This is a genomic window from Nocardioides sp. GCM10030259 (assembly GCF_042666375.1).
Lineage (GTDB): Bacteria > Actinomycetota > Actinomycetes > Propionibacteriales > Nocardioidaceae > Nocardioides.
Genome location: NZ_JBHTDF010000003.1, coordinates 111,827 through 167,283, shown reverse-complemented (window position 1 = coordinate 167,283; position 55,457 = coordinate 111,827). Strand labels below are relative to the sequence as shown.

The 55,457-nt window shown below is 70.5% G+C and carries 60 protein-coding genes and 1 pseudogene (2 of these 61 running past the window's edge); 22 read left to right on the top strand and 39 right to left on the bottom strand.

Features of this window, described 5'->3' with window-relative positions; all coding sequences use genetic code 11:
• Nucleotides 1-1,062, bottom strand: partial view of a family 16 glycosylhydrolase gene (locus ACFQQI_RS03480; RefSeq protein ID WP_378557974.1) — the 5' portion only. Its footprint begins 111 nt before the window's first position; the window shows 1,062 of its 1,173 coding nt (coding positions 1-1,062); the start codon lies at nt 1,060-1,062; its stop codon lies beyond the left edge, outside the window.
• 153 nt (nt 1,063-1,215) lie between these two features.
• Here ACFQQI_RS03480 and ACFQQI_RS03475 point away from each other — a divergent pair, with 153 nt between their 5' ends.
• The 3 genes from ACFQQI_RS03475 to ACFQQI_RS03465 are packed head-to-tail and all read left to right on the top strand — an operon-like array spanning nt 1,216 to nt 4,270.
• Nucleotides 1,216-2,256 (top strand): sulfotransferase family protein, encoded by a 1,041-nt coding sequence (locus ACFQQI_RS03475; RefSeq protein ID WP_378557971.1) that lies wholly within the window; start codon nt 1,216-1,218, stop codon nt 2,254-2,256.
• Between the two features lie 6 nt (nt 2,257-2,262).
• A complete protein-coding gene (locus tag ACFQQI_RS03470) occupies nt 2,263-3,234 on the top strand; it encodes a hypothetical protein (RefSeq protein WP_378557969.1) in 972 nt (323 codons plus the stop codon).
• Nucleotides 3,235-3,259: 25 nt separating this feature from the next.
• Entirely contained in the window at nt 3,260-4,270 is a 1,011-nt protein-coding gene (locus ACFQQI_RS03465) for a TIGR03617 family F420-dependent LLM class oxidoreductase (RefSeq protein WP_378557966.1), read from the top strand.
• A 122-nt stretch (nt 4,271-4,392) separates the two neighbouring features.
• Here the strand turns inward: ACFQQI_RS03465 and ACFQQI_RS03460 are convergent, their stop codons facing one another.
• The 4 genes and pseudogenes from ACFQQI_RS03460 to ACFQQI_RS03445 all read right to left on the bottom strand — a co-directional run bounded on the left by ACFQQI_RS03460 (nt 4,393) and on the right by ACFQQI_RS03445 (nt 7,216).
• On the bottom strand, nt 4,393-5,142 hold the full coding sequence (locus ACFQQI_RS03460) for a hypothetical protein (RefSeq protein ID WP_378558350.1): 750 nt from the start codon (nt 5,140-5,142) through the stop codon (nt 4,393-4,395).
• A gap of 141 nt (nt 5,143-5,283) precedes the next feature.
• Nucleotides 5,284-5,415 (bottom strand): annotated as a pseudogene (locus ACFQQI_RS03455) (type IV toxin-antitoxin system AbiEi family antitoxin domain-containing protein); the annotation flags it as partial.
• A 223-nt stretch (nt 5,416-5,638) separates the two neighbouring features.
• Nucleotides 5,639-6,268, bottom strand: coding sequence for a hypothetical protein (locus ACFQQI_RS03450; protein ID WP_378557963.1), 630 nt, complete (start codon nt 6,266-6,268; stop codon nt 5,639-5,641).
• Between the two features lie 60 nt (nt 6,269-6,328).
• Nucleotides 6,329-7,216: an LLM class flavin-dependent oxidoreductase gene (locus tag ACFQQI_RS03445; RefSeq protein WP_378557960.1), complete on the bottom strand. Its 888-nt coding sequence runs from the start codon at nt 7,214-7,216 to the stop codon at nt 6,329-6,331.
• Between the two features lie 18 nt (nt 7,217-7,234).
• On the opposite strand from ACFQQI_RS03445, the gene ACFQQI_RS03440 reads away from it, so the two are divergent.
• Nucleotides 7,235-8,812: an acyl-CoA synthetase gene (locus ACFQQI_RS03440; protein WP_378557957.1), complete on the top strand. Its 1,578-nt coding sequence runs from the start codon at nt 7,235-7,237 to the stop codon at nt 8,810-8,812.
• Here the strand turns inward: ACFQQI_RS03440 and ACFQQI_RS03435 are convergent.
• From ACFQQI_RS03435 to ACFQQI_RS03420, 4 genes are read right to left on the bottom strand one after another with little or no spacing between them, the layout of a single operon-like run.
• A complete protein-coding gene (locus ACFQQI_RS03435) occupies nt 8,809-9,390 on the bottom strand; it encodes a dihydrofolate reductase family protein (RefSeq protein WP_378557954.1) in 582 nt (193 codons plus the stop codon). The genes ACFQQI_RS03440 and ACFQQI_RS03435 overlap by 4 nt on opposite strands.
• A complete protein-coding gene (locus tag ACFQQI_RS03430) occupies nt 9,387-9,860 on the bottom strand; it encodes a hypothetical protein (protein WP_378557951.1) in 474 nt (157 codons plus the stop codon). Before ACFQQI_RS03430 ends, ACFQQI_RS03435 begins: the two co-directional genes overlap by 4 nt.
• Complete coding sequence (gene folP / locus ACFQQI_RS03425) at nt 9,857-10,720, bottom strand: dihydropteroate synthase (protein ID WP_378557948.1); 864 nt, start codon at nt 10,718-10,720, stop codon at nt 9,857-9,859. The genes ACFQQI_RS03430 and folP overlap by 4 nt, the downstream gene beginning before the upstream one ends.
• Nucleotides 10,717-11,598 (bottom strand): glucosyl-3-phosphoglycerate synthase, encoded by an 882-nt coding sequence (locus ACFQQI_RS03420; protein ID WP_378557945.1) that lies wholly within the window; start codon nt 11,596-11,598, stop codon nt 10,717-10,719. Before ACFQQI_RS03420 ends, folP begins: the two co-directional genes overlap by 4 nt.
• Nucleotides 11,599-11,708: 110 nt before the next feature.
• Between ACFQQI_RS03420 and ACFQQI_RS03415 the strand changes: the two genes are divergently transcribed.
• The 3 genes from ACFQQI_RS03415 to ACFQQI_RS03405 all read left to right on the top strand — a co-directional run bounded on the left by ACFQQI_RS03415 (nt 11,709) and on the right by ACFQQI_RS03405 (nt 14,802).
• Nucleotides 11,709-12,317, top strand: a complete 609-nt coding sequence (locus ACFQQI_RS03415) for a TetR/AcrR family transcriptional regulator (protein ID WP_378557942.1) — start codon at nt 11,709-11,711, stop codon at nt 12,315-12,317.
• A gap of 79 nt (nt 12,318-12,396) precedes the next feature.
• Entirely contained in the window at nt 12,397-13,008 is a 612-nt protein-coding gene (locus tag ACFQQI_RS03410; protein WP_378557939.1) for a TetR/AcrR family transcriptional regulator, read from the top strand.
• A 21-nt stretch (nt 13,009-13,029) separates the two neighbouring features.
• Entirely contained in the window at nt 13,030-14,802 is a 1,773-nt protein-coding gene (locus ACFQQI_RS03405) for a glycosyltransferase (RefSeq protein WP_378557936.1), read from the top strand.
• Here ACFQQI_RS03405 and ACFQQI_RS03400 read toward each other — a convergent pair.
• Together ACFQQI_RS03400 and galE are read right to left on the bottom strand one after the other, a co-directional pair.
• A complete protein-coding gene (locus tag ACFQQI_RS03400) occupies nt 14,790-15,542 on the bottom strand; it encodes an N-acetylmuramoyl-L-alanine amidase (protein WP_378557933.1) in 753 nt (250 codons plus the stop codon). The genes ACFQQI_RS03405 and ACFQQI_RS03400 overlap by 13 nt on opposite strands.
• Complete coding sequence (galE, locus tag ACFQQI_RS03395; protein ID WP_378557930.1) at nt 15,539-16,543, bottom strand: UDP-glucose 4-epimerase GalE; 1,005 nt, start codon at nt 16,541-16,543, stop codon at nt 15,539-15,541. Before galE ends, ACFQQI_RS03400 begins: the two co-directional genes overlap by 4 nt.
• Before the next feature lie 233 nt (nt 16,544-16,776).
• On the opposite strand from galE, the gene ACFQQI_RS03390 reads away from it, so the two are divergent.
• Complete coding sequence (locus ACFQQI_RS03390) at nt 16,777-16,980, top strand: hypothetical protein (protein WP_378557927.1); 204 nt, start codon at nt 16,777-16,779, stop codon at nt 16,978-16,980.
• A gap of 49 nt (nt 16,981-17,029) precedes the next feature.
• On the opposite strand, the gene ACFQQI_RS03385 is transcribed toward ACFQQI_RS03390, so the two are convergent.
• Genes ACFQQI_RS03385 through ACFQQI_RS03375 form a run of 3 tightly spaced genes read right to left on the bottom strand, consistent with a single transcriptional unit; the run spans nt 17,030 to nt 18,434 of the window.
• Nucleotides 17,030-17,590: a TIGR03086 family metal-binding protein gene (locus tag ACFQQI_RS03385; protein ID WP_378557924.1), complete on the bottom strand. Its 561-nt coding sequence runs from the start codon at nt 17,588-17,590 to the stop codon at nt 17,030-17,032.
• Nucleotides 17,587-18,087 carry an SRPBCC family protein gene (locus ACFQQI_RS03380; protein WP_378557921.1) on the bottom strand — a complete coding sequence of 167 codons (501 nt, stop codon included), beginning with the start codon at nt 18,085-18,087 and terminating at the stop codon, nt 17,587-17,589. The genes ACFQQI_RS03385 and ACFQQI_RS03380 overlap by 4 nt, the downstream gene beginning before the upstream one ends.
• Nucleotides 18,084-18,434, bottom strand: coding sequence for an ArsR/SmtB family transcription factor (locus ACFQQI_RS03375; protein ID WP_378557918.1), 351 nt, complete (start codon nt 18,432-18,434; stop codon nt 18,084-18,086). The genes ACFQQI_RS03380 and ACFQQI_RS03375 overlap by 4 nt, the downstream gene beginning before the upstream one ends.
• Before the next feature lie 166 nt (nt 18,435-18,600).
• Between ACFQQI_RS03375 and ACFQQI_RS03370 the strand changes: the two genes are divergently transcribed.
• Nucleotides 18,601-18,747, top strand: a complete 147-nt coding sequence (locus tag ACFQQI_RS03370) for a hypothetical protein (protein ID WP_378557915.1) — start codon at nt 18,601-18,603, stop codon at nt 18,745-18,747.
• Here ACFQQI_RS03370 and ACFQQI_RS03365 read toward each other — a convergent pair.
• Entirely contained in the window at nt 18,726-18,878 is a 153-nt protein-coding gene (locus ACFQQI_RS03365; RefSeq protein ID WP_378557912.1) for a hypothetical protein, read from the bottom strand. The two genes, ACFQQI_RS03370 and ACFQQI_RS03365, sit on opposite strands and share 22 nt — an antisense overlap.
• Before the next feature lie 184 nt (nt 18,879-19,062).
• Here ACFQQI_RS03365 and ACFQQI_RS03360 point away from each other — a divergent pair, with 184 nt between their 5' ends.
• Nucleotides 19,063-20,517 carry a sugar transferase gene (locus ACFQQI_RS03360; RefSeq protein WP_378557909.1) on the top strand — a complete coding sequence of 485 codons (1,455 nt, stop codon included), beginning with the start codon at nt 19,063-19,065 and terminating at the stop codon, nt 20,515-20,517.
• Between the two features lie 21 nt (nt 20,518-20,538).
• On the opposite strand, the gene rfbA is transcribed toward ACFQQI_RS03360, so the two are convergent.
• Nucleotides 20,539-21,405, bottom strand: a complete 867-nt coding sequence (rfbA, locus tag ACFQQI_RS03355) for a glucose-1-phosphate thymidylyltransferase RfbA (RefSeq protein ID WP_378557906.1) — start codon at nt 21,403-21,405, stop codon at nt 20,539-20,541.
• A gap of 25 nt (nt 21,406-21,430) precedes the next feature.
• Here rfbA and rfbB point away from each other — a divergent pair, with 25 nt between their 5' ends.
• Together rfbB and ACFQQI_RS03345 are read left to right on the top strand one after the other, a co-directional pair.
• Nucleotides 21,431-22,429, top strand: a complete 999-nt coding sequence (rfbB, locus tag ACFQQI_RS03350; protein ID WP_378557903.1) for a dTDP-glucose 4,6-dehydratase — start codon at nt 21,431-21,433, stop codon at nt 22,427-22,429.
• A gap of 2 nt (nt 22,430-22,431) precedes the next feature.
• Nucleotides 22,432-23,820, top strand: a complete 1,389-nt coding sequence (locus ACFQQI_RS03345) for a sugar nucleotide-binding protein (RefSeq protein WP_378557900.1) — start codon at nt 22,432-22,434, stop codon at nt 23,818-23,820.
• Here the strand turns inward: ACFQQI_RS03345 and ACFQQI_RS03340 are convergent.
• The 4 genes from ACFQQI_RS03340 to ACFQQI_RS03325 form a co-directional block, all read right to left on the bottom strand.
• Nucleotides 23,804-24,094, bottom strand: coding sequence for a DUF2516 family protein (locus ACFQQI_RS03340; RefSeq protein WP_378558338.1), 291 nt, complete (start codon nt 24,092-24,094; stop codon nt 23,804-23,806). The two genes, ACFQQI_RS03345 and ACFQQI_RS03340, sit on opposite strands and share 17 nt — an antisense overlap.
• Nucleotides 24,095-24,358: 264 nt before the next feature.
• Nucleotides 24,359-24,976, bottom strand: a complete 618-nt coding sequence (locus ACFQQI_RS03335) for a hypothetical protein (RefSeq protein ID WP_378557897.1) — start codon at nt 24,974-24,976, stop codon at nt 24,359-24,361.
• 6 nt (nt 24,977-24,982) lie between these two features.
• Complete coding sequence (locus ACFQQI_RS03330; RefSeq protein ID WP_378557895.1) at nt 24,983-25,363, bottom strand: helix-turn-helix domain-containing protein; 381 nt, start codon at nt 25,361-25,363, stop codon at nt 24,983-24,985.
• Nucleotides 25,364-25,437: 74 nt separating this feature from the next.
• Nucleotides 25,438-26,382 (bottom strand): asparaginase, encoded by a 945-nt coding sequence (locus ACFQQI_RS03325; RefSeq protein WP_378557892.1) that lies wholly within the window; start codon nt 26,380-26,382, stop codon nt 25,438-25,440.
• A 41-nt stretch (nt 26,383-26,423) separates the two neighbouring features.
• Between ACFQQI_RS03325 and cysC the strand changes: the two genes are divergently transcribed.
• Entirely contained in the window at nt 26,424-28,178 is a 1,755-nt protein-coding gene (cysC, locus tag ACFQQI_RS03320; RefSeq protein ID WP_378557889.1) for an adenylyl-sulfate kinase, read from the top strand.
• A complete protein-coding gene (locus ACFQQI_RS03315; protein ID WP_378557886.1) occupies nt 28,175-29,182 on the top strand; it encodes a sulfite exporter TauE/SafE family protein in 1,008 nt (335 codons plus the stop codon). The genes cysC and ACFQQI_RS03315 overlap by 4 nt, the downstream gene beginning before the upstream one ends.
• Here ACFQQI_RS03315 and ACFQQI_RS03310 read toward each other — a convergent pair.
• Complete coding sequence (locus tag ACFQQI_RS03310) at nt 29,167-30,333, bottom strand: nucleotide sugar dehydrogenase (protein WP_378557883.1); 1,167 nt, start codon at nt 30,331-30,333, stop codon at nt 29,167-29,169. The genes ACFQQI_RS03315 and ACFQQI_RS03310 overlap by 16 nt on opposite strands.
• 177 nt (nt 30,334-30,510) lie before the next feature.
• Between ACFQQI_RS03310 and cysD the strand changes: the two genes are divergently transcribed.
• Together cysD and cysN are read left to right on the top strand one after the other, a co-directional pair.
• A complete protein-coding gene (cysD, locus tag ACFQQI_RS03305; RefSeq protein ID WP_378557880.1) occupies nt 30,511-31,425 on the top strand; it encodes a sulfate adenylyltransferase subunit CysD in 915 nt (304 codons plus the stop codon).
• Nucleotides 31,425-32,741, top strand: a complete 1,317-nt coding sequence (gene cysN / locus ACFQQI_RS03300) for a sulfate adenylyltransferase subunit CysN (protein ID WP_378557877.1) — start codon at nt 31,425-31,427, stop codon at nt 32,739-32,741. The genes cysD and cysN overlap by 1 nt, the downstream gene beginning before the upstream one ends.
• A 58-nt stretch (nt 32,742-32,799) precedes the next feature.
• Here cysN and ACFQQI_RS03295 read toward each other — a convergent pair whose 3' ends face one another.
• Nucleotides 32,800-33,936, bottom strand: coding sequence for an epoxide hydrolase family protein (locus tag ACFQQI_RS03295; protein ID WP_378557874.1), 1,137 nt, complete (start codon nt 33,934-33,936; stop codon nt 32,800-32,802).
• An 86-nt stretch (nt 33,937-34,022) separates the two neighbouring features.
• On the opposite strand from ACFQQI_RS03295, the gene ACFQQI_RS03290 reads away from it, so the two are divergent.
• Nucleotides 34,023-34,970 (top strand): helix-turn-helix transcriptional regulator, encoded by a 948-nt coding sequence (locus tag ACFQQI_RS03290; RefSeq protein WP_378557871.1) that lies wholly within the window; start codon nt 34,023-34,025, stop codon nt 34,968-34,970.
• Between the two features lie 104 nt (nt 34,971-35,074).
• A complete protein-coding gene (gene manA / locus ACFQQI_RS03285; RefSeq protein WP_378557868.1) occupies nt 35,075-36,304 on the top strand; it encodes a mannose-6-phosphate isomerase, class I in 1,230 nt (409 codons plus the stop codon).
• A gap of 28 nt (nt 36,305-36,332) precedes the next feature.
• Here the strand turns inward: manA and ACFQQI_RS03280 are convergent, their stop codons facing one another.
• From ACFQQI_RS03280 to ACFQQI_RS03205, 16 genes are all read right to left on the bottom strand, one after another.
• Nucleotides 36,333-37,094, bottom strand: coding sequence for a septum formation family protein (locus ACFQQI_RS03280; protein ID WP_378557865.1), 762 nt, complete (start codon nt 37,092-37,094; stop codon nt 36,333-36,335).
• Nucleotides 37,095-37,157: 63 nt separating this feature from the next.
• Nucleotides 37,158-38,129: a GDP-L-fucose synthase family protein gene (locus tag ACFQQI_RS03275; RefSeq protein ID WP_378557862.1), complete on the bottom strand. Its 972-nt coding sequence runs from the start codon at nt 38,127-38,129 to the stop codon at nt 37,158-37,160.
• Nucleotides 38,126-39,166: a GDP-mannose 4,6-dehydratase gene (gene gmd, locus ACFQQI_RS03270; protein WP_378557859.1), complete on the bottom strand. Its 1,041-nt coding sequence runs from the start codon at nt 39,164-39,166 to the stop codon at nt 38,126-38,128. The genes ACFQQI_RS03275 and gmd overlap by 4 nt, the downstream gene beginning before the upstream one ends.
• Before the next feature lie 94 nt (nt 39,167-39,260).
• A complete protein-coding gene (locus tag ACFQQI_RS03265; RefSeq protein ID WP_378557856.1) occupies nt 39,261-40,505 on the bottom strand; it encodes a lipopolysaccharide biosynthesis protein in 1,245 nt (414 codons plus the stop codon).
• Between the two features lie 116 nt (nt 40,506-40,621).
• The gene (locus ACFQQI_RS03260; RefSeq protein WP_378557853.1) at nt 40,622-41,386 is read right to left on the bottom strand and encodes a glycosyltransferase; all 765 of its coding nucleotides are present in this window, start codon (nt 41,384-41,386) and stop codon (nt 40,622-40,624) included.
• A 95-nt stretch (nt 41,387-41,481) separates the two neighbouring features.
• A complete protein-coding gene (locus tag ACFQQI_RS03255) occupies nt 41,482-42,870 on the bottom strand; it encodes an O-antigen ligase family protein (RefSeq protein ID WP_378557850.1) in 1,389 nt (462 codons plus the stop codon).
• An 86-nt stretch (nt 42,871-42,956) separates the two neighbouring features.
• Nucleotides 42,957-44,015: a glycosyltransferase gene (locus ACFQQI_RS03250; RefSeq protein WP_378557847.1), complete on the bottom strand. Its 1,059-nt coding sequence runs from the start codon at nt 44,013-44,015 to the stop codon at nt 42,957-42,959.
• Nucleotides 44,012-45,097 (bottom strand): glycosyltransferase, encoded by a 1,086-nt coding sequence (locus ACFQQI_RS03245; protein WP_378557844.1) that lies wholly within the window; start codon nt 45,095-45,097, stop codon nt 44,012-44,014. Before ACFQQI_RS03245 ends, ACFQQI_RS03250 begins: the two co-directional genes overlap by 4 nt.
• Nucleotides 45,094-46,002, bottom strand: coding sequence for a glycosyltransferase (locus tag ACFQQI_RS03240; RefSeq protein WP_378557841.1), 909 nt, complete (start codon nt 46,000-46,002; stop codon nt 45,094-45,096). The genes ACFQQI_RS03245 and ACFQQI_RS03240 overlap by 4 nt, the downstream gene beginning before the upstream one ends.
• Nucleotides 46,003-46,016: 14 nt before the next feature.
• Nucleotides 46,017-47,396 carry a polysaccharide biosynthesis tyrosine autokinase gene (locus tag ACFQQI_RS03235; RefSeq protein WP_378557838.1) on the bottom strand — a complete coding sequence of 460 codons (1,380 nt, stop codon included), beginning with the start codon at nt 47,394-47,396 and terminating at the stop codon, nt 46,017-46,019.
• Nucleotides 47,397-47,667: 271 nt separating this feature from the next.
• Nucleotides 47,668-49,413 carry a DUF4012 domain-containing protein gene (locus tag ACFQQI_RS03230; RefSeq protein WP_378557835.1) on the bottom strand — a complete coding sequence of 582 codons (1,746 nt, stop codon included), beginning with the start codon at nt 49,411-49,413 and terminating at the stop codon, nt 47,668-47,670.
• A gap of 67 nt (nt 49,414-49,480) precedes the next feature.
• Nucleotides 49,481-49,915 carry a hypothetical protein gene (locus ACFQQI_RS03225; RefSeq protein ID WP_378557832.1) on the bottom strand — a complete coding sequence of 145 codons (435 nt, stop codon included), beginning with the start codon at nt 49,913-49,915 and terminating at the stop codon, nt 49,481-49,483.
• 329 nt (nt 49,916-50,244) lie between these two features.
• A complete protein-coding gene (locus tag ACFQQI_RS03220) occupies nt 50,245-50,541 on the bottom strand; it encodes a DUF1416 domain-containing protein (RefSeq protein WP_378557829.1) in 297 nt (98 codons plus the stop codon).
• A complete protein-coding gene (locus ACFQQI_RS03215) occupies nt 50,541-51,404 on the bottom strand; it encodes a sulfurtransferase (protein WP_378557826.1) in 864 nt (287 codons plus the stop codon). The genes ACFQQI_RS03220 and ACFQQI_RS03215 overlap by 1 nt, the downstream gene beginning before the upstream one ends.
• A gap of 50 nt (nt 51,405-51,454) precedes the next feature.
• Complete coding sequence (locus ACFQQI_RS03210; protein WP_378557823.1) at nt 51,455-51,916, bottom strand: DUF4395 domain-containing protein; 462 nt, start codon at nt 51,914-51,916, stop codon at nt 51,455-51,457.
• 227 nt (nt 51,917-52,143) lie between these two features.
• The gene (locus tag ACFQQI_RS03205) at nt 52,144-52,599 is read right to left on the bottom strand and encodes a thioredoxin family protein (protein WP_378557820.1); all 456 of its coding nucleotides are present in this window, start codon (nt 52,597-52,599) and stop codon (nt 52,144-52,146) included.
• Nucleotides 52,600-52,656: 57 nt separating this feature from the next.
• Here ACFQQI_RS03205 and ACFQQI_RS03200 point away from each other — a divergent pair, with 57 nt between their 5' ends.
• Nucleotides 52,657-53,076: a VanZ family protein gene (locus ACFQQI_RS03200; RefSeq protein ID WP_378557817.1), complete on the top strand. Its 420-nt coding sequence runs from the start codon at nt 52,657-52,659 to the stop codon at nt 53,074-53,076.
• Between the two features lie 48 nt (nt 53,077-53,124).
• Nucleotides 53,125-53,754, top strand: coding sequence for a hypothetical protein (locus ACFQQI_RS03195; RefSeq protein WP_378557814.1), 630 nt, complete (start codon nt 53,125-53,127; stop codon nt 53,752-53,754).
• A 3-nt stretch (nt 53,755-53,757) separates the two neighbouring features.
• Here ACFQQI_RS03195 and ACFQQI_RS03190 read toward each other — a convergent pair whose 3' ends face one another.
• Nucleotides 53,758-54,030 (bottom strand): MoaD/ThiS family protein, encoded by a 273-nt coding sequence (locus ACFQQI_RS03190; RefSeq protein WP_378557811.1) that lies wholly within the window; start codon nt 54,028-54,030, stop codon nt 53,758-53,760.
• 83 nt (nt 54,031-54,113) lie between these two features.
• On the opposite strand from ACFQQI_RS03190, the gene ACFQQI_RS03185 reads away from it, so the two are divergent.
• Both ACFQQI_RS03185 and mshD read left to right on the top strand, forming a co-directional pair.
• A complete protein-coding gene (locus tag ACFQQI_RS03185) occupies nt 54,114-54,845 on the top strand; it encodes a response regulator transcription factor (RefSeq protein WP_378557808.1) in 732 nt (243 codons plus the stop codon).
• 9 nt (nt 54,846-54,854) lie between these two features.
• On the top strand, nt 54,855-55,457 hold the 5' portion of the coding sequence (gene mshD / locus ACFQQI_RS03180) for a mycothiol synthase (RefSeq protein WP_378557805.1). Its footprint extends 219 nt past the window's final position; the window shows 603 of its 822 coding nt (coding positions 1-603); its start codon is at nt 54,855-54,857; the stop codon falls past the right edge of the window.

Here is a 55,457-nt window from a genome sequence, read left to right as displayed (position 1 = left end):
CTGCTCGCGACCGGAGACGCCCTGCTTGATGACGTTGGTCACCTGGCCGTCGATGTAGAACGTGTACGACTTCGGGGTCCACTTGACGGCGAAGACGTGGTACTTGCTCGACCAGCCGTTGCCGTACTGGGCGGGGTTCTTGACCCACGAGCCGACCTTGCGGCCCTTGGCGGTCGGGTAGTAGTGCACGTACTGCGAGAGACCGCCGGACGGGTGGCCGTTGCCGAACCACTCGACCACGTCGATCTCGGCACCGGTGTGCTTCGCGCTGCCGCGGTTGGCGGCGCGGGACTCAGGCTGGAGCCAGAACCCGAAGTGCTGGCCGCGCAGCGAGTTGAGCTTCACGCGCGCCGCGGCGTAGCCGTACTTGAGCGAGTACTGGGCCTGGGTGCCGACCATCGCGTTCGTGCGCCAGGCGTAGCGCTTGCCCTGGTACTTGCAGCGACCGTTCTTGGTCTTGTCCTTGCCGACCATGAGCCGGGCGACGCCCTTCTTGGCGTACGTGTTGTCCGGGCTGGTGCGGGAGCAACCGCGGTTGGACGCGGCGCCGTAGTTCTGGTCGCGGAACTGCCACAGGGCGGGGTCGAGGGTGTCGAACTCCTCGGTGAACTCCTCCTTGTAGGTCCACTTCAGGGTCGAGACGGACTTGCTCACCGTCGTCGCCAGCCCGGAACCGCTCGCGACCAGGCGGTAGGTCACCGCCTTGCGCTTCTTCAGGAACGGCGCTGCGATCTCCACCACGCCGGACTTGTCCTGGCGCGCGGCGCCGGCCTTGACCCACTTCGAGCCGGCCTTGCGCTGGAGGACGACGGTCCGGCCGGGCTTCTTCGGGCGGAACGTGCCCGCGACGACGACCTTGGCGGCGTCTGCCCGGGCGGCACGCTTGCCGGCGGCGGAGATCGGCGGCGTCATCTCGACCTTGACGCGCTGCTTTGCCTTCTTCTGGACGTGGCCGGCGCTCGCGGGAGCAGCGCTCCCGGCCGGCGACTCGACGACGGCGGCGGTGAGACCGGCACCGACCGTGAGCGCCACAGCGGCGGCGATCGTTCGGAGGGAAGTCATGAGTTCCAATCGTTCGGTCGAGCACGTTCGACTCGACGGGCGGTCAGGAGATCTCGGCAGGGGCAGCGCCATGATAGGTACATTCAGGGGTGCGGCCCCAAAACTGCGGCACGTGTCGGTGTGCCGTCGGTGGGACGACAAGAGGGAGAGTTCATGACGCAGAGCGCGAGCCCGACGACGTCGGGCCGGCGGGCCGTCATGATCGTCGGGTCCGGGCGCAGCGGCACGAGCGTGATGGCGTGCACACTGCAGCAGCTCGGCATGCGGGTCCCCCAGCCGGAGGTGCCACCGGACGAGACCAACCCGAAGGGCTTCGGCGAGTCGCAGTGGCTGGTCGACTTCCACGACCGGCTGCTCCAGCGGGCCAACGTGACGGTGTCCGACGCCCGGCCGCGAGCCTGGTTCGCGACCAGCAAGCAGAGCACGAACGAGCGCTTCCGCCGCCAGGCGAGCACGTGGCTCGAGCGCCAGTTCGAGGAGGCCGACGAGGTCGTCCTCAAGGACCCGCGCCTGGTGTGGTTCCTGGGCCTGTGGGAGAGCGCGGCCCTCCACGTCGGGGTCGCCCCGGTCTTCATCAGCATGTTGCGCCCGCCGGCCGAGGTGATCGGCAGCAAGCACCACCACTACTCCTCGCGGGTCAGCCTCGAGAGCCGTGCGGCGTCGTGGGTCAACCTGGTGCTGCACACCGAGCGGGCCACCCGCGACAAGGCACGCGCGTTCGTGCGCTACCACGACCTGCTCTCCGACTGGACGATCCCGGTCCACCGGCTCGGCGAGGAGTTCCGTCTCGACGCGGTGCTGTCGGCGTCGGCCAAGGATCTGCGCGGTGTCTACGACCTGATTGACCCGTCGCTCTACCGGGTACGCTCCGCCGACGTGGAGGTGCCGATTCGCGGCCCCCTCAAGGAGCTGATGGATGGCACGCAGGAGCTGGCGGAGCGACTCGCCGACGGCAAGGACGACTCCGAGGCGCACGACCTCTCGGACCAGTTGCGCACGGCCTACCTCGACCTCTACGAGCAGTCGGAGGCCATCGCCGACTCCACGACGCAGGCGGTCGGCCGCAAGCTCCGCAAGCGGCACGCCCGCGCCCTCGAGCAGGCCGCCCAGGTCGCTCCTCCGGAGGCCGAGCCCGCCGCCGTCGAGGAGCCGGCGCCGCGCCGGTCTCGCAGGCTTTTCCGCAGCGGGAGCTGACCCACGATGAGCGCGGTCACCAGCGGCCCCCCTGCCCGGACCGTTCCGGACGGACGGATCACCCGCAACCGCGAGGGCGAGCCCGACTACGACATCCAGTGGCCCTGGCACCGGCCGCAGCGCCCCGGCCTGACAGCGGTGCTCCGCGTGCGCAACGAGGCACACAACCTGCCGTGGGTGCTGCCGCCTCTCCTGGAGGCCGTGCCGTACGTCGTCATCGTGGACAACCAGTCCACCGACGGCACCCTCGAGACCGCGCGGCGGATCGTGGCCGAGCACGGGGCGTCCGACCGCGTGACGCTCACGTCGTACCCCTTCGTGGTCAGCCGCTGCGGCCCCGAGCACCTGGCGACGCCTGCCGACTCGGTGCACAGCCTCACGCACTTCTACAACTGGTCGTTCTCGCACGTGACCACGACGTACGCCATGAAGTGGGACGGCGACATGGTGCTCACGCCCGAGGGCATCGCCGCGGTGCGCGACCTGTCGTGGCAGCTCGAGGGCGAGGAGGTGATGGTGCTGTTCCCGCGCCTCCCCCTCTACATCGAGTCCGATGCCGTCGGCTACCTCGACGCGAGCTCGCGCAACATGGAGCCGTGGATCCACCCGGTCGGCCCGGCGTACACCTTCGTCAAGGGCTTCGACTGGGAGGTCTGGCAGCACCCCGACGACATGGAGCGGCTGGTGATGCCGCTGGGCACGTTCGTCGAGCTCAAGTGGCTCGACCACGACGAGTTCGCGCACTGGACCGACCCCAGCGCGTTCACCGACAACCGGTCGCCGCGCAAGGTGCGCGAGTACCACGTGCACTCGACGCTGCGCGACGGTGGCGCCCACGACCTCGACCACGTCTTCCGCATCGAGGCGCCGCCCGGCGTCCACATCGTCGAGCACGCCGCCAAGGTGTGGTTGCCGCGGCACGCCCGCGGGCTGCCGCAGCCCGGCCGGCGCAACAACGGCGAGGGCGACGAGTCCTAGCAGTCATCTCGGGCACAATGCCCGGGTGCTGCTCGACGTCCAGCTGGATGCGCGTCCCGACCTCGCCGTCGATCGGGCACGCTCGCTCGCTGCCGCGGGGGTGGACGGTCTCTTCACGTTCGAGGGCCCGCACGACGTGTTCCTGCCGCTGGCGGCCGCCGCCGGCGCGGTACCCTGCGACCTGATGACGAACGTCGCGATCGCGATCCCGCGCAGCCCGATGCACCTCGCGCACGCGGCGTACGATCTCCAGCTGATGTCGCAGGGGCGGTTCCGGCTCGGGCTCGGCTCCCAGATCAAGCCGCACATCGAGAAGCGGTACGGCGCCACCTGGGACCGGCCGGCCGCGCGGATGCGCGAGGCGGTGCTCGCGGTGAAGGCGATCCTGTCGTCCTGGCAGGACGGCACCCGGCTGGACTTCCGCGGCGAGTTCACCCAGCACACGCTGATGCCTCCGACGTTCGTGCCCGGCCCGAACCCGTACGGCGTGCCGCCCGTGCTCCTCGGCGCGCTCGGCCCGCTGATGACCCGGACCGCCGCCGAGGTCGCCGACGGCCTGCTGGTGATGCCGTTCCACAGCCACCGCCACTTCCGCACCCGCACGCTGCCGACCGTCGACGCGGGTCTGGAGCTGTCGGGGCGGTCGCGCGCGGACTTCCCGCTCTACCCGCAGGCGATCGTGGCCATGGGCCGGACCCCGGCCGAGCTCGCCGCCGCGACGGTCGGCGTGCGCGGGCTGCTGGCGTTCTACGGCTCGACCCCGGCGTACCGTCCCGTCCTCGAGGTCGAAGGCTGGGACTCGCTGCAGCCGGTGCTGAACCAGCTGTCGAAGGTCGGCGACGTGGCCTCGATGATCGACCTCGTGACCGACGAGATGGTCGACACCCTGGCCGTCCGCGGGACCCCCGAGGAGTGTGCCGCCGAGCTCGGCCGGCGGTTCGGCGACGTCGCCACGCGGGTGTGCTGCTACTTCCCCGGGTACGACGTTCCGCTGGAGCAGGTGTCGGAGCTCGCCGAGGCACTGCGGGCCGTCTGAGCGGAGTGACTGGAGTGGTCCGCGGGGCGCCACCGCCGCTGTAACGGTGGGTTGTGGCCTCTGGTGATGCGTTATGACGGGCCGGCAGAGGCGCCGACACCCCGTTACAGCCTGAGCGCCGATCACATCCGCTCCGAGCTCTGACGTTCCCGTCGAATGACGTACGGCGCGAGGTCGTCGATCGCAGTGCCGAACCGAGCCTGGGTGTCCGTGATCTCACGGTGAAGGCGCAGCTTGGTCCTCTCCCAGGCGTGCTCCTGAAGGTCGGCCCACACCAGGCGCGACATGCCGAGCTTGAAGCCGCCCAACCAGTGCTCGCGCTTCTTCTCCTTCCAGAGCACGTCCTCGGGACGACGCCGGGCGTACCCACCCTCGGATGCGGGCAGGTATTTGAGCCGGCCGTCGATCTCGACCAGGTGCCTCCCGACGCGGAAGTCGACCCAAGCGACACGACCTTGGTCCTGGATGCCGAACTGCGGATGAACCACACCGAGCGCGAGCTCTTCGAGCATCAGCTTGGCGAGGCTCTCGGCCGGGTTCTCGCACCGGGCATCGGCGAGCTCGACTGCCAAGCGGGCCCCGGTGACGTACGGCCAGTTCGTCATCGGCTCGATGGCCGCGCGCAAGTCCATGCGCGAGACGCCGCGCCGAAGGGCAGAGCTCGCGGCGACGATTCCGTGCCGGACCCCGTGTTCGCGACCGATGTCGGCGACCGTGCGCGGGATGTCGAGCACCGGGTGGTCATCGATGAAGACGATCTGCTTCGGTGAGATCGGCGCCTGGTGATGCTTGATCCCGTGGTTCGTGGAACCGCCCAGGTGACCGACGCGAGTCACGTGCACCAGACGCGGCGAGGCCTCGAGGATCGGCAAGTCGTGGAGGTACGCCGCCGAGTCGTGGCTGATGCTGTGGAAGCTCTTCGTCGCCAACGTCGCTGCCCAGACCTCGAGGCACGGTCGGCCGACGTACGGATCGAGCGACCCCCAGTGCGCGCCCGTTGTGTACACGCCGCGCCGCACGGTGACCCATTCGCCCGATCGCAGCATGCGGCGCAGCGTCCCGGGATCGAGGCCGGACAGCAGCGCCTGCCGGCGCGTGATCAGGCAGTGCTGGTGGGCGAAGTACCAGGCGAATGTCGGCCTCATGGCTCGACTGTCCGAGTCCACACCGACCCCGCGTGCGCCCGCGCCCAGCTGCTGTGGAGAGGCTCGCCAGAACGCCTGCTGTGGACGATCTGTGGGCTGGCGGCGCGGTGGCCCCTTAGCTGTAACGGGGTGTTGTGGCAGCTAACAGCCCGTCATGCCGGGCCACCAGATGCCACAACACCCCGTTACAGCTCCGCGCCGGCGCCAACCCGGGACTCGCGAGCTACCACACCCGCACCCGCCGCGCGGGCGCGGTGGCCTGCATGGCGATGCCGGCCATGCCGACGACGAACAGCAGGATCGTGGCCTTGCCGACCCACTCCGGCAGGATCCCGGAGACGCCGACGGCGAGGGCGTGCAGGACGAGGGCGAGGGCGATCCAGCGCGGGACGGGGCGGGCGCGCAGCAGGGCGACGCCGAGCAACAGCTCGCCGACGACGAAGCCGAGGATCCAGCCGTAGAGGAACACCCGCAGGCCCGCATCCTGGACCACCTCGTCGAGCCCCCGGCCGACGATCGTGTCGGTCTCGACCAGGGCCCGGAAGAAGACCATCAGCATGGCGTAGCCGGCGATGCCGATGAAGCCGAACTCCAGGACGGCGGCGCTGATCAGGCCGAGGACGCGCCCGCGCCGCTCGAAGAGCACCACGATCGCCGGCAGGCCCAGCGTGAGGCAGACGGAGGCGAGGAAGTAGATCGCGGCGGACGCCATCCAGGCGCCGCCGTTGTCCTGCACGACGCGCAGTGCCTCGGCCGCGCCGTCGCTCGACGGCAGCAGGAACGTACCGAGCGCCAACGCGAGCGCACCGGTGAGCAACAGCGCCGCCGAGACCGGCAGCCATTCCATCCGCACGCGCACAAGGTAGACGTACGGCGCCGCCGCCGTCCGGAAATCGATCAGGTAGCCGAACCGTTACCGAAGGTCGGTGAGCCGGTCGACCTGCTCGACCGCGGATGAGGTCGGGATGAGCTGCACCTCGTCGCAGCCGAGGTCCTCGATGCGCCGGAGCAGGTCGCGCAGGTCGGCCACCGATCCGGCGAACCCCGCGGTGGCGGCGAGCGCGTCGACGTACTGCTCCGGGATCCAGTTCATGTAGTGCCGCAGGTGCCGGCGGATCTGCTCGCGCGCCGCGTCGACGGGTCCGAGCGCGAACCAGAACGACGTCGTCACCCGCGGCTCCGGCCGGCCCCGGTCGGCCCAGGCCGTGCGGGTCAGCGCGAACACCCGCGCCATCTCCTCGAGGTCGACGGCGAGCGACATCCCCGCCAGCCCGTCCGCCCACGCCGCAGCCGACCGGATCGTCCGCGGCCCGAGGGTCCCGACGAGCAGCGGAGGCCCGCCCGGCTGCACCGGCAGGGGTCCGACCGGCAGCACGGAGTCGACGACCCGCTCGCCCGCCCACACCTTCTTCATGACCGCGACCCGCGCGGCCATCTCCCCCATCGTCTTCGTGACGGGCGACGCACCTGCCGCGAGATAGTCCTCCTCGCGCCCGCCGACACCGAGCCCGACCGTGAGCCGGCCGCCGCACAGCCGGTCACCGGTCGCAAGCGCCTTGGCGAGCGAGACCGGGTCGTGCAGCTGGGGTACGACGACCGTCGTGGTCAGCCGCACCCGCGACGTCCACGCGGCGACCGCGCCCAGCAGCGTCAGCGAGTACGGGTTGTCGAAGGCCATCCGCTCGCCCCAGCACAGCGACGACCACGGTCCGTCGTCGACCGCGCGCGCCCACGACTCCAGGGTGTCCGCCGACTCCCAGAGGTCGGGCTCCATCACCGGCAACGTCATCCCAACGTCCACCGGCCTAGTGTGACGGTCATGACCTCGCCTCTGGTGGCCCAGGCCCGGCAGCAGTCCCTCGGAGACCTGCCCCGACGTACGGCGCAGCGGGTGCCCGACAAGCTCGCGATCGTCGACGGTGAGACCCGGCTGACGTACGCCGAGCTCGACGCGCTCGTCGACCGCACCGCCGCGGCACTGCACGACCACGGGCTCGCCGCGCGCGACCGGCTGGCGCTGCTGTCGCGCAACAGCTGGCAGTACGCCGTGCTCGACTTCGCGTGCGCCCGCGCGGGCGTCGTGCTGGTGCCGATCAACTTCATGCTGGGCGCGGAGGAGATCGCGTTCATCCTCGACCAGAGCGGGGCGGAGGCGTTCGTCGTCCAGGACGGGCTGATCGACGTCGCGCAGGACGCGCTGGCCCGCTCGCAGGGCGAAGCCAAGACCCGCGCGATGATCCGTGCGGCGGCCGCCGAGGTGCCCGAGGGCTGGCACGACCTCCAGGACTGGCTCGACCACGACGGCACGCCGTACCCCGTGATCGTCGAGGACGACGACCCGGTGCGGATGATGTTCACGTCCGGCACGGAGTCGCGGCCCAAGGGCGCGCTGCTCAGCAGTCGCAGCCTGCTGTGGCAGTACGTCTCGTGCGCGATCGAGGGCAGCATGGCCGCCGACGACGTCGAGCTGCACACGATGCCGCTCTACCACTGCGCGCAGCTCGACTGCTTCCTCGGCGTCGACGTCTACCTCGGCGCGACCAGCATCATCCTGCCGGCGCCGGACCCGGGCGCGATCCTGAAGGCGATCGAGGAGCACCGGGTCACGAAGTTCTTCGCGCCGCCGACGATCTGGATCGGGCTGCTGCGCCACCCGGACTTCGACGCCGCCGACCTGTCGAGCCTGCGCAAGGGCTACTACGGCGCCTCGCCGATGCCGGTCGCCGTCCTCGAGGAGCTGCGCCGGCGGCTCCCCGACGTCGACCTCTGGAACTTCTACGGCCAGACCGAGATGGCCCCGCTGGCCACGATCCTGGGGCCCGAGGACCAGCTCGCGTACCCGGGCTCGGCCGGCCGTGCCGCCATCAACGTCGAGACCCGCATCGTCGACGACCAGGACGAGCCGGTGCCGGCCGGCATCGTCGGCGAGATCGTGCACCGCTCACCGCACGCGACCCTCGGCTACTACCAGGACCCCGAGAAGACCACCGAGGCGTTCCGCGGCGGGTGGTTCCACTCCGGCGACCTCGGCTACCTCGACGAGGGCGGCCGCCTCTACGTCGTGGACCGCAAGAAGGACATGATCAAGACCGGCGGCGAGAACGTCGCCAGCCGCGAGGTCGAGGAGGCGATCTACCAGCTCGACGATGTCGCCGAGGTCGCGGTCTTCGCCGTCGACCACCCGCGCTGGGTCGAGGCGGTCGCTGCGGTCGTCGTACCCAAGGACGGCGCCACGCTCACGCCCGACTCCGTTGTCGAGCACACGCGCTCGGTGCTGGCGGGCTTCAAGACGCCCAAGTACGTCGTGGTCGCGGACGCCCTGCCCAAGAATCCGTCCGGCAAGATCCTCAAGCGCCAGCTGCGCGAGCAGCACGCCGACCTGGCGGCAGGCGACTAGACGAGCCAGCGCGCCAGCAGCGTCCCGTCGACCTCGACGAGCGTGTGCAGGCGGAGCGGTACGTCGACGGGCGGGCCCGCCACGATGCGGGGCCCGTCACCGGCGACCAGCCGCGGCACGATCGTCGTGCACAGCTCGTCGACCACGCCGGCGGACAGGAGGCCGCGGAGCAGCGACGGTCCGCCCTCGCACAGGATCGTGCGCCAGCCCCGGTCGACCAGGGCACGCTTGAAGGCGTCGGGGTCGTCGAGCGGCTCGACCAGGACCGAGCCCGCGGGCGCGCCGCGCAGGCCCTCCGGCACCTCGTCGCGGCGGCTGACGACGACGATCGGCCGGTCGGCCGGGCCGTAGCCCTCGGTCCTCGCGGTCCCGGCTCCGACCACGATCACGTCGCAGGTCGCGCGGAGGTGGTCGAAGACCTGCTTGTCGGCGGCGTTGTTGATCGAGCCGCTCCGGCCCGACTCGCCCGTGGCCGCGCCGTCGACGGTGCTGACCATGTTGACGCGCAGCCAGGGCAGGCGGGGTACGGCGTAGAGCTCGGCCAGGTCGTCGGTCTGCGGACCGATCAGCACCCTCACGACTCCCACCTCATCACCCAGTACTGCACGCCGTAGGGGTCGTCGTCGTAGTCCACCTGAGCCGGGCCGAGGTCACCGAGCGAGCGCAGCTTCGCGATCCCGTCGACGTTCGCCCACAGCTCGCGCGCGAGGTCGGCGTCGACCTCCGGACGGCCGGCGCACAGGGAGGCCCGGAGCGCGTCGTCGAAGGCGTGCGACCGCTCGTCGAGGTGCCCCGGCGCCTTCTCGGTGCGGCAGGCCGACCCGTTGCCGACGACCAGGTAGGACTCCTCCTCGTGCGTGTGGTCGGTGCGGTCGAGCAGGTACTCGGCGATGCGCGCGCCTTGCTCGTCGGCGAGCACCGTGGTGCCGCGGCCGAGCCACGCGGCGGCCTCCAGGCACGCGGCCCGCAGCTCGGCGACCGGGTCCTCGAGGCCGGCGTACTCCGGCAGCAGCGCGAGCACGCCCGGCACCAGCACGATCCGCGTCACTGCAGCCCCCGGATCGCCCGGCGCGGCGGTCGGCGCCCGGCGATCGACGACACCATGTCGACGGTCTGCCGGGTCTCGACGACCTCGTGGACGCGGTAGATCCGCGCGCCGGCGAGCGCGCAGACGGCCGTCGCCGCGAGGGTGCCGACCAGGCGCGACCCGACCGGCAGGTCGAGGGTCTCGCCGACGAAGTCCTTGTTGGACAGCGAGACCAGCACCGGCCAGCCGGTGTCGACCATCTCGCCGAGCCGACGCGTGAGCTCGAGGGAGTGGAAGGTGTTCTTGCCGAAGTCGTGGGCCGGGTCGATCACGACCGACTCGCGCGGCACCCCGGCCTCGACCGCCCGGATGGCGTAGGCGACCGTGTCGGCGATCGCCGCGGCGACGACGTCGTCGTACTCGATGCGATAGGGGCGGGTGCGCGGCGTGACCCCGCCGGTGTGCGTGCAGACGATGGCCGCGCCACCCTCGGCGGCGGCGTCGACGAGCTCGGGGTCGGCGCCGCCCCATGCGTCGTTGAGCACGTCGGCGCCGGCGGCGCAGACGGCGGCCCCCACCGAGGCGCGCCAGGTGTCGACCGAGATCACGAGGGACGGGTACGCCGCACGCACCCGGGCCACGAAGTCCACGACCCGGGCCTTCTCCTCCGCCTCGGAGATCTCGACGCCGGGCGCCGCCTTGATGCCGCCGATGTCGACGATCTCGGCGCCCTGCTCGACGACGAGGGCGACCCGCTCGAACGCCTTGTCCTCGGCCCAGGTCGCACCCTTGTCGTAGAAGGAGTCGGGCGTGCGGTTGACGATCGCCATCATCAGCGTGGCGTCGTCGTCGAAGGTGTGCCGCCCCAGCCGCAGGGTCACGGCGCCTCCCCGACGGAGGACGCGGGCGGCCGCTCCTCGACCGCCGGGCCGGTGCCCGACCGGGCGAGCGCCGCCGCGAGGATCTGGGTGGCCATGCCGCTGAGGTCCCGCAGGGACTGGTGCCGGTGGGCACGGACGCCGAGGTCGACCTGGGCGATCGCGTCGAGGCCGCGAGCGCGGACGGTGTCGACGAGCGCGGCCAGCTCGACGGCGTACTCGTGCGGGACGGGGAGCGACGCGAAGAGCGACCGTCGCACCGCCCACTCCCCTGCGAGCGGCTGGTGCAGGCCGCCGAGCTCGGGGAACAGCAGCCGGATCAGCGGCCGGGCGACCAGCTCGGTGACGCGGCCGCCCTCGAGGGGCACCGCCGTGTCGCCGGCCAGCAGCGGCCGCTCGTAGAACCCCTTGACCAGCTCGACTCCCGGGTCGGTCAGCAGCGGACCGAGAAGTCCCGGCACGAAGTGGGTGTCCCAGTCGACGAGGTCGGCGTCCATGAAGACGATGAGCTCGCCGCGGGTGACGAAGAGTGACTTCCACATCGCCTCGCCCTTGCCGGGCCGCGAGCCGAGATCGGGCCGGATCTCCGCCGAGCGGTGCACGGTCGCGCCGGCGTCGGCCGCCACGGCGTACGTCTCGTCGGTGGAGTCGGAGTCGATGACGACGACCTCGTCGACGAGCTCGACGGTCTCGACCAGCGCGTCGCGCACCTTGACGACGACGTCGCCGACGGTCGCGGCCTCGTTGCGGGCGGGTACGACGAGGCTGACGACGCGGTCGCCCTTGGCTGCGGTCAGCGCCTCTAGCGGCCAGTCCGTCCAGTGATGGGTGTGCCGCTGCGACCACCCGTCGAGGTCGGCGGACGGGTCGGGGACGGGCACGCGATCGACCCTAGACCACCCCCGGACGACGCCCGTACCGCGCCCGTCCCAACGTCCGCTTCACCAATCCTGACCATTTCCGACGACGCCCGACCGTGTTCAAATGCGCCATGAACACGGGGGATGGGGAACGCCGTGGCCGAGGCCGGCCGCGGGCGGCCGGCGCGGAGGAGAAGATCCTCGGGGCCGCGCTGGAGGAGTACACGGAGCACGGCTGGTCCGGCTTCACCATGGACGGCGTCGCACGGCGGTCCGGCTTCGGCAAGTCGACGCTCTACCTGCGCTGGTCCGACAAGGACGCCCTGCTCACCGACGCGGTGCGGCGGCGGCGCCGCGACGTCCCGGACGTGGACACCGGTTCGCTCCGGGGTGACCTGACGGCTCTCGTGGGCCGGGTGTTCCGCGAGGCCGCCGACCCGCGGGGGTGGGCGGGCTTCCGGATGGTCGTCGAGACCGCCCACGCGTCGACGGCGCTGGGCCACTTCACCGAGGAGGCGGCCAGCGCCCCCCGCGGCGTCATCACGTCCATCTCTCGCCGGGCGTGCGAGCGCGGCGAGATCACCGCCGAGCTCGACGCGGTCGTCCTCGCCGAGCTGATCTACGGGTCCGCCAACATGTTCGTCCTCGGCAGCCGGCTCGACCACCAGGAGATCACGGACGAGGCACTCGGCTCGCGAGTCGACGGCCTCGTCACGATGATGCTCGAGGGCCTGCACTGACCGCCGACAGGCGCGAGCTGCGCGAGATTTGACCATTCAGGGGATAACAGACGCCGGTTGTCTGATGTTCAATCACTCCATGACCAGCGGGGAGGGAGCCCGGCGGGGCCGTGGCAGGCCGCGCCGTCCGGACGCCGAGGACAAGATCCTGGCCGCCGTGCTGGACGAGTACGGCGAGCACGGCTGGTCCGGCTTCACCATGGACGGCGTCGCGCGGCGGGCCGGGGTCGGCAAGTCGACCGTCTACCTGCGGTGGCCCGACAAGGACTCCCTGCTCACCGAGGCGGTCACCCATCGCGGGCTCGAGCTCACGGCCGTCGACACCGGGTCGCTCGAGGGCGACCTCGTCCAGCTGGCGACGAACCTGCTCCGGCACTTCCACACCCCGCCCGGCTGGGCCTCGCTCCGCGTCACCTTCGACGCCGCCAGCGCGCCCGAGCGGCTGGGGAGCTTCGCCGAGGCGATCAGCGAGGTGCACGAGCGCCAGACGCACCTGGCCTGCCGCCGCGCGATCGAGCGCGGGGAGATGCGTGCCGACGTGCCCGCCGGCGCGGTCGTCGAGGCCATCTACGGCTCGGCGATCGTCAACGCGCTGTCCGAGCGCCTCCAAGGCCGCTCCGACAGCACCGACGTCATCGAGGCCCACGCGCGGCAGATCGCCGCGCTGGTGCTGCGCGGCATCGCCACCTGACACGCGGTCCCGTAGCATCCCGTGACCGTGGGGACGACGTGGCGGCTCGAGGATGTCGACCTCCTCGGGCTCCTCGATCGCCTGCCGACCGACGCGACCCCGGCGCCGGTGTCCAGGCCGGAGGGACGGCTGCGGTGGGTCGCACACAGCTTCCCCGACGTCCCGCGGGCACTGGGCGTGCCGTCCCCGCCCGCTGCCTGGCCGACCCACCTGACCTGGGCGGAGGCGGCCCGCCTGGTCGCCGAGGAGGCGGCCGTCTGGGCCCGCCCCGGTCGCGAGGACGCGCTCGAGGCACCCCATGTCATGGTGCGCTCGGACGACGCCGTCCTCGACGCTGACCACGAGCCGCTCGTCTCCGTGGCGGCGCGCGCGAGCCAGGTGCTCCCCCGACGGCTCTACGTGCTGGAGCGCGGTGAGGGCGCGACGCGGGCCCTGCGCCGCGACCTGCTCGACCACCTCCAGGACTCCCAGCGCAGCCTGCTGCTCGAGCGCGTCGACGAGGGCCGGGTCGTCGTGCGCGCCCTCGGCGCCGACGGGGTCGAGCCGGTGGCGCGGTGGCGGGCGGAGCGCGACGGCGCGTACGCCGGGTTCGTCGCGCGCGTGCTGATCGGGCTCGGGGTCGAGACCGTGCACGCGCTGCACGCCGACGTGGTCGTGCTCGACGTGGCCGGACGGCTCGGCGTACCCACCATCATGGGAACGGCTCCCGACTCCGGCGCACACCCACTGACGCGGGCCAACGACGAGCGCGCCCGCTACGAGCCCCCCGGCCTGCCCCGCCTCGGCATCGTCACGCCGGGTGCCCCCGACCGGATCGCGCCGACCGCGCACGTCCGCGCGCTCCGGCGTGCGGTCAACGCGGCCGGTCGCGGCCTGCTGACCTGGGAGCGGCTGGTGGCGAGCGACTACGCAGACGGCCTCGTCGCGCGGCCGTTCGACGCGATGGTGCTGGTGCGCAACGCCCTCGACGCCGACCAGGCGGAGCGGGTGCTGGCCCGCGCCCGCGCTGCGGGGACGCGGGTCGTGCTCGACCTCGACGACGACCTGCTGACCGACCACGCCGTCGACCGGCTGACCGCCCAGGGCTGGGACCCGGACGGACTCGCCGCGCTGCGGCGGCTGGTGCCCGAGGTCGACACCGTCGTCGTCAGCACCCCCGTGCTCGCCGACCTCCTGTCCGGCCTGAACCCGAACATCGTGTGCCGGCCCAACGAGCTCGACCCGCGCCTGTGGAGCCGCACGGTCACGACCGTGGACCCGCCCGGGGACACCGCCGCGCGCGTCCTCTACATGGGGTCCGCGACCCACACCGACGACCTCGCGCTGCTCGACGGCGTGGTCGCGGCGGTGTCGGACCGGCTCGGCCGCGAGGTGGTGCTCGAGATCGTCGGCGTCACGCCCGGCGACGCGGACGGCGTACGCCGGCTCGTGCCCGAGCGCACCGACCACCCCGGCTTCGTGACGTGGCTGCGCGAGCAGGCCCCGCGCTGGGACGCCGCTGTCGCGCCGCTGGCCGACACCGAGTTCAACGGGTGCAAGTCCGACCTCAAGCTGCTGGAGTACGCCCTTCTCGGGCTCCCCGCTGTCGCGTCCGACGTCGGGCCCTACGCCGGCTCCTCACTGGCTCGGCTGACCGCGAACACGACGGAGGCGTGGACGGTCGCGCTCGCCGACGCGATCCGGGCCGGCCGGGCGGGCGCCGAGCCCGCCGCGGCCGCGGTCCGCGCCGGCCGGATGATCGACGACGGGGCAGTCCGCGCGTGGGTGGACGAGGTGCTGGGTCAGCGCAGGTAGTGACGCACGGCCCGGGCCAGCGCGTCGGCGTACGCCGTGCGGCCGCGCGCCGAGGTCATCCGGCCCGCGTCGACGCGATCGCGCATGTTGCCGAGCTCGACCATCGCGGTGGGCAGGCGCGCGAAGTTGAGCGTCGTCAGGTCGGTGCGGACGTCGAGGCCGTCGCCGCCCGCGATGTAGTTCGCGACCGGGAGGCCGCTCCGGCGGAGGCTGCTCCGCACGACACCGGCGAAGCGCGCCGAGCCGGCCGGGGCGTCCGGCGCGACGATCACGTGGAAGCCGCGGGCTCCCCCGGCGAGGTTGCCGTCGGCGTGGATGCTCAGCTTCAGGTCGGCGCGCGGCCGGTTGCCGGCGCGGCCGCGCACGTCGACGCAGGGTCCCCAACGGCCCTGGCTGTTGGTGGTCCGGGTCATCCGCACGGTCGCGCCGCGGTGCTCGAGCCGGCTGCGGAGCAGGCGCGCGACCTCCCAGTTGAAGGTCGCCTCCGCGTAGCCGCCGGCCGTCGCCGTCCCGGTGGTGTTGCACGCCTTGCGGCCACCCCGGCCGTCGGGCACCAGCCGGTTGATCCGGCCCGGGAAGTTGTGGTTGCCGAGCTGGTGGCCGGGGTCGAGCACGACGACCCGGCCCGCCAGCGGGCGGGCGTCACGGGCGCCGGCGTCGACGCGCTCGGCGTACGCCGGCGCCGTCAGCCCACCGACCAGGGCAAGAACGACCGAGAAGACCGAGAGCACCGGGGTCACTCGTAGCCCAGGATCTCCTGGCGCTTCTCGCCCCAGGCGAGCGCCGAGGCGATCGCGTCCTCGAGCGAGAGCTCGGTGCGCCAGTCCAGCAGCCTGGTGGCGCGGTCGACGTTCGCGAAGGCCCCGACGGCGTCACCCGGGCGCGGTGGCGCCTCGGTGACCGGCACCTGCTCGCCGAAGACGTTCTCGAACGCGGTGATCAGCTCGCGCACGGTCACGCCGGAACCGGTGCCGAGGTTGAGGACGACGCTCGGCTCGCCGACCTCCGCGAGCACCCGGTCGAACCGCTCGACGGCCCGCACGTGGGCGCGCGCGACGTCCCAGACGTGGATGTAGTCGCGGATGCCCGTCCCGTCGCGGGTCGGGTGGTCGACGCCGGTGATCGTGAAGGAGTCCTTCTGGCCGCGGGCGGCCATCACGAGCTGGCCGAGCACGTGCGAGGGCTCGCGGGCGTAGATACCGGACTCGAGGTCGGGGTCGGACCCGATCGGGTTGAAGTAGCGCAGGATGATCGCGCGCAGGTCGGTCGCGGCCGCCATGTCCTGGAGGACCTGCTCCATCATCCGCTTGGTGCGGGCGTACGGCGAGGACGGGGCGAGCGCGTCGTCCTCGGTGACCTCGAAGTCGTCCTTCATCGCGTAGAGCGACGCCGACGACGAGAAGAGCACCCGCGGCTTGCCGAGCGCGTTGAGCTCGTCGAAGAGCTCGAGCGACTTGGCGACGTTGTCCTTGTAGTACTCGTACGGCTTCTCGACAGACTCGGGCACGACGATCCGCGCGGCCATGTGGATGGTGGCGTCGAGGTCGGGGTGCTCGTCGACCACGCGGCGCAGCAGCGCGCGGTCGCCGGCGTCGCCCTCGTAGAAGATCCGGTCGCGGACGAACGCCTTCGGTCCCGTCAGCAGCGAGTCGAGGACGATCGGCGTGTGCCCGGCCTCCTCGAGCGCCTTCGCAGTGGTCGAACCGATGTAGCCGGCGCCGCCGGTGACGAGGACCTTCATGGCCGTCAGCCTACGGGGGAGGTCCGGCGCCCAGATCGCGGCGGCGGAGGCCGTCGCCCGACACGTGGTCTAGACCGCGAGATCACCCAAAGGGGTCATGATAACGATTTCCGTCGGCGTTCCAGCCCACGACACACGGAATTCGTGCCTAATGGGCCTATCGGGGGATGGCACCGGGCGATCAGATCGCTCGACACGCCGCCCCCGAACGTCAGCCATGGGGAGGCAGACACATGGGAATCAGCGAGCTGGTCGACGCATCCGCCGCCACGGCGCTCACACACGCGCTGGAGCTGCAGCAACACCTCCGGGGGGCGAACTCGTCCGACCCGGCGGTCACCGAGTGCCGCGACGAGGTGCACCGCCTCGTCGCCGACATCGTCTCGCTGCGCAACGCCACGGAGCTGCTCAAGCGGGAGCTGGCGCGCGCCAGCTGACCACCGGCCCGCGTCGAGTCAGCGCCGGTCAGCGTCGGTCAGCACCGGGTCAGGGCCGCCACTGGGGATCGCGGCCGATGAAGCCGAGCATCCGGGTCTGGACGTCCGCGTCGGCGGGTACGTCGACCCGCGCGCCGTACTGACCACTGTTGCGCAGCAGCTCCTCGATCGGCTCCATGCCGGCGAGCAGCTCCTCGCAGGTCGCGGGGTCGAGCGCCTCGTCCTGCCCGGTGGCCCGCGCGAGGTCCCAGGTGTGCATGAAGACGTCCGCGGTGTAGAACCGGTCGACCGCCTCGGGGAGCGGGACGTCGCCGGTGTGCGGGTTCTTCAGCACGAGGCCGGCCGTCGCGGGATCGTCGAGCAGCGCCTGCACCGCGTCGGCCTGGAGCCGCCAGGCCGCGACCGGGTCGTCGTCCACCGTCGGCCCGCTCGGGAGGGCGATGCCGGTGCCGGACGAGAGGAAGCCGGGGAACCACTCGACGAGGTGGCGCACGACGTCGCGGGCCGTCCACCCGTCGACGGGCGCCGGGGCGTCCCAGTCGGTCGTGCCGACGACGCGCCGGCTGAACCCGCCGGCCACGTCACGGTGGCGCTCCGCCGGGGTGCTCATGCGCTCGCCGCCAGCAGCTCGTCGAGCTTCTCGTAGCCCTCGACCACGCCGACGTCCATGCCGCTGGAGAGGATCTGGTCGCGGATCTCGATCGACTCGACGACCGACGTCGCCACGACGCGGCAGCGGCCGCCGTCGAGCGCCTCGAACGCCATCGTCTCCAGGCTGACGCCGTCGGGCGCGCCGTCGAAGGAGAAGGTCTGCACGAGCCGCTCGGGCGCGCGCACCTCGTGGAACGACCCCCAGAAGCCGAAGCTGTCGGCGCCGCGGCGCGAGGTGTAGCGCCACTCCCCGCCCGTGCGGGCGTCCCACACGTCGATCGTGGAGTCGATGCTGCGCGGCCCGACCCACTGCACGAAGAGGTCGGGGTCGGTCCACGCCCGGAAGACGCGCTCCGGCGGAGCGTCGAACTCGCGGGTGATGCGGATGACCGGCAGGTCCGGCACGGCCTCGATCCGGGTCTGGCTCTGGTTCTGGGTCTGGTTCTGCGTCTTCATGATGCGGCTCCCTCCTCGGAGTCCTCGTCGTCCATCTGCGCCAGCACGGCGTCGAGGCGTTGGAAGCGCTCCTCCGCCTCGCGCCGGTAGCGCTCGATCCATGCGGTCATCAGGTCCAGCACCTCCGCCTCGAGGTGCACCGGCCGACGCTGGGCGTCGCGGCTGCGGCTCACCAGTCCGGCCTCCTCGAGCACCTTGAGGTGCTTGGAGACCGCCTGGACGCTCACGTCGTACGGCGCCGCGAGGTCGCCCACGGTGGCGTCGCCGTTCGCCGCGAGTCGGGCCACCAGGTCGCGGCGGGTCGGGTCCGCCAGGGCCTGGAACACCCGGGACAGCTGGTCGGCCACCGCAACCTCCTTCGTCAACCGATTGGTTGAGGAGAGGTTAGGCGCGTCTCGACGGCGTTGTCAACCATGTGGTTGCAGAAGATGATCGCCGCGAACACTCAGGTCGGGCGGGCCGGCGCCGATCGGGCCGAGGACACCCAGGCGAGAGCGAGGATCCATGTTCCTCATGACCGACGGCAGCGAGGCCGAGTCGTACTGCACCCCGTTCGAGGAGTGGTGCGCGTCGATGGACCTCCACCCCGAGGACTCACGCGCCTGGCCGCTCTACGAGGCGAGCATCGGAGCCGGAGCTCACACGCCGGCGGCGTCGTAGCGGCGCACGATCTCGGCGAAGGCGGCGTCCTCCCCCGAGGCACGGAAGGCGCGACCGACCGCGACCGCCAACGGCAGTGGCGCCACGCACCACACCGCCGCCACACCGAGCACGATCAGCACGACCGTCATGGGCACAGTGTGACCCCCGTCTCAGGTGCTGAAACCCCGACGCGCGGTTGATCTGCGCCGTTCCTCTGCGTTCCCTCAAGTTGCTGCGGCATACCCCAAATTGGGGAAAGGATCTGGCCTCGGTGGAACGGGGGGCTCCCGCCGCGCGTCCGGCGCGGGTGGAGCGAGGGGACATGGGGCTTGGATGACGCTGCTGTCGGTGAAGCGGACGCGGACACTCGGTCCGCCCAGTCGCACCCTTCGCTACCTGCCGGTCACGGCCCTTCTGTTCGACCTCGCCGTGATGACCGGCGTCTTCGTGCTGGCCGTGCTGGGCCGCAACCGTCTCGCCGTGTTCGAGACCGCGACCGACGTCTCCGCTGACGTGCTGGTCGTCGCTCCCCTGGCGCTGCTCGGGTGGCTGGTCGTGATCGCGGTCGGCGGCGGCTACCGGGACGACGTGCTCGGCGCCGGAACCGACGAGTTCAAGCGGGTGTTCAACGCCAGCGTGGTCACGGCGGGCCTGCTCGGCGTCGGCTGCTACCTCGCGAAGTTCCAGCTGGCGCGCGGGTTCTTCCTGCTGGCGTTCGCGATCGGCATCCCCGCGCTCCTGCTCGGACGCTTCCTGCTCCGCGAGGCCGTGCACCGGGCTCGGCGCCAGGGTCTGCTCCAGTACCGCGTGCTCATCGCCGGCTCCCCCGGCCACGTCGACGAGGTCGCCGCCGTGCTGCGGCGCGAGTCGTGGCTCGGCTACCACGTCGCGGGCGCGCTCGTCCCGGCGCAGGACATGCGCGAGGAGACCGCCGCCGGCGTGCCGGTCCTGGGCGTCACCGAGAAGGCGACCGAGCTCGCTCGCGCGGTCGACGCCGACGTCATCTTCTTCGCCGGCGGGGCGCTCACGTCGTCCACGCAGCTCCGGCGCATCGCCTGGGACCTGGAGAAGGACGAGATCCAGGTCGTGGTCGCGCCGAGCGTCACCGACGTCTCCAACGAGCGCGTCCGGATGCGACCGGTCGGCGGGCTGCCGCTCATGCACATCGACCCGCCTCGCGCGACCGACGCGTCCCGCTGGGGCAAGCGGCTCTTCGACATCGCCGGATCCCTCACCCTGATCGTCGCCTTCGCGCCGATCTTCGTCGTTGCCACGGCGCGCATCTGGCTGCACGACCGCGGCCCGATCCTCTTCCGGCAGACCCGGATCGGTCGCGACGGCCACGAGTTCACCTGCCTGAAGTACCGGACGATGGTCGTCAACGCGGACGACCTGATCGCTCAGATGCAGGCGGACCTCGGCCAGAGCGCCCTGCTCTTCAAGGTGAAGGAAGACCCTCGGATCACGAAGCCGGGCACGTGGCTGCGCCGCTACTCGGTCGACGAGCTGCCGCAGCTCTTCAACGTGCTGCGCGGCGACATGAGCCTGATCGGTCCTCGCCCGCAGGTGGCTCGCGAGGTCGCGCTCTACAACAGCGCGATGGCGCGGCGGTTGCGGGTCCGCCCGGGGATGACCGGCCTGTGGCAGGTCTCCGGCCGGAGCGAGCTCAGCCTGGAGGAGGCGATCCGCCTCGACCTCTACTACGTCGACAACTGGTCGATGCTCCAGGACCTCTCGATCCTCGGTCGCACCGTCGGCGCCGTCTTCGGCTCCCGCGGCGCGTACTAGGCCCGGGCCTGGGCCCGGCGGTCAGCGGTCGTCGAGCAATCCCAGCAGGTACCGCCCATACCCGCTCTTCACCAGCGGCTCGGCGCGCGCGGCCAGCTCCTCGTCGCCGAGGAAGCCCATCCGCCAGGCGGCCTCCTCCGGAGCGCCGATCTTGGTGCCCTGCCGGTGCTCGATCGCCCGCACGTAGTTGCCGGCGTCGTTGAGGTCGTCGAACGTGCCGGTGTCGAGCCAGGCGACGCCGCGCTGGAGCACCTCGACCTGGAGCGTGCCCTCGTCGAGGTAGGTGCGGTTGAGGTCCGTGATCTCGAGCTCACCGCGGGCCGACGGCTTCAGCGCCCTGGCCCGCTCGGCCACGGACTCGTCGTAGAAGTAGAGGCCCGGGACGGCGAAGCTGCTCTTGGGGTGCACGGGCTTCTCCTCGAGCGACACGGCGCGCATCTCGTCGTCGAACTCGACGACGCCGTACGCCGTCGGGTCGGCCACGCGGTAGCCGAACACAGCAGCGCCCTGGAGGTCGCTGAAGCGACTGAGCTGGGTGCCGAGGCCGGGCCCGTAGAAGAGGTTGTCGCCGAGCACCAGCCCGGAGACGCTGCCGCGCACGTGCTCCTCGCCGATGATGAACGCCTGCGCCAGCCCGTCGGGGCTCGGCTGCACGGCGTAGGTGATCGAGATGCCGAACTGGCCGCCGTCGCCGAGGAGCCGCCGGAACTGCTCCGCCTCGTGCGGCGTCGTGATCACGAGGATGTCCCGGATCCCGGCCAGGATGAGCGTCGAGAGCGGGTAGTAGATCATCGGCTTGTCGTAGACCGGCATCAGCTGCTTGCTCACCCCGAAGGTGATGGGGTGCAGCCGCGAGCCGGTGCCTCCGGCCAGGATGATTCCGCGCATGGGCACTCATCCTAGGATCACGCGTATGGATCGCATCCTCGTGACCGGTGGCGCCGGCTTCATCGGCTCCAACTTCGTGCAGCACGTCGTCGCCAACACCGATGCCCACGTGACCGTGCTCGACAAGCTGACGTACGCCTCGACCGAGGAGTCGCTGCAGGGCCTGCCCGACGACCGGGTGACGCTCGTGGTCGGCGACATCGCCGAGCCCGACGTGGTCGAGCCGCTGGTCGCCGGCGTCGACGCCGTCGTGCACTACGCCGCCGAGTCGCACAACGACAACAGCCTCTCCGACCCCGGCCCGTTCATCCGGACCAACGTGGTCGGCACGTTCACGCTGCTCGAGGCGGCCCGCAAGCACGACAAGCGCTTCCACCACGTCTCCACCGACGAGGTGTACGGCGACCTCGAGCTCGACGACCCGAAGCGGTTCACCGAGGACACGCCGTACAACCCGTCCTCGCCGTACTCCGCCTCGAAGGCGGGCTCCGACCACCTCGTGCGCGCCTGGGTGCGCTCGTTCGGCGTGCGCGCGACGATCTCGAACTGCTCCAACAACTACGGGCCGTGGCAGCACATCGAGAAGTTCATCCCCCGCCAGATCACCGAGGTCATCGACGGCCGCAGGCCGCGCGTCTACGGCGACGGCCTCAACGTCCGCGACTGGATCCACACCGAGGACCACTCGTCCGCCGTGCTCGCGATCCTCGAGCGCGGCCGGATCGGCGAGACCTACCTGATCGGCGCCGACGGCGAGAAGAACAACCTCGAGGTCGTGCAGGCGATCCTGCGCCACTTCGGGCGCAGCGACGACGACATCGAGTTCGTCACCGACCGGGCCGGCCACGACCGGCGCTACGCCATCGAGTCCGGCAAGCTGCGGCACGAGCTCGACTGGCAGCCGCAGTACCAGGACTTCGATGCGGGCCTGAAGGCCACGATCGAGTGGTACGTCGCGAACGAGGCCTGGTGGCGGCCGCACAAGGACGCCGTCGAGGCCGCCTACGCGGCGAAGGGCCAGTGACGGTGCCGGAGCTCGTCGAGACCCCGATCCCCGGGCTGCTCGTCGTCCGCCTGGACGTCCACGCGGACAGCCGCGGCTGGTTCAAGGAGAACTGGCAGCGCGAGAAGATGGTCGAGCTGGGCCTGCCCGACTTCGGGCCGGTGCAGAACAACATGTCGTTCAACGCCCGGCGCGGCGCCACGCGAGGCATCCACACCGAGCCGTGGGACAAGTTCGTCTCGGTCGCGACCGGCCGCGTCTTCGCCGCGTGGGTCGACATGCGCGAGGGCGAGTCCTTCGGCGCGACCTTCCACGTCGAGATCGACGAGAGCATCGCGGTCTTCGTCCCACGCGGCGTCGGCAACTCGTACCAGGCGCTCGAGGACGGCACGCTCTACTCCTACCTGGTCAACGACCACTGGCGGCCCGGCTTCGCCTACCCGGCACTGCACCTCGCCGACGAGACCGCCGGCATCCCGTGGCCGATCCCGCTGGACTCCTCCGAGGTCGAGATCTCGGAGAAGGACCAGGCCAACCCGCGGCTGGGCGATGTCACGCCGATGCAGCCGAAGAAGACGCTGATCATCGGCTGCCGCGGCCAGCTCGGCCGCGCGCTCCAGGTCGACTTCCCGGGCTCCGACCTCGTGGACCTCGACGAGCTGGACGTCACCGATGCGGACGCGGTGGCGAAGTGGCCGTGGCACGAGTACGCGCTGGTGCTCAACGCCGCGGCGTACACCGCGGTCGACGCGGCCGAGACGCCCGCGGGACGGCGTACGGCCTGGGCCGCGAACGCCGGCGCGCCCGCCACGCTGGCGCGGCTGTCGCGCGAGCACGGCTTCACGCTCGTGCACTACTCGAGCGAGTACGTCTTCGACGGCACCGCCGAGGAGCACACCGAGGACGAGCCACTCTCGCCGCTCGGCGTCTACGCGCAGACCAAGGCGGCTGGCGACGTCGCGGTCGCGACCGCGCCGCGGCACTACCTTCTGCGCACGTCGTGGGTGATCGGCGACGGCAACAACTTCGTGCGGACCATGCAGAAGCTGGCGACCAACGGCGTCTCGCCGAGCGTGGTCGACGACCAGCGGGGACGGCTGACCTTCACCGCGGAGCTGTCCCGGGCGACCCGGCACCTGCTCGAAGCGGGCGCGGCGTACGGCACCTACAACCTGAGCAACGGCGGGCCCGTGCAGTCGTGGGCGGAGATCGCGAAGTCGGTCTACCGGTTGTCCGGTCGCGACGAGGCCGACGTGACTCCGACGACGACCGAGGCCTACTTCGAGGGCAAGACCGACTACTCGCCGCGTCCGCTCAACAGCGCGATGAGCCTGGCGAAGATCGAGGCGACCGGCTTCGTGCCCGAGGACGCGACGGTCGCACTCGAGCGCTACCTCAGCGCCGGCGGGTGAGCCCGGCGAGCGCCGGCCGCACGTCGGCGAGGTAGACGAACGCCGCGATCGTGAAGACCAGGTTCAGCAGGTTGATCAGGCCGGGGAAGATGAACTGCACGACCACACCGAGCCCGAGGATGATCGTCCAGGCCGGCTTGGTCAGCTTGCCGGCCGCCGTGTAGTGCTCGCCCGACCACATCAGCGAGTTCACGAACGCGAAGACCTTCACCGCGAGCAGTACCAGGTAGACGATGAGCGTCACGCCCATCTGCAGGTCCAGCACGGTCGACATCACGGGCACAGCCTACGTGCACCGGTGGTCGAGCAGCGAGCGCCAGCGAGCGTCGTCGAGACCCCCGCACCACGACAGCGCGCGGGTGCGGGGGTCTCGACAGGCTCGACCAACGGAACGGACGCTGCGAGGTTCTCAACGAGCTCGACCAACGGGACCATCACCGGTGGTCGAGCAGCGAGCGCCAGCGAGCGTCGTCGAGACCCCCGCACCACGACAGCGCGCGGGTGCGGGGGTCTCGACGAGCTCGACCAGCGGATCGAATCAGTCGCCGACCTTCGCGGCGGCGTCGGTGGTCGCCTCGGCCGCGCTGGACGCGGTCTTCTTGGCCGCGGTCTTCGTGGCCTTGGCGCTGCTCTTCGGAGCAGCCGAGGACTTCTTGGCGGTCGACGTCGCCTTCTTGGTCGTCGACTTCGTGGTCTTCTTCGCGGCCTTGGTGGCCTGGGTCTGGGTCGTCTTCGCCTTGGCGGTGGTGGTCTGGGCGGCGGCCACGGTCGCCTGGGTCGACTCCTGGGCCCGGATCCGGCCGATCAGGGTCTCGCCGCGCTTCGCGAGGTCGGCGTACGTCGCGTTGACGGTGGCCGGCAGGCCGGCGGCGTCGGCCTGGAGCTCGGCGACGCGCTTCTCGATGGCCTCGCGGCGGGACTGGGCGTCCTTGGAGAGCGCGTCGAGCTGGGTGGTCACGATCACCAGGGCCTGGTCGCGCAGCGACTTCGGCTCGAGGTCGAGGCCGCTGAAGCGCTTCTGCAGGTCGGCGACCGCGTCGCGGACGTAGCCGACGACGACGTCGGTCGCACCGACGCCGGCGTACAGGGGCCGCGCGACCTCGGTCGGGAGCTCGATGGCGGCCAGGTCAAGGGTGGGGAGCTCGAACTTGGGCATGGGTGGTTACTCCTTCGGTTGGGTCGTCGTCGTCCCGTTGAGGGCCAGGAACGACGCGTAGACGTCGAGCAGCGACTGCTTCTGTCGCTCGGTGAGCGCGGAGTCGGCGAGGATGGCGAGCTCGACGGAGCCGCCCGCTCCGTCCTCGGGGTTGACGATCCCCGCACGCACGTAGAGCTGCTCGGCGGAGATGCGCAGCGCCTTCGCGAGCTGCTGCAGGACCTGGGCGGACGGCCGGCGCAGTCCGCGCTCGATCTGGCTCAGATACGGATTGGAGACGCCGGCCTGCTCGGCGAGCTGCCGCAACGACAGGTGGGCGCTCTCGCGCTGCTGTCGGAGGTAGTCACCGAGCGTCTCGACGGTCTTGCCGACCTTGCTCCGAGCCATGCCTCCACTGTGCTAGCAACAGCAAGCACTTTGCAAGCACTGCCCGTGTGAGACCGTCCACATGGGGCCGGACGTCACACGGGCAGGCAGCCGCGGATCTCTCCGACCTCCCGGCCACCACCGAGCAGCGGCGCGCGCCCGACGCTCCGGATCGCCGCGCCGTCGACGCCGGACCGCCGGAGCGCGGCCGCCAGCACGACGGGCCAGGCACGCATGGCGCCGTCGTCGATCTTGAGCGCGAAGGACCGCCCGTCGTCGAGCGCGAGCGCGAAGCACGACTCGGCGCCCATCTTGCCGATCGCGCCCGGGATCGCGCTCAGCAGCGTCCGCTCGTCGCGGCGGGTTCCCGACACGAACTCCGGGTGCCGGCGGATCGCGTCTGCGACCAGCCGCTCCGGGCCGTCCTGCGCGACGGCCAGGCGGCGGAACGCCCGCGCCAGCCCGGTCAGCGACGAGGAGAGCAGCGGCGCCCCGCAGCCGTCGACGGCCACCGCGGCGGGCTCGCCGGTGAGCTCCTCGTACGTCGTGTGGATCGCCTGCTGGAGCGGGTGCTCCGGGTCGAGGTACGTGTGGAGGTCCCAGCCGTTGCGCGCGCAGGTGACCAGCATCGCGGCGTGCTTGCCCGAGCAGTTCATCTGCAGCGGGGTCCGCTCGCCGCCGGAGCGGAGCACGGCGTCGCGCTCGGTGTCGTCGAGCGGGAAGTCGGGCGGGGTCTGCAGCAGGTCCTCGGCGAGGTCCGCGGCGGCGAGGATGCGGCGTACGCCGTCCAGGTGGAAGGGCTCACCCGAGTGCGAGGCGCAGGCGAGCGCGAGCAGGTCGTGCGGCAGGTCGAGGCCGTGCCGCACCATCGCGAGCGCCTGCAGCGGCTTGTTGCACGACCGCGGCAGCAGGGGCGCGTCGACGCAGCCGACCGACCAGTCGACCTCGCCGTCGGCGCCGAGCGCGACCACCGAGCCGTGGTGGTGGCCCTCGACGAATCCGGAACGCACGAGCTCGGCCACGACGACGGGGTTGGGCATGGGTGCACAGTAACTTCACTGGAAATGGCAGGATTGCCGCCGTGTCGTCCTCCGTCCCGCAGTACTGCCCCCTGCCCCGGGAGCTCGACGACCTCGAGCTGCTGGCGATCGGGGCCCTCGCGCCGACGACGGCCTTCGACGAGCCCGGCAGCCCGGTCACGCTGACGCTCCCGCCCGACGTCGCCACCGCAGCCGCGGAGGCCGGGGCGGTCGAGCTCGTCGACCCCGAGGGACTGCCGCTCGCCCGGGTGTCGGTGCCCGGCGGCGAGGTGACGCCACTCACCCACGCGCAGTACGGGCCCTTCCGACGCCTCTACCTCTCACCCGCCCAGGTCCGTGAGCAGTACGCCGGCCGCACGGTCGTCCCCGTCGTCGACGTCCTCACCGAGGCGGAGATCGAGGTCGTCGGGTCGACCGGTCCCGTGCTGCTGCTCGCCCTGGTCGGCCACGGGACTCCGGAGCTGTCCGCCACCGGCCTGATCCGCGCGACGCTGGCCGCAGCCGACCTGATGCCCGACGCAGCCGTCGTCGCCGTACCGCTCTCCGCGCACGGAGACCCGGAGGCCGACCACCGCCTCGGCGTCCAGGTCGTGGCCAACTACGCGGGACCGGACCCGGTCATCGGCGTCCCCGACTCCGACTCCCCCTCCCCTGCAGCGATCCAGGCGATCGTCGACCAGGAGCGCCCCGACCCCGCCGACCAGGGCCTCGTCCTCTTCTTCACCGGCCTGTCGGGCAGCGGCAAGTCCACGCTCGCCCGCGCCCTCATGGACCGCATCCTCGAGCAGGGGGCGCGGAGCGTGACGAGCCTCGACGGCGACGTCGTACGCCGCCACCTCTCCGCCGGCCTGACCTTCTCGAAGGCCGACCGCGAGACCAACATCCGCCGGATCGGCTGGGTCGCCGCCGAGATCTCCCGCCACGGCGGCCTCGCGGTGTGCAGCCCGATCGCGCCGTTCGACGAGACCCGCCAGCAGGTGCGGGCGATGGTCGAGGACGCCGGCGGCGCCTTCTTCCTCGTCCACGTCGCCACCCCGCTGGAGGAGTGCGAGCGCCGCGACCGCAAGGGCCTCTACGCCAAGGCGCGCCGCGGGGAGATCCCCGAGTTCACCGGCATCTCCTCTCCCTACGAGGAGCCCGAGGACGCCGACGTCCGCGTCGACACCACCGGCCGCACCATCGAGGACGCCCTCGACGACGTCATCGACGCGCTCGCCGAGGCGGGCCACCTCGACCTCGCCGGCGCCGGGCGCGAGCCGCTCAAGGTCCTCTTCGTCTGCACCGCCAACATCTGCCGCTCGCCGTACATGGAGCTCACCGCGCGCCGCCTGGCCGGGACCGCGGACGTCGTCTTCTCCGGTGCCGGCACCCACGGCTCCGCGGGCGGCGTGATGGACGCCGAGATCGCGAAGGTGTACGCCGAGGGCGGCCGCAGCGACGGCGACTCGTTCACGAGCCGGGCCCTGTCGGCCGACCTGCTGCGCGACGCCGACCTCGTGCTCACCGCCGAGCACACGCACCGCCAGTTCATCCTCGACGACCACCCGGCGGAGTTCCGCAAGGTGTTCACGCTCGGCCAGTTCGCCGAGGCCGTCCGCGACGCCGACCCCGCGCTCTCCGGCCGCGAGCTGGTGGCCTACGCCGCCGAGCACCGCGGCCCGGCCGACCCCGCGCTCGACGTACCGGACCCCTACCGCCGCGGACCCGACGCCGCCCGCGCGTGCGCCACCCAGCTCGACGAGCTCCTGGCCGTCGTCGTACCCGCCCTCACGGGCGACCGGAGGACCACTGCATGAACGACGTCATCTCCGACGCCTTCTTCGGCATCCTGCTGGCCGGGTTCCTGGTCGGCATCGTCGTCGGGCTCACCGGCATGGGTGGCGGCGCCCTGATGACGCCGGCGCTGATCTTCCTCGGAGTCGGCGACGCCGCGACCGTGGTGACGGCCGACCTGACCGCGGCCGCGGTCTACAAGACCGGCGGGGCGGTGGTGCACGCCAAGGAGGGCTCGCCGAACTTCAGCCTCGCGCGCTGGCTGATCCTCGGCTCCGTGCCCATGGCGCTGCTGGGTCCGTGGATCATCCACCAGATCGCCGGCGACGAGCCGGAGTCGCTCGACAACCTGCTCAAGATCTGCATCGGGTTCGCGCTGCTGTTCGCGGCCTCGACGTACGCCCTGCGGCTCTACATCAACCTGCGCCGCGTGCGTGGCGGAGCGGCCGACGCCGACCCGAACCCCCGCATCCGGCCGATCCCGACCCTGCTGGTCGGCGCCCTCGGCGGCCTCCTGGTCGGCATCACCAGCGTCGGCTCCGGCTCGGTCATCATGATCGCGCTGCTGATGCTCTACCCCGGCCTGTCCGCGGTGAAGCTGGTCGGCACCGACCTCGTCCAGGCCGTGCCGCTGGTGCTCGCCGCCGCGATCTCCAACATCGCGATCAACGGCCTCGACTGGTCGATCCTGATCCCGCTCGTCCTCGGCTCCGTGCCCGGCACGATCATCGGCAGCCGCATCGCCCCGCGGGTGCCGCAGTCGATCATCCGGCGCGGCATCGTGATCGTGCTGACGATGTCGGGCGTCGCGCTGCTCGACAAGTCCGGCTGGGCGCCGCTCGGCGAGGACGAGACGCACCCGATGTTCATCGCGCTCGTCGGCATCGCGATGCTGGTGCTGGTGCCGCTGATCTGGGGGCTGATCCGCAAGACCCAGGGCATGCCGATGTTCGGCGCGCCGACCGTCGCCGAGCTCGACAACGTCGAGTACGCCGAACGGAGCGCCCGGACTCAGTCGCGACCGTAGATGTCGCGGGTGTAGACCTTCTCCGCGACGTCCTCGAGCACCTCGGTGCGCCTGTTGGCCACGATGACGTCGGCGCGCTTCTTGAACTCGTCGAGGTCGCGCACGACCTCGGAGTTGAAGAAGTCGTCGCCCTCCAGGCTGGGCTCGTAGACGATGACGTCGACGCCCTTGGCCTTGATCCGCTTCATGACGCCCTGGATCGACGACATCCGGAAGTTGTCGGAGCCGGCCTTCATGATCAGCCGGTAGATCCCCACTGTCTGCGGGCGCCGGCGCAGGATGTCGGCGGCGACGAAGTCCTTCCGCGTCGTGTTGGACTCCACGATCGCGCTGATCAGGTTCTGCGGCACGTCGCGGTAGTTCGCCTGGAGCTGCTTGGTGTCCTTCGGCAGGCAGTAGCCGCCGTACCCGAAGCTCGGGTTGTTGTAGTGGCTGCCGATGCGCGGGTCGAGGCCGACGCCCTCGATGATCTGCGCGCTGTCGAGGCCACGGGTCGCGGCGTACGTGTCGAGCTCGTTGAAGTAGGCCACCCGGAGCGCGAGATAGGTGTTGGCGAAGAGCTTGATCGCCTCGGCCTCGGTGGAGTCGGTGAGCAGGACCGGTACGTCGTCGTCCTCGGCTCCCTCGAGCAGCAGGTCGGCGACCATCTTGCCGGCCTCGCCGCGCTCCCCGACGACGATCCGGGACGGGTGGAGGTTGTCGAAGAGGGCCCGGCCCTCACGCAGGAACTCCGGGCTGAAGATGATGCAGGCGTCCGGGTGCCGCTCGCACAGGGCCTGGGTGAACCCGACCGGCACGGTCGACTTGATCACCAGCACCGCGGACGGCGTGACCGCGAGCGCCTCGGCGACGACCGCCTCCACCGACCTGGTGTCGAAGTAGTTGGAGCGGGGGTCGTAGTCCGTCGGGGTGGCGATCACGACCAGGTCGGCGTCGGCGTACGCCTGGTGCTTGTCGAGGGTCGCCGTCAGCCGGAGCTCGCGCCCGGCGAAGTACTCCTCGAGCTCCGGGTCCTCCAGTGGCGACTCCCGGCGGTTGACCATCTCGACCCGCTCGGCGTCGAGATCGACGGCCCAGACGTCGTGGCGCTGGCTCAGGATGACGGCGTTGGCCAGCCCGACGTACCCCAGCCCCACGATCGTGATCTTCACGGACCGAGCCTAGGCGGGTTCGCACGTCCGGGCAGCGGGTATGGACCGTTTCATCCGGACGGCGGACGACGCCGTAAAGTGAACCGGGTCACTCGACTTGATCGGCGCTTCGTGTCTGACGGCCGCTGATCGCTACGATGTGGGCTGCTTGCCCCGAGGAGAGGTCGCATTCCAGTCATGACCGCAACGCACGCCGACTACCGGCTGAGTCAGCTCGACCAGCTGGAGGCGGAGTCGATCCACATCTTCCGCGAGGTCGCCGCCGAGTTCGAGAAGCCCGTCCTGATGTTCTCGGGCGGCAAGGACTCGATCGTGATGATGCGCCTCGCCGAGAAGGCGTTCTACCCCGCGAAGATCCCCTTCCCTGTGCTCCAGGTGGACACCGGCTACGACTTCCCCGAGGTCCTCGCCTGCCGTGACAACTGGGTCAACCGGCTCGGCGCCCGCCTGATCGTGGCGAGCGTCGAGGAGGCGATCAAGGACGGCATCGTCATCGACGACGGCAAGACCAGCCGCAACCGTCTCCAGATCGGCACCCTGCTGAACGCCCTCGAGGAGGGCGGCTTCACCGCCGCCTTCGGTGGCGGCCGCCGCGACGAGGAGAAGGCCCGCGCCAAGGAGCGCGTCTACTCCCACCGCGACGAGTTCGGCCAGTGGGACCCGAAGAACCAGCGCCCGGAGCTGTGGAGCCTCTACAACGGCCGCCTCCACGAGGGCGAGCACATGCGGATCTTCCCGATCTCCAACTGGACCGAGCTGGACATCTGGCACTACATCGGTCGCGAGGGCATCGAGATCCCCTCGATCTACTTCTCCCACCGACGCCGCGTCTTCGAGCGCGACGGCATGCTGCTGACGGAGTCGGAGTTCAACCCGCTGCGCTCGGGCGAGAGCGCCGAGGAGCGGACCGTCCGGTTCCGCACGGTCGGCGACCTGACGCTCACCGGCTGCGTGGCGTCCGAGGCCGACACCATCGACAAGATCATCGACGAGATCGCCATCGCCCGCGTGACCGAGCGCGGCGCGACCCGAGGCGACGACCGGTTCTCCGAGGCTGCCATGGAGGACCGGAAGAAGGAAGGCTACTTCTGATGGGCGACACCACCACCCCCGACGCTGGGCTCACCCAGGCCCAGGTCGCCCAGCAGACCCGCGACATGGACCTGCTCCGCTTCGCGACCGCGGGCTCCGTGGACGACGGCAAGTCCACGCTGATCGGCCGCCTGCTGCTCGACTCCAAGTCGATCTTCGAGGACCAGCTCGAGGCGGTCGAGGCCACCTCGCAGTCCAAGGGCTACGACTACACCGACCTGGCGCTGCTGACCGACGGCCTCCGCTCCGAGCGCGAGCAGGGCATCACGATCGACGTCGCGTACCGCTACTTCGCGACGCCCACCCGCAAGTTCATCATCGCGGACACCCCGGGCCACGTGCAGTACACCCGCAACATGGTCACCGGCGCCTCCACCGCCGACCTCGGCCTCGTGCTCGTCGACGCCCGCCAGGGCCTGACCGAGCAGTCCCGCCGGCACGCGGTGATCCTGTCGCTGCTCCGCGTCCCGCACCTCGTGCTCGCGGTCAACAAGATGGACCTCGTCGGGTTCGACCAGGACATCTACGAGAAGATCCACGCCGAGTTCACGGCGTTCGCGACCAAGCTCAACATCCCCGACCTCGAGGTCATCCCGATCTCCGCGCTCCAGGGCGACAACGTCGTCGAGCGGTCGGACAACATGAAGTGGTACTCCGGCCCCACGCTGATGCACCACCTCGAGCACGTCCACGTCGCCTCCGACCGCGACCTCGTCGACGTCCGCTTCCCGGTGCAGTACGTCGTACGCCCGAAGTCCGACGAGCACCACGACTACCGCGGCTACGGCGGCCAGGTCGCCGGTGGCGTCCTCAAGCCTGGCGACGAGGTCGTCGTGCTCCCCTCGGGCATGACCTCGAAGATCGCCGGCATCGACCTCTTCGACCAGGAGGTCACCGAGGCGTTCCCGCCGATGTCGGTCACCGTCCGCCTCGAGGACGACGTCGACGTCTCCCGCGGCGACCTGATCGCGCGCGTCAACAACGCCCCGAAGCCGTCGCAGGACATCGACGCGATGATCTGCTGGATGACCAACGAGCCGCTCCGCCCCCGGCAGAAGCTCGCCATCAAGCACACCACTCGCTCGGCCCGGGCGCTGGTGAAGGACATCCAGTACCGCCTGGACGTCAACACCCTGCACCGCGACCAGGACACCAAGGAGCTCGGCCTCAACGAGATCGGCCGCGTCCAGCTGCGCACCACCGTGCCGCTGCTGTGCGACCCCTACTCGAAGAACCGCACCACCGGCTCCTTCATCCTGATCGACGAGGCCACCGGCGTCACCGTCGGCGCCGGGATGATCAACTCCGGAAGCTGACCCCGCCTGTACGACGAGAGCCCGCTCGACCGACCGGTCGAGCGGGCTCTTCGCATGTTCACCGGCCGAGCCCTCCGAAGAACGCCCGGATGTCCGACGCGACCTCGCCCGGCACCTCCATCGCCGGGAAGTGCAGACCCCGCTGGTGCTCGGACCAGAACGCACCCTCCGGCGCGGGGACGAGCTTGCGGACCGTGTCGTCGGCGCCGAACACCGAGAACCCATGGGGCACGTTCGCCGGCGTGCCCCAGTCCGCGGAGTGGGCCTGGTCGTAGAGGACGTGGGCGGCACCCCCACCAGCGCGGTTGAACCAGTAGATGCCGACGTGGGTCAGGAGCAGGTCGCGGTCGATCTCGACCTCGGTCCATTCATGGAGCTTCTCGGCGATCCAGGCGAGCTGGAACACCGGCGAGTCGGCGAGCGCGTACCCGATCGTCCGCGGCCGCGTCTGCTGGATCGCGAGGTAGCCGGAACCGTCGTTCGTGAACGCGTCCATCCGCTCGAGGATCAGCGCGTCGGTCGGGTCGTCGACGTCCAGCCGGTCGGCCATGCCGGGGATGAAGGTCGCCGTGTTCGCAGCCGTCATCGGATCCGTGACGATGTGCACGCCGGTCACGTGCGCCTCGTCGTACCCCGCGATCATGCCGGCAACGCCGGCACCGATGTCGCCGCCGTGCACGCCGTACTGCTCGTAGCCGAGCCGGGCCATCAGCTCGACGAACGCTCGGGCGATGCGTCCCATCGTCCAGCCGGCGGACGCCAGCGGGGTCGAGAACCCGAACCCGGGCAGCGACGGCACGACCACGTGGAAGGCCGGCCCGTCCGCCGGCTCGACGAGGTCGTCGACGATCCCGGCGAACTCCGCGAACGAGCTCGGGTAACCGTGGAGCAGCAGCAGCGGGACCGCGTCGGTCCGGCCGGACCGGACGTGGGCGAAGTGGATCGGCTGGTCGTCGATCGTGGTGGTGAACTGCGGGAGCTCGTTGAGAGCGGCCTCGTGCGCGCGCCAGTCGTACGACGACCGCCAGTGCTCGAGGACCTCGGCAAGCTCGCCGTCGGGGATGCCGCGACTCCGGTCGGACGGGTCGGTCCCGTCGAGACGATCCGGCCAGCGGACACGGCCGAGCCGGTCGCGCAGGTCGTCCACGTCGGCCTGCGGAACCTCGATTCGGAAGGGGCGGATCTGGTCGTTCATGGTTCCTCCTCGTGCTGGCTGGGTGCTCCCAGGCTAGGAAGCAACGCGGAAAGGTTCGTTCCTCAATCGGATGCGATACTGCAGAGATGCTGGAGACGTCGGCCCGCCTGCTCCGCCTGCTGTCCCTGCTCCAGAGCCGCCCTGACTGGACGGGACACGAGCTGGCCGATCGACTCGAGGTCACCACCCGCACGATCCGGAACGACGTGGGTCGGCTCCGTGAGCTCGGCTATCCGGTCGAGGCCCGGTCCGGCGTCGCTGGCGGCTACCGGCTGGGCCCGGGTGGCTCGTTGCCGCCGTTGCTGCTCGACGACGAGGAGGCAGTGGCCGTTGCCGTGGGCCTGCGTACGGCGGCCGGCTCGGCGGTCGCCGGGATCGAGGATGCGTCGCTCCGGGCGCTGATGAAGCTCCAACAGGTGCTGCCGTCCCGGCTGCGCCACCGGACGCGAGCATTCGAGGCCGCCCTCCAGGCACCCGCCCCGGGCCCGCTCGTGGACGGGGAGATCCTGACGATGCTCGCCGGCGCGTGCCGCGACCGCGAGGTGGTCCGCCTCGACTACCAGGCGCATGACGGCCGGCGCGCTCGGCGCCGCGTCGAGCCGTACCGCCTGGTCAGCCACCGGCGGCGGTGGTACCTCGTCGCCTGGGACCTCGACCGCGACGGCTGGCGCACGTTCCGGGTGGACCGGATCACGCCGCGGACGCCGACCGGCCCCCGGTTCACGCCGCGGCTGATGCCGCCCGATGCCGAGGTCGTCGAGCGGGTCCAGCGGGCCGCCGGCGAGGCGATGTGGCGGTTCCGTGCGCGCGTCGTCGTCCATGCACCTGCTGCGCACGTGCGCGCCCGGATGCCGATCCCGGTGGACGTCGACGAGCTCGCGGAGGACCGGTGCGCGTTCGAGCCCGGCAGCGACGACCCGCGCGCTCTCGCGCTCTGGCTCGGCTTCCTCGACGCCGACTTCGAGGTCGAGTCCGAGGAGCTGGGCGACGCCCTCCGCGCCCTCGCCGACCGCCTGCGCAGGGCAGCGGGCTGAACCACGGCCGACCCACTGCGGTGGGCGAGGCCATGATCGCCCCGGCCGCGCAAGGTTCTCGCAAGGGAATCCGCGAGGTTCGGGTCGTCTGGGACACTCGTACCGTGCACCTGCTTGACTGCCCGGTCCGTGACTACGCCTGGGGTTCGCGCACCCACATCCCGAGGTTCCTCGGGCGGGACGCGACCGGCGACCCCCAGGCGGAGCTGTGGATCGGCGCCCACGACGGCGACCCGTCGCGGCTGCCGGACGGTCAGCTGCTGAACGACGCGATCCGCCAGGACCCCGACACGATGGTCGGCGGCCGGGTGCAGACGATGTTCGGCCCCCGGCTGCCCTTCCTGGTGAAGGCGCTCTCGGCGGCCGAGCCCCTGTCGCTCCAGGTGCACCCGACGACCGAGCGGGCTCGGATCGGGTACGACGCCGAGGACGCGGCCGGGATCCCGGTCGGGTCGCCGACCCGGTGCTACCAGGACAAGTTCCACAAGCCCGAGCTGATCCTCGCGGTCACCCGCTTCGAGGGCATGGCCGGCTTCCGGGACGTCGAGAGCTCGGCGCGCATCCTGCGGCTGCTCGACGTACCGTGGGCCGACGACGTCGCCTGGCGGCTCGAGGAGGGCTCCGCCTTCCAGACGCTGCGGGAGGTCGTCACCGAGATGCTCGCAATGGAGGGCCCGGGCCTCGCGAAGCTGCTGTCCGAGATCCGGACCGCGGCCGTGCGCGCCGAGGAGCGCGGCCACCGCGAGGACCTGCGCTCCGGTCGCCCGCGCCGGGAGCGCACCAGCGTCGCCCGCGAGGCCACCCGTGTCTTCGCCCAGACCGTCTCGCTCATCGATCACTACCCGTCGGATCCGGGGGTGCTGGTCACGCTGCTCCTCAACCACGTCGTGCTCGCGCCGGGCGAGGCGATGTTCCTCGACGCCGGCGTCATCCACGCCTACACGTCGGGCTTCGGGGTCGAGGTCATGGCGTCGTCCGACAACGTGCTGCGCGCGGGTCTCACGCCCAAGCACGTCGACGTGCCGGAGCTGCTCCAGGTCACGAACTTCACCCCGATCCCGCCGCCGCTGTGGCAGCCGATCATCCGCGGCGACGTCGCCCACTTCGATCCGCCGGTCACCGAGTTCGCGCTGCGCGTCGGCCCTGCGCCGATCGAGGCGCCCGCGGTCGACGGGCCCCGCATCGTGCTCGTCCTCGACGGCGAGGTGACCGTCGCGACCGCGGCCGAGACGCAGATCGTCTCGCGCGGCGAGGCGCTGTTCATCGCGCACGCCGACGGCGAGGCCAGCATCAGCGGCGAGGGCCAGGTCGCCATCGCCTCCGTCCCGGCCTGAGCCGGGACCGCTGGCTGCCGTCGAGCAGTCAGCGCCGGGCGGGACGGTAGCAGGTCAGGGTGTGGTCGCCGGCGGCCCAGGAGATGTCCGGCGGCCAGGTCGCGTACCAGTGAGCACCGGGGCACCGGCGCTCGGCGACGCGGAGGTACTTCCTGGTCGAAGGAACGTTCCGGCCCGACACGACGAGCACCTTGACGGCCCGGTAGTTGTGCCGGCTCGCGCACGAGGACGGCGTGAACCCACCGGTGCGATCCACGAGGACGCAGGCCCGCTCGGCGGCGGACAGGGTTCGGTCCGCCAGGGACAGGCCGGCGTTCGGGAGTGGGGCGAGCTTCTTGTACGCCGACAGGCCGACATCGCACCGCAGCCAGCTCGCGCCGTGCGCGCGCTGCTCCTCCGTCGGCTGCCAGAAGGCCCAGGTGTACGCCGACATGGCGCGCTCCCTGAAGCTCACGCCGAGCGCTTCCTTGACCGCGGGCACGCACGTCTCGGCCAGCGTCTTCCGGAACCCGGGGTCTTCCTCGTCCCAGCTGGTTCCGGCCGGGAGCGTGAAGACGGCGACGACCACGAGGTTGTGCGCGGCGGAGCACTCCACGGGCGCGGTCGTGTCGGACTCGGCCCGGACGGCCTTCCAGGAGAGGTTGTGACACTCCCCGACCGCCGGCATCTGGTACGTCGGACCTTCCTCGGACGACGCGACCGCGGGGCCCGACGTGACCGACGCGCCGGACACGATGAGCGCGACGGCCGTCGCCAACGGAGCGGAGACCCATCTGGGCAGGTTGCGCAACGGAGTCCCCTCTGTCGGGCTGATCGGACGGCGTCAGCCGCTACGCCGCGGCCGATGGTCGGCTCAGCCGGCCTCGCGCAGGCTGCCGACGTGCTCGCGGTACCACTCGACGGTGGACACGATGCCCTGGCGCAGGCTGATCTGGGCGTCCCAGCCGATGTCGTGGAGCTTGGTGACGTCGAGCAGCTTCTGCGGCGTCCCGTCGGGCTTGCTGGTGTCCCACTCGGTCGCGCCGTCGTAGCCCACCGCCTCGGCCACGATCGCGGCGATCTCGGCGATCGTCGCGTCGCGACCGGTGCCGACGTTGACCTGCTCCGGCCCGTCGTAGTGCTCCATCAGGAAGAGACAGGCCGCAGCCATGTCGTCGACGTGGAGGAACTCGCGGCGCGGGCTGCCCGTGCCCCAGTTCGTCACCGCGGTCGATCCGGCCGCGCGGGCCTCGTCGTACCGACGGATCAGCGCGGGCAGCACGTGGCTGCCGGTCGGCGAGAAGTTGTCGCCGGGCCCGTAGAGGTTGGTCGGCATCGCCGAGATCCACGGCCGGTCGTACTGCCGCCGCACGGCCTGGACCTGCATGATGCCGGCGATCTTGGCGATCGCGTAGGCGTCGTTGGTCGGCTCCAGGTGTCCGGTGAGGAGCGAGTCCTCCTTGATCGGCTGCGGCGCGAACTTCGGGTAGATGCACGACGAGCCGAGGAAGAGCAGCCGGTCGACGCCGTGCTCGAGCGCGGCGTCCATGACGTTGGTCTGGATCCGCAGGTTGTCGGAGAGGAAGTCGACCGGGTAGGTGTTGTTGGCCATGATGCCGCCGACCTTCGCGGCCGCGAGCACGACGTACGTCGGGCGCTCGGTCGCGAAGAAGTCGAAGACGGCGTCGCGGTCACGCAGGTCGACCTCGCTCGAGGACCGGCCCAGCAGGTTGCCGTGGCCGCGGCCTTCGAGCGCCCGCCAGATGGCGCCACCGACCAGGCCGCGATGTCCCGCGACGTAGAACGGTGCGTCCTTCTCGAGCGCGAACGCCGCGGCCTCGCTCATGCGCGGTTGCCCAGTGCCGGCCAGCCCTCGATGCCGCACTGGTCGATCCACGGCCGGCCGGCGTGCTTGAGCGACTCGATGTCGGCGTCGACCATGATCCGGGCGAGCTCGTCGGTCTGGACCTTCGGCTTCCAGCCGAGGATCTTCTCCGCCTTGCTGGCGTCGCCGATCAGCGCGTCGACCTCGGTGGGGCGCAGGTAGCGCTCGTCGAACTTGACGTGCTTCTCCCAGTCCAGGCCCGCGTGCTCGAAGGCGGTGACGACGAAGTCGCGGACCGTGAAGTTGCCGCCGGTCGCGAGCACGAAGTCCTCCGGCTCGTCGGCCTGCAGCATCCGCCACATGCCCTCGACGTACTCCGGCGCGTAACCCCAGTCGCGGACGGCGTCGAGGTTGCCCATGTAGACGTAGTCGTCGAGGCCCGCCTGGATCCGCGCGACCGCCCGGGTCACCTTGCGGGTCACGAACGTCTCGCCGCGGCGCGGGGACTCGTGGTTGAAGAGGATGCCGTTGACCGCGAACATGCCGTAGCCCTCGCGGTAGTTGCGGGTCACCCAGTAGGCGTAGACCTTCGCGGCGCCGTACGGCGAACGCGGGTAGAACGGGGTGTCCTCGTTCTGCGGCGGCGGCGTCGCGCCGAACATCTCCGAGGAGGACGCCTGGTAGTAGCGGCAGTCGACCCCGGCCATGCGCACGGCCTCGAGCAGCCGCATGGCGCCCATGCCGGTCGTGTCACCGGTGTGCTCGGGCTCGTCGAAGCTGACCCGCACGTGGGACTGCGCTGCGAGGTTGTAGACCTCGTCGGGGTTGATCTCGTGGAGCAGCGTCACCAGCCGCGCACCGTCGGACAGGTCGCCGTAGTGCAGGAAGAGCTTGGCGTCCGGGTCGTGCGGGTCCTGGTACAGGTGGTCGATGCGCGACGTGTTGAACGTCGACGCCCGCCTGATCAGGCCGTGCACCTCGTAGCCCTTGCCGAGCAGCAGCTCGGCGAGGTACGACCCGTCCTGACCGGTGATCCCGGTGATCAGTGCCTTCTTCACGGCGATGGTTCCTCGTCTCCACACTTCGTAGTTCTTCACGCGCGTCTACACGTAAGCCTAAAGGGCGAGCCGCGCCTTCGGGTCGCCCGCCCGGTCAAGTCACCGATGTCACGCCACAAGCGAGTGGTTGTCTTCGGTTGAGCAGTCGCCGTGTCATGAGTTGATCAGGGATGACCTGACAGGAAACGACCGCGATGCCCGCCCAAAGCGGTACGGCCACCGCGCCCCACGTGCTGGCCGTCATGGCCGCGCCCACCACGGCCACACATGCCATGGCGATCACGCAACCGGCCTGCCACCACAGTTCCCGCGGCTTGGTCAGCATCATGCCGGATGGGAGATGCATGGCCTGGGCGAGCAGGAGTAGGCCGAACGACGATCCGAGAGCGATGCTCACATCGACACGGCCTCCGGTCATGAGGCGCGCGACAGTCGGCGAGAGAAGTCCGAGAGCGGCTGCCCCGACGACTCCGATCGAGGAGAAGGCGATGGTCGCCTGTTGCCACTGTCGGAGAGAGTTGTCTGCGTCGGCTCGCAGACGTACGAAGGCCGGCCAGAGCGCCATCCCGGCCGCACTCATCACCCCCCAAGCCATCCCGTAGAACTGCGATCCGATCGCGAAGTTCGCCACGGCTCCGAGGTCGCTCGTGTGAGAGAGCAAGAGCCGCCCGCTCTGCAAGCCGAGAGGCAGGCCGATCGAGATCAGCAGCATCGCGCCACTGCCGGCAAGGAGCTTCGGTGGGTGGTCACCGACCGGGCGCGGCACGTGTTGACGCTTCAAGGCTCTGAGGGCCACGAGCAACATGACGGCGAAGGCGAGGCACACGCCCAGAGGCATGGCGATGCTCATCAAGATGGGCGGGGCTCCGACTGCGATGACCGCCAACGTCAACACGAGATTGACCAGGCTCGCGCCCGCTGGGATCAACGCCGCGACGTGGCTCTGATCCAGCCCGACAAGGATGCGTTGCGCCAGGCCGAACGGCACCGAGATGAAGAAGGCCGCCACAGCCAGGCCCGCGGCCATCTGGCCAAGTGTCGTGAGTTGCGCACCGAGCAGCCGCTCCCACTGCCCACTCAGGCTCACGGCTGCGCACACGAGCACCCCGGAGCAGGCGACGAGCGTCAGCCGAGTACGAGCCGCTCGCAGGGTCGCCCACATGGCTGCGGGCTCGCTGCGTCGATCGGCCACGGCCGTCGTGACAGCTGCCCCCAATCCGAGATCGGCGAAGGGAAGCAGCAAGGAGAGCGTGGAGATGACACTGATGAGCCCGTAGGTCTGGGCGCCTGCGTATCGAACCTGCGCAGCGGCCGTAAGCAAGCCGGTGGCGGCGATCAAGGGAACCGTGACCGTCCTGGCCGCTCCGCTCTTGAGAACGAGAGCGCGCGGCGAAGCGCCCTGCCCCGCCGAGCGCGACGCGGCCTCCCGCGTACCCACCTCGCCGCTACGAGGCGTCAACGGGTGCGACCGCCGAGTGCGCGCTTGGCCGTCGCGATCGACTGCTGAACGCCCGACCAGAAGGCATCCTCGACTTCCGAACCCGTCGCCGATATCCCCACCGCCCTTCGTGCCCGCCTCATGTCCTTGAAATGAGCACCGATCGAACGCGTCGATCCCGCGCCGCCCGTGTCGAAGTCACACACGATCTCGGGCAAGACTCGCGGAGACACCAGCGCAGCGCACCTGAGCATGAACAGTTGATCCGCTGCAAGCCCGTGATCGAGCTCGTAGTGGCCGACCTTGTCGATGATGGCGCGCGAGAAGAACGCGGCCTGGTGTGGGATCGGGTGGCCGCCGAGCGCGAACCGCCGCAGGCTGAACGGGATGTCTCCGAAGAGTCCGACACACTCGCCACGATCGTCGATCTTTCGAGCTATGCCGTATCCCCAGTAGGCCTGTCCCTCCAACCCCGACACAGCTTCGACCACCTGCTGCACCGCACGCGCAGATCCGAACGCATCGCCGGCGTGCATGAACCAGACGAGGTCTCCGTTCGAGGCCGCGATCCCCTTGTTCATGGCGTCGTACCGACCCTTGTCCGGCTCGGACATGGTCTGAACTCCCCGGAGCGACACGAGGAACCGCTCGGTCTCCTCGCCCGACCCGCCGTCAACGACGACGTGCTCGATGTCCCGCCAAGTCTGGGCCGCGACGCTCTGGCGCGTCTTGACGAGACCGGGCAGGTCCCGGTAGCTGATCGTGACGACTGTGACGCGCACGTGAGACTCTTCCCCTCGACTGGACTTCGATCAGGCGAGGCGGTCCACTCGAGCCGCACCGCCACTGGCGCAGGCTGGCTTGCCTCGCAACACACCTATGGGCCCGACCGGCGTCGCCGATCTGGGCCAAGAGCACTTCCACGCGCAGGCTGGTCGGGCCGGCTGATCGGGCCGGCGACGCCTGCACCACGCATTGTGTCGCGGGATCCGTCCTCGCGCCGACGTTTCACGCCTCCGTTGGCTGCGGCTGCCCCTGGCGGGACACCGCCGGGCCTCGAATGGGCTTCGACTTCTCGTTGCGTCTCGCCGACAAGGCCGGCCGGTGGCGACTGACTGAGGTTCGGCGCACCGGCCGGAGTAGAGAGCACGATGATCAGTAGCGGCAGCTGAGCGGCGAAGAACAGTGCTCCCCGATCGACCATGTTGACGGGGACCTCGAGGAGTCCGACTGCGGACACGCTGACGACCACTCCGAGCGCCGGCGCGCTAGGTGAAGCCAAGGCCGCTCGCCAGGCGAGCAGCAACCACGAGGCCAGGAGTGCCACCCCGAGAACGCCTCCGGTGACGAGCGTGTTGACGAAGAGGTTGTGCCCGTGGAAGGCGAGGCTGACCAGGTCGTTGTTGTAGTGAGAGATGGAGCTGTACCACGTGCTCCCGAGCCCCAGCCAGTGGTGCCCGCGCCAGTAGGACAGGCTTCCCGACCAGATCTGCCCGCGATCGCTGAAGCTGCTGGGGTCATCTGTCATCAAGGGCACCACGACAACGCACGCCGCGATGCAGAGGCCACCCAGGCCGATCAGCTGGCGACCCACTGCGCGCCGAACCGTGGACGTGATGATCAGCGTGAGCGCAACCAGCACGAACGCCAGCATCGATGCGCGGGACGCGGACCAGACGATCTGCGTGCCGACGGCGAGAAGGAGCGCCAATCCAACCCGACGTGACTTGGCGCTCAGGAACACGAGCCCGCTACCGAGGACCAGGACCTGACCGAGGGTGTTGGGATTGTTGAACGGTCCAGCAAGCAGTCCGCCCGGGAAGATCTGCTTCTCCGCCTGCACCAAGGCACCAGAGGGCGCGACGTAGAACGCGCGATCAGGTGAAAGCAGGACCATCGCGAAGGTGGCAACGACCAGGATTCCGACGAACCAGCCGACCACTCGCAGCGCATCCAGGTCCACGCGGGCTGTCCATAGGGCCACCGCCACCAACGGATACGTCAGGACGGCAACACTGATGCTCGTTCCTCGGTGGATGTCGTTGAGAAGGTAGAAGCCCCATGGCGCAAGGCATACCGCGAGCGAGGTCAACCTCTCGGATGGCAACTGCCGCAGATTCGAGGCGATGACCAACAGGCAGTAGCAGACGAGCAGCGCGCCGAAGATCTGGGAGGTGACCTGCGACAAGCCGCTCCCACCGTCGAATGCGGCAACGGTCACTTCGCCCTTGGCTCCCGTGAACGCTTGAACGTATGTCGGAAGCATGCTCGCGCACCACGCGAGGACGATGACACCGAGGACTTGGCCGCGCCGGCAGATTGCGGCTGGCCCCTGGGGACTGGTCGCGCTCATCAACAAGGCCCCGCCACGCCGTACACCGTCCGCAGCCGCGTCGACTGAGTGCGCCGGTTGTTGTCGGCGAGGACGTGTCGCCACGCCCTCTGATTGTCGGTCCGGCAATCACCGTCCGCGAGGACGGCCTGCAGGACATCTGCGAGTTCATCGGCATCTGACCCGACGACATCGTCCGGAAGCCCCTCGAACGCGGGGATTCGTCGGACGACGATCGGGAGTCCGAGCTCGTGAGCCTCGATGAGAAGGACCGGGAATCCTTCCCACGATGCCGTGTGAAGCAGGACCGTCGCCTCCTTGAGCTCGCGGACGACCTCGCTTCTCGGCAACCAACCCGTCACTTCGACGCCTGCCGACTCGAGCTCTGCACGAAGCTCGGGCGATCCGTCGCCGATCCACCGAACGGTCACCTCACCTGCAGATCCCACGCGCGCCGCGACCTTGCGGGCGACCTGCGCGAACAGCCGGGGATCCTTCTGGGCAGACAGCCGCCCGGCGCCCACGATCCTGATCGAGCGGTCGCTCGGCGCTCCTCGAACCTCGCCCGCTGAAAAGCCTGCGCGATTCGGCACGTAGTGGACACTTCGGTAGCCGAGCTTCCGCGCCAAGCGCTGTTCCCGGGGCGCGCACGCCACGAGGCTGTCCGTCCGCCGGCGCAGCAGTCGTTCCACCAGGAAGAAGGAGAGACGAACCGGCCCATTGACGTCTCTGCGCTCGAACGCAAAGCAATGCGGTGTGTAGAGAACGGCGGGGCCAGCAACTCGAGGAAGCAGTCGATAGCCGAGTGCTGCCCAACTCGAATGGAGGTGTACGAAGTCGGGGCCGAGGGTGCGGACGTAGGCTCGCGCCGTCCGGACACCGGTGACGCTGCGATCCACGTCGATCGTTGAATGGAACCGGGTGCGGTACTCATCGGTCACTCCCTCGCGGCTGGCCGCGACCAGGTGATGCTCGACCTCGGGGGTGGCGTCGACGTAGTCGCTGATGGCGCTCGCCGTGCCACCACCGAGGCTCTCGGTGATGTGAACAACGACGGTCCTTGCAGCCGGATCGTTCACGACGCGCCTCCCTGGTAGACGGAGCGGTACGACAGCACCCGCCCGCGTACGTCGAACTTGTCGATCGCTTGCGCGCGGGACCACTTCGACAGCTCGACACGTTCACCGACCGAGAGCGCCGCGAATGCCCGCAGCATCCTTGCCAAGGACTCCGTCGAACCAGGCGCAGCGACGGGCAACGATCCCGCCATGAGTGCGGGACCGCCGCCGACGGCTGTCGTCAGTACAGGTACGGCCATGCTCACGGCCTCGATCGCGACCATGGGCGACGCCTCGCCGTAGGTGCTGGAGATGACGAGCGCTGCGGCCCCCTCGAGGTATCGCTCAGGCTCGAGCGTCGGCCCCTCGAGCCGCAGGCGACCCTCAGACATCAGTTGCCTGACTCTGGGCATTTCGAGCACGTCGGCAAGGTCGCCGGCGTCGGGGGTCACACCCGACCCGACACACGTCAGGTTCCAACCGGGGAGTTCATCCGCGATCTCGGCGAAGGCGCGGACGAGGATCGCGTGCCCCTTCATCGGGTGTAGGCGAGCGAGGGACAGGAACATGGTCGAGTCAGGGTCGTAGCTCGTCGTAGCCGGAACTGGCAGCCCGTTCTCGATCACGTGCATGGTTGCGCGGTATCCCATCGAGCCCGTGTACCGCAGACAGGTCTCATTGCACGCGACGGCGGCAACGAACCCGCCGCTCAGGCGACCGACGACGCGTGCGACCGCCCGGCTGAGTACCGGGTCGGCCTTGCTCAACCCCGTCGTGTGAACAGTCGAGATCCTGCGGGCCCGCCTGGGCGTGAGGAGCAGGCTGACCAGATCCGACTGGAGCAGGTGGGAGTGCACGACGTCCGGTCGCAGCGTTCGAAGGACGCGGCGGTAGGTGAGCGCGGCACGAAGGGGGTTCCCCGCGACATCGAGGTAGGTGACCGACACGAACGCCTGCGAGTACCGGGCACTCAGCGAGTCGGCGCCACGCAGGACGACGAGGTGGAGCTCGTCACCGGTGATGTCCCAGTTGCCTGCGAGGCCCTCGACGAAGGTCTGGGCGCCTCCGATGGTGGCGTCGTTGATGACGTGGACGATCCTCACGACGATCTCTCCCCGCGGGTCCGTTCCAATGCTCGACGGATGAATCCTCGAGCGATTCGTGGAAGTGCAAGCAGCAGCGCAGGCAGTCCTGGCCTTCCGCCGACGAGCGCGAGGCGCACCAATCCAGCCATCTGGACGATGGACGCCTGCGTCGACGCGAACGAGAGTGTCACGGTCAGCAAGAAGTCACCCCTCGACCGCGGACTCAGTGGAGCATCTCCGCTCGTTGCCCAGTCGCGACTCTGCTGCCACTGCGTCCGCCTCGTGGCCGATCCGGATCGTCCATACCTGTAGACCGACAGCGGACGGTCGACGAACGCGACCTGGAACCCTTCCACGTCCACTGCGCGTACCAACCAGTCCCAGTCCTGGTGGATCGACAGTGCTTCGTCGAACCTGCACGCCAGAAAGGCTGACCGCGCCGCCATGATCGTGCTGGTTTGAAAGCCCACCGGCAGGCGGCGCACGGAGTCCTTCGTGAAGAGGTAGTCCCCCATCTGTTCCCCGGCTCGGGGCGGTCGGACGGGCCACACCTCATCGTCGTAGCGACCTTCAACGCGGTAGGCAGTTGCGCAGATCGTGCGGGCCGGCAGCGCTGCCGCTTCGAGCGCCGCCACCTGGACCCGGACCTTCTCCGGCTGCCAGTAGTCGTCGTCGTCCAAGAGCGCGATGTAATGCCCGGTGGCAGCCCCGATGCCCAGATTTCGGGCCACATTCGCATTGCACGGCTTGCCGGTCCCGATGACGACCACCTGCGGCGCAAGCCGGGTCCGCACGTCCTGAAGCAGTTCGTCGTCTCCGGAGACGACAACCACCACCTCCACGATCGTTCCCACCTGCGCCAGCGCGGACGCGACTGCATGCTCAAGGGTCGGTCTACCCGTCGTCGTGATCACGACGGTCACCACAGCGTCACCGCTCACGACGAAGTGGCGTCGCTCTCGGGGGCGTAGCCGTACCCGTATCCGTATCCGAACCCGTGTCCCTTGGCTGGCACCATGTTCATGACCACTCCGAACAGCCGGGCGTCGACCTGGGCCAGACGCTCAGCGCTCAGCTTGACCTGATCGCGCGTCACCTTTCCGTGCCGGACGACCAGGATGGCGCCATCACCGTGCGCCGCGAGCAAAGCCGCATCCGTGACGGGGAGGAGAGGGGGCGCGTCGACGATCACGACGTCATAGGCTGCCCGAGCGATCTCGAGCAGGTCCCGCATCGCATTCGACTGGAGGAGCTCAGCCGGATTGGGCGGCACCGGCCCTGCGGCAAGAAAGTCCAATCCAGTCGTCTCGTCGCGCTGAAGCGAGTCCTGGAACTTGAGGGTGCCTACCAGAACGCTGGTGAGCCCGACGGCGCCATCCATCCCCAGGCGCATCGCGGCGCGGGGTCGGCGCAGATCGCCTTCGACGAGAAGGGTGCGCGCACCCGCCTGCGCGAGGCTGACCGCGAGATTGACCGCCGTGGACGTCTTGCCCTCATCGGGCACGGCGGAGGAGAGAACGAAGACCTTGTGGCGCGAGTCGACATCGACGAACTGCAGATTGGTGCGCAGGACTCGAAACGCTTCGGCTCGGGGAGAGTGCGACGCAACCTCCGTGACGAGGGGGACACCGCGATTGCCTGGTTCGTAGCTGATCGCCCCGAGCACCGGCCGGTCCGTTATCTGCGCGATGTCTTCGATCGTCTTGATGCGGGTGTCAAGCGATTGCCGCAGCACGGCGAGGCCGAGCCCGAGCAGCAGACCGAGCACGATGCCGATGCCGACGGTCCGAACTGGTTTCGGAGCGACGGGGGTGTCGGAGAAGGACGCCGCGTCGACGATGGTCGCCTTCACGGGGGCCACCGTCTCGCCAGGCGGCGTCTCCAACTGCCGCACGAGGTCCGCGAGAGACTCGGCGTACGCCTGCGCGATCCGCTGAGCCTGGTGTGGATCAGCGTCCGTCACCGTCAGGGTCAGGTTGACCGTGTTCGCGGCGACCGAGCCGCTCACCTTGCGCGCCAGCTCCTCGGACGTCAGCTCGAGATCCAGGTCGTCGACCACTTCGGAGGCGAGCTCACGACTGGAGAGCAGGTCGGCGTAGGACTGGACTCGGGCAATCGAGAACTGCCCACCCTGGTTGATGCTGTAGGCGTCGCTACCGCTCTCCGTGGCGGTGGAGACGAAGAGCCGAGCATCCGACGCGTACTGCTTGGCCTGGACGGTCGTGTATCCGAGGGCGAGGAGCCCAACGAACAGTGCGCAACCGACGATCCACACCCATCGCTCTCGGACCACCTTGAGGTAGTCGCGCAGTTCCATCAGGCACTCCATTCCATGTCGCCGTGCCCGCCGAGTCGCACCTCGGCAGCCCGCAGCGATCCCCCCAAGGAGCCCAGGACGACTCCTGTCGTCCGGGCGCAGCGAACGCCGTTCACCTCGAACGATCTGGTCAGAGGTTCATCGGCCGCCGCGAGCGCGGCTGCCTTGGCCGCGGTTGGGCATCTCCCCCACCATCGAGCCGACGTCCCGGCTGATGCTATCCGGACCGACCGTCCCCTACAGGCCGTTTGGGAAGTACGCCCAGACACAGTCAGCATGCGGACTCAGCCGTGGCGGACGCGGCGCTGGCCTCTACGGACGGAGTCGCCGCCACGTCGATGTCACCGGTCTGGCCCTCACCGGTCTTCATGCGCCAGGTGAGGTCGACCTTCTGCTGCGGGTCGAGCAGCAGCGTCACGTTCTGCACCGGGCGGCCGCGATCGAGGATCGGGCCGGGTCCGCGCAGGGGCTTGCCGTTGAGGGCGAGGGCGGTGATCTCGCCGCCGACCGGGCCGTAGATGTAGACCTGCACGAGCTGGGAGCCGGGGTCGCCGCCGTACGTGGCGTAGCTGCCCGTGACGTAGTCCGGCAGGGATGACACGTTCTCCGGGGCGTCGGACAACAGCGTGGCGTGGCCGGTGAGGCCCTGCACGCCCTGGTTGCAGTACGTCGCGTCGACGCTGACGTCGTACCGGAGGTAGTAGGACATCTTCGAGGCGGTGCCGTCGTTGAGGTAGAAGCCGACCTGCGGTGCAGCCACGGGGTCGGTGACGAGGTCGCCGGCGACGGCCTGGCCGGCGATGGCGTCCTGCACGGTGTCGTCGAAGCTGTGCACGAGGACCCGGTGCTCGCGGACCCCCTTGGCGAGAGCACGCACGAGCCCCTGGGGCGAGCCGACTCCACTCGAGACCCTGTCGAAGACGGTGCGGGCGACCTGGCGGAACCAGCGGTCCTGGTCGGCCGGGTCGGGGAAGCGGAGGTAGGCCCGGGACAGCAGCTCGCCGACGGCGTTGTCCTCGGTGAGCTCGACGCCGCCGATCTCGACGGGGCCGGTCGCATCGAGCAGGTAGGAGATCGCCACGGGGTCGAGCGAGACGACGCCGTCGAGCCGCTCGGGGTAGACCTGCTCCCAGCGGGCCCGCCACAGGTCGGAGGCGCGGGAGAAGTCCGGCTGCAGGTTGGCGTCGAGGAAGTACGTGCCGAGGATCTCGTTGTAGATGGCCTGTTCGGGGTCCGTCAGCGGGAGCACGGGCTGCGCGGTGCGGCCGAAGGTGTTCGCGGCGACCTGGCGGGTCATCTCGACGCGACCGCCGTCGGTCCGCACGACCGAGACGGCGCCCGGCAGGCCGCCTGTCGCGCGGATCTCGGCGTTGTTCTGGAAGACGAGCAGGTAGTTCTGCGGGCCGTCGGCGCCGAGCATCGTGGGCAGCAGGTCGAGGGTGGTGCCGGCGTTCCGCAGCAGGTCGGCGGCGTCGGCGACCTGTCCGGCCAGGTCGCGGTACTCGGAGCGCAACCGCTCGACGTACCCCGTCGAGTCCTCCGCCGCCAGGCGCGCCTGCGCCGCGTCGAACGCCGAGAGGCCTGCGGCGACTGGGGTCTGGAGGTCCTCGAGGGCCGCCACGTCGACGCGCGCGTCGTCGGGCACGATGAGGTCGAGCTCGTCGGCGACCTGGACCAGCGGCTCGACACCGTCGTCGGCGAGATCGCGCGCCACCACGCTCGCGACGGCCACGCCGCGGGCGTCGTCGCCGTACGCCGGCAGCCGCTCGAGCACCGACCACGTGAGGCCTCCGGTGCGCTCGGCGGCGGCCGCGCTGTGGTCCTTCATGCCGCCGAGGGCCACCCGGACGGCGTCGTCATCGTCCTCGTCCACGGCCGCGCGCAGGGCCGCGGCGTCGTCGACGGCGGCGGTGAGGTCTCGGTTGACCTGGTACGTCGTCCATGCGGCCCACGCTCCGAAGGCCACCACGGCCCCGACGACGACGGTGAGCCCGATCAGGAGGGCGCGTCGGTTCACGGTTTGCACCTCGTGACGTCAGGCCCCGCGACGAGGTCGCGGGGCCCGGACGGTTGCGATCAGAGCGTCAGCGCTTCTTCTTGACGACGACGGTGATCGTGCCCTTCGAGGTCTCGAAGGTCGTGCCCTTCTTGGGCTGGAAGGTGTACTTGAAGGTGTACTTGCCGGGCTTGAGCTTCGGCAGCTCGACGACGACCTTGCCCTTCTTGACCTTGAAGTCGATGTCCTCGCCCCGGAGCTTCTTGGGGATGTTCTTGCCGTCGAGCTTGACCGTCACGGTGCCGGCCGGCTTCAGGTTGCCCGAGCTGCGGATCGTGATCGGCACCTCCGGCGCCTCGCCCGCCGGGACCGTCACGGTCTTCGGCGCCTGCGGCTTCGTCGGCACGCACGCCGGCTGGTACTGGGTGCCGCAGTCGGCGGCGGAGACGGGAGCGCCCGAGAACGCGACGAGGCCGGCCGACATCAGGAAGGCAGCGATCAGGCCGGACAGGTACTTCTTCATTCGGAAACTCCCCACGAGCGCTCAAGTTCAGGAGCGGCAATCCAATCACGCAGATTGGGGATGCGTACGACGAATCCGTGTGATCCACGCGTGATCTGGCGGCGTCGCGGCGATTGGTCGGGAGGTTTCCCTCAGGAGTGGCTCCCACGTGCCGATATTGACCTGTTCGGATCATGCGCGCTGGCCGACTCGGGCCATCTCCGGACACTGGGGTCGGCCCCTCGGTGGTCCAGACAGTCGGGTGCCTCCGTCCAGCACTCGGACGACGAAGCACCGCAGCCCCGCGCCGAGGGGGCGCGGGGCTGCGGGTGTGACTGCTCGTTCCGGCGTCAGATGGCGACGACCACCTCGGCGACGGAGCCCACGGCGGCGACGACCTTCTTGTCCACCGGGTCGGCCTTCGGGGCGAGGGTGCGCAGGGTCCACTCGCCGTCGCCTGCGAAGAACCGGAAGTGTCCGGTCGCCGAGGTCGGGACCTCGGCGGTGAACTCGCCGGTGCGGTCGAGGAGCCGCACGTAGGCGTTGCCCACCGGCTCGCCGTCGCGCACGACCTGGCCCTGGACGACCGCCTCCTTCTTGACGTCGATCCCGTCGAGGGAGAGACCGCCCTCAGTCGCGCCGCACATCAGGCACCCTGCCCATCTGCCTGGCCAGCCTCGTCGCCGAGCGCGACCGGGACGCCGACGAGGGAGCCGTACTCGGTCCACGAGCCGTCGTAGTTCTTCACGTTCTGCTGACCGAGCAGCTCCTTGAGCACGAACCAGGTGTGCGAGGAGCGCTCGCCGATGCGGCAGTAGGCGATGGTGTCCTTGTCCCAGTCGACGCCGGCCTCGGTGTAGATCTCGCGGAGCTCGTCGTCGGACTTGAAGGTGCCGTCGTCGTTCGCGGCCTTGCTCCACGGGACGTTCGCGGCCGTCGGGATGTGGCCAGCACGCTGGGCCTGCTCCTGCGGGAGGTGGGCCGGCGCGAGGAGGCGGCCGGCGTACTCGTCGGGGCTGCGCACGTCGACCAGGTTCTTCACGCCGATGGCCTCGACGGTCTCGTCGCGGAACGCGCGGATCGACGAGTCCTGCTCGGAGGCGGTGTACGACGTGCCGGCGCGGCTCGGCGCCTCGTCGGTGAGCTCGCGCGAGTCGAGCTCCCACTTCTTGCGGCCGCCGTCGAGGAGCTTGACGTCCTGGTGGCCGTAGAGCTTGAAGTACCAGTAGGCGTAGGCGGCGAACCAGTTGTTGTTGCCGCCGTAGAGCACCACGGTGTCGTCGTTCGCGACGCCGCGCTCGGAGAGCAGTGCCTCGAACTGCTGCTTGTTGACGAAGTCGCGACGGACCTGGTCCTGCAGGTCGGTCGTCCAGTCGAGCTTGATGGCGCCCCGGATGTGGCCCTTGTCGTAGGCCGTCGTGTCCTCGTCGACCTCGATCAGCACCACCTTCGGGTCGTCCAGGTGCTCTTCCACCCACTGGGCGGTGACGAGGGAGTTCTCGCGGGTCATGTGCTTCTACCTTTCTTGTGCGCCGAGGAAGGGGCGCGGGGGTCTGGGATTCAGTGCGCGGTCGCGCGCTTGATGAGCAGGTACATCTCGCAGCCGAGGCAGAACCGGAAGACGGCGTTGAGCAGTGCCGCGGCCAGCGCGAGACCGACGGCGACCATCCCGAGGAGGTCGACGCCGACGAGGAACGCCACCAGTCCGACGACCGCGAAGCCGAGGCCCACCGCCTGCGCGAACCGCGGCGGCGCCGGGTCCTCGAGCTCGTCAGGCGCGCCGAGGCGGGGTCGGACGACGATGCGGAAGAGCCACGAGTACGGCGTGCGCTGGACGCCCCGGGTGGCGCCGATCGCGAAGAGCACGGCTTGCGCGGCCAGCAGCACGGTGGCGGCCGGGCTCGGCGCCAGGAGCAGCACGGCGACCAGCACGACCGCGGTCAGGGCGGCGGCGAACTGCGGACCGCGCGGGTCGATGCCGGTGGCGGAACCGGCCTGCTGCGGCGACGTGGTCGTGGACATGTCTCTCCTGCTGACGAATGCGTGGGCGAAAGGGCCACGCAGGTCAGCAGAGAGCTGAGGCGCAGCCGATCAGTGCATTCGACACAGCGACGAGCGGACGCGGCAGTGGTCCACTGCGCGGCGCTTCGTCAGCATGGTCGAGGACATGGCAGACAGCGTAGGGAGTGATCCGCGGCCGCTCCCAACTGGTGTCCCAATTGGTGAGACGGTGGTCCGCGATGTGGACATCAGGCGTTCCCCAGGGCGGCGATGACCTGCTCCTTGCGCGGTGCGCCCGCGGACCGCGAGACCTCGTGGCCGGCGGCGTCGAGCACCAGCGTGGTCGGGGTGCGCAGCACGCCCAGGCGGCGTACCAGCTCCAGGTGGTGCTCGGCGTCGACCTCGAGGTGCACCACCCCGGGCACGACCGCCGCCACGTCGGTGAGGGTACGGCGCGTGGCCCGGCAGGGCGCGCAGAAGGCGGAGGAGAACTGCAGCAGGGTGGCCTTCTCCCCCAGCTCGGCGTCCGGGATCGCGGCGCGGACGTCCGTCCACACGGTCGGCGTCGGGGCCGCCGGCGCGGTGCCCGCGCCGTCCCGGACCTTGTGGGTGCCGCGGAAGCGGCCGTCGGTGAGCGCGCGGTAGAGCCCGAAGGCGACCGCCGCGAAGACCGCGACGACCACCACCCACGCTCCCGTAGTCACGGCGAGGTAACCCGGATGGCGTACGACGCATTCCCAGCCGTGTGACAGCGTTTCGCCATGGGGCTCTCCGACCGCACGAGGCGCTGGCTGCTGGCCGCGCTCGTGACGTACGTCGCGCTGCTCGGGATCGCCCTGCTCGCGCCGACGTCGGGCACCCAGTCGGGCATGGCGGGGTTCGTGCGCGACGTGGGCGTGACGGTCGGCTTCGACCCGGCGACGGCGACCCAGGCGCGGGCGGAGTTCCTGTGCAACGCCCTCATCCTCGCGCCGGTCTCGGCGCTCGGTTCGGTGGTGTGGCCGCGGACCACCTGGCGGGACTGGGCGGGGTGGACGTTCGCGGCCGCCGCCGCGGTCGAGCTGGTGCAGGGCCTGCTGCTCTCGGCCCGCACCGCCTCGTGGATCGACGTCGCCGCCAACACGCTGGGCGGCATGATCGGGGCGCTCGTCGTCGCCGTCCCGAGGACGCTCCGAAAGTAGCCCACACGGGGCATGCTCCGTGCTCGGTAGGAGTCCTAGCGTCGGTGCATGAAGATCCCGCTCTCGAGACACACCCCGGTCATCGCGATCGTGGCCGGTTGTCTGCTGCTCGGAACCACCGGCGGAGCGATCGCCGCCTCGAAGATCACGAGCAAGGACATCAAGAACAACACGGTGGCCAGCAAGGACATCAAGGACGGCACGGTGGCCAGCAAGGACGTCAAGAACAAGACGCTCCTCAAGAAGGACCTGGCGGACAAGACGGTCAAGGCCCTCGCCGGGGCACGCGGCGCCAGCGCGTGGGACACGATCCCCGGTGGCGTCACCGTCACCGGACGCTTCTTCGACACCGGCCGCGAGTACGCGACCGCGACGCAGATCGTGGAGAACATCAACTTCCCGGGCATCGCGCCTGCCGCGCCCACCGCCTACGGCTTCGGCAACGACGCGTTCCCGGGGACGGCCACCGACCCGGCCTGCGCCGGCTCGGCGCTGACCCCGACCGCGCCCGCGGGCCGTGTCTGCGTCTACCTGGACGGGTTGGAGAACCTCACCGGTCCGAGCGTCCGGGCCTGGGACAACCCCACGCACGCCCCGTTCGTGTTCTTCCTGAACTTCACCTCGACGCCCAACACCGCCTGGCGCTACTGGGGAACGTGGGCCTACACGGCACCCTGACGCTCAGCCCCCGGCGAACGGAGGAAGGAACTCCACGGTCTCCCCGGGGCGCACCTCGACCCGGCCCGGATCATTCGAGCTGACCGGGCGGTCGCCCACGAGCGCCGAGCAGACCTTGAGCACGTCGGGGAGCCGGGTGCCGGGGTGGAGCGCGACGGCGCGGCGTACGACGTCCTCGAGGGTGATCGGCCCGTCGACCGCGATCTCGTCGACGCTCACGCCGGCGGCGGCGCGGGCCGACGCCCAGTAGTGGACTTCGATCGGGGCGACGCTCACACCCGGTATTCTTCCCGACCAGGACAACTGGCCGAAGCCCAGCGTCGCGTTTCGGTCCCCGCCCTGCCGGGAGGAGACCACCCATGAGCACGCTCCTGCTTCTCACGAGCGCGCTCCAGCCGTCGGCCGAGGTGCTGCCCGCCCTCTCACTGCTGGGTCACCAGGTGCGCGTGCTGCCGGCCGAGGGCAGCGCCCTGCTCGAGGCGCCCGACTCCGACCTGCTGCTCGTCGACGGCCGCCAGGACCTCGCCCACGCTCGGGATCTCTGCCGGCTGATCCGCACCACCGGCACCGAGATACCGGTGCTCCTGGTCTGCACCGAGGGCGGTCTCGCGGTCGTCATCCACGACTGGGGCATGGACGACGTCGTGCTGCACACCTGCGGTCCCGCCGAGCTCGAGGCGCGCATCAAGCTCGCCATCGGCCGGTTGCGCGCCCGCCGCGAGGCGGACGACCCCGAGTCCCACGTGATCCGCTCCGGCGAGGTCGTGGTCGACGACGCGACGTACACCGCCAAGGTCAGCGGCCGCTCGCTCGACCTGACCTTCAAGGAGTTCGAGCTGCTGAAGTTCCTGGCGCAACACCCGGGTCGGGTGTTCAGCCGCCAGCAGCTGCTCCAGGAGGTGTGGGGCTACGACTACTTCGGCGGCACCCGCACCGTCGACGTCCACGTACGCCGCCTCCGCGCCAAGCTCGGCCCCGAGAACGAGACCCTCATCGGCACCGTGCGCAACGTCGGCTACCGGTTCGTGCTGCCGGCCAAGGACCAGAAGGCCGCCGCCGAGGACGACTCGCTCACGCAGTCCACGCCCTAGGCTGGCCGCGTGCCCGAACTCGACGCCATCGCCAGGATCGCAGCGGAGGCGGAGGAGGCCGACGGGGCGGCACCGCTGGACGAGGCGACCTGGCGGGCGCTCCGGCACCGGCCGGAGACCGTGCGTGGGTGGATGGAGGACGACGGGTTCGCGCTGCTGATCGACGACCAGGTGCACCTGGTCGTGCGGCCGGCGGCGCGGAGGCACGGGATTGGCGGGCGGCTGCTCGGCGAGGCGCTCACGGCGTACGGCGCGGGTGGGCTGACGGCCTGGTCGCACGGCGACCACCCGGCGGCGGCGCGGCTGGCGGCCGGGCACGGGTTCGAGCGGGTGCGCTCACTGTGGGTGATGCGGCGGCCGACCACGCTCCCGCTGCCGGCGGTCACGGCGCCCGACGGGCTGACGATCCGCGGCTACACGCCCGCCGACGCGGACGAGGTGGTCCGGGTCAACGCGGCGGCGTTCGCGCACCACCCCGAGCAGGGCGCGATGGACACGGCGGAGCTGGCGGAGCGGATGGCGGAGCCGTGGTTCGACCCGGCCGGGCTGCTGCTCGCCTGGGACGGCGACCGCCTGCTCGCGTTCCACTGGACCAAGCAGCACGACGCGCGG

Coding starts and splice junctions, on each gene's coding strand:
- ACFQQI_RS03475 (WP_378557971.1), top strand. CDS start 1,216: ATGACGCAGAGCGCGAGCCCGACGACGTCGGGCCGGCGGGCCGTCATG.
- ACFQQI_RS03470 (WP_378557969.1), top strand. CDS start 2,263: ATGAGCGCGGTCACCAGCGGCCCCCCTGCCCGGACCGTTCCGGACGGA.
- ACFQQI_RS03440 (WP_378557957.1), top strand. CDS start 7,235: ATGACCTCGCCTCTGGTGGCCCAGGCCCGGCAGCAGTCCCTCGGAGAC.
- ACFQQI_RS03415 (WP_378557942.1), top strand. CDS start 11,709: ATGAACACGGGGGATGGGGAACGCCGTGGCCGAGGCCGGCCGCGGGCG.
- ACFQQI_RS03410 (WP_378557939.1), top strand. CDS start 12,397: ATGACCAGCGGGGAGGGAGCCCGGCGGGGCCGTGGCAGGCCGCGCCGT.
- galE (WP_378557930.1), bottom strand. CDS start 16,543: ATGAAGGTCCTCGTCACCGGCGGCGCCGGCTACATCGGTTCGACCACT.
- ACFQQI_RS03390 (WP_378557927.1), top strand. CDS start 16,777: ATGGGAATCAGCGAGCTGGTCGACGCATCCGCCGCCACGGCGCTCACA.
- ACFQQI_RS03385 (WP_378557924.1), bottom strand. CDS start 17,590: ATGAGCACCCCGGCGGAGCGCCACCGTGACGTGGCCGGCGGGTTCAGC.
- ACFQQI_RS03380 (WP_378557921.1), bottom strand. CDS start 18,087: ATGAAGACGCAGAACCAGACCCAGAACCAGAGCCAGACCCGGATCGAG.
- ACFQQI_RS03370 (WP_378557915.1), top strand. CDS start 18,601: ATGACCGACGGCAGCGAGGCCGAGTCGTACTGCACCCCGTTCGAGGAG.
- ACFQQI_RS03365 (WP_378557912.1), bottom strand. CDS start 18,878: ATGACGGTCGTGCTGATCGTGCTCGGTGTGGCGGCGGTGTGGTGCGTG.
- ACFQQI_RS03360 (WP_378557909.1), top strand. CDS start 19,063: ATGACGCTGCTGTCGGTGAAGCGGACGCGGACACTCGGTCCGCCCAGT.
- rfbA (WP_378557906.1), bottom strand. CDS start 21,405: ATGCGCGGAATCATCCTGGCCGGAGGCACCGGCTCGCGGCTGCACCCC.
- rfbB (WP_378557903.1), top strand. CDS start 21,431: ATGGATCGCATCCTCGTGACCGGTGGCGCCGGCTTCATCGGCTCCAAC.
- ACFQQI_RS03340 (WP_378558338.1), bottom strand. CDS start 24,094: ATGTCGACCGTGCTGGACCTGCAGATGGGCGTGACGCTCATCGTCTAC.
- ACFQQI_RS03335 (WP_378557897.1), bottom strand. CDS start 24,976: ATGCCCAAGTTCGAGCTCCCCACCCTTGACCTGGCCGCCATCGAGCTC.
- ACFQQI_RS03330 (WP_378557895.1), bottom strand. CDS start 25,363: ATGGCTCGGAGCAAGGTCGGCAAGACCGTCGAGACGCTCGGTGACTAC.
- ACFQQI_RS03325 (WP_378557892.1), bottom strand. CDS start 26,382: ATGCCCAACCCCGTCGTCGTGGCCGAGCTCGTGCGTTCCGGATTCGTC.
- ACFQQI_RS03315 (WP_378557886.1), top strand. CDS start 28,175: ATGAACGACGTCATCTCCGACGCCTTCTTCGGCATCCTGCTGGCCGGG.
- cysD (WP_378557880.1), top strand. CDS start 30,511: ATGACCGCAACGCACGCCGACTACCGGCTGAGTCAGCTCGACCAGCTG.
- cysN (WP_378557877.1), top strand. CDS start 31,425: ATGGGCGACACCACCACCCCCGACGCTGGGCTCACCCAGGCCCAGGTC.
- ACFQQI_RS03295 (WP_378557874.1), bottom strand. CDS start 33,936: ATGAACGACCAGATCCGCCCCTTCCGAATCGAGGTTCCGCAGGCCGAC.
- ACFQQI_RS03290 (WP_378557871.1), top strand. CDS start 34,023: ATGCTGGAGACGTCGGCCCGCCTGCTCCGCCTGCTGTCCCTGCTCCAG.
- ACFQQI_RS03275 (WP_378557862.1), bottom strand. CDS start 38,129: ATGAGCGAGGCCGCGGCGTTCGCGCTCGAGAAGGACGCACCGTTCTAC.
- ACFQQI_RS03255 (WP_378557850.1), bottom strand. CDS start 42,870: ATGCTTCCGACATACGTTCAAGCGTTCACGGGAGCCAAGGGCGAAGTG.
- ACFQQI_RS03235 (WP_378557838.1), bottom strand. CDS start 47,396: ATGGAACTGCGCGACTACCTCAAGGTGGTCCGAGAGCGATGGGTGTGG.
- ACFQQI_RS03225 (WP_378557832.1), bottom strand. CDS start 49,915: ATGAAGAAGTACCTGTCCGGCCTGATCGCTGCCTTCCTGATGTCGGCC.
- ACFQQI_RS03220 (WP_378557829.1), bottom strand. CDS start 50,541: ATGTGCGGCGCGACTGAGGGCGGTCTCTCCCTCGACGGGATCGACGTC.
- ACFQQI_RS03215 (WP_378557826.1), bottom strand. CDS start 51,404: ATGACCCGCGAGAACTCCCTCGTCACCGCCCAGTGGGTGGAAGAGCAC.
- ACFQQI_RS03210 (WP_378557823.1), bottom strand. CDS start 51,916: ATGTCCACGACCACGTCGCCGCAGCAGGCCGGTTCCGCCACCGGCATC.
- ACFQQI_RS03200 (WP_378557817.1), top strand. CDS start 52,657: ATGGGGCTCTCCGACCGCACGAGGCGCTGGCTGCTGGCCGCGCTCGTG.
- ACFQQI_RS03195 (WP_378557814.1), top strand. CDS start 53,125: ATGAAGATCCCGCTCTCGAGACACACCCCGGTCATCGCGATCGTGGCC.
- ACFQQI_RS03185 (WP_378557808.1), top strand. CDS start 54,114: ATGAGCACGCTCCTGCTTCTCACGAGCGCGCTCCAGCCGTCGGCCGAG.